Annotated in this window: 54 protein-coding genes, 5 tRNA genes, 1 other RNA gene and 1 pseudogene (2 of these 61 cut by a window edge); 7 read left to right on the top strand and 54 right to left on the bottom strand. The window is 34.2% G+C overall.

The annotated features are described in order from the left end of the window. The 8 genes from pdaB to nth all read right to left on the bottom strand — a co-directional run. Positions 1-539, bottom strand: the 5' portion of a protein-coding gene (gene pdaB / locus CaldiYA01_RS05330) for a polysaccharide deacetylase family sporulation protein PdaB (RefSeq protein WP_207182246.1). It extends 229 nt beyond the left edge of the window; only the first 539 of its 768 coding nucleotides appear in the window; the start codon lies at positions 537-539; its stop codon lies off the left edge, out of view. An 80-nt stretch (positions 540-619) separates the two neighbouring features. Continuing rightward, positions 620-1,075: a DivIVA domain-containing protein gene (locus CaldiYA01_RS05325; RefSeq protein WP_207182240.1), complete on the bottom strand. Its 456-nt coding sequence runs from the start codon at positions 1,073-1,075 to the stop codon at positions 620-622. A 72-nt stretch (positions 1,076-1,147) separates the two neighbouring features. Next, complete coding sequence (locus CaldiYA01_RS05320) at positions 1,148-1,876, bottom strand: tRNA threonylcarbamoyladenosine dehydratase (RefSeq protein WP_207182238.1); 729 nt, start codon at positions 1,874-1,876, stop codon at positions 1,148-1,150. Between the two features lie 80 nt (positions 1,877-1,956). Beyond that, a non-coding RNA gene (ssrS, locus tag CaldiYA01_RS05315) (6S RNA) lies at positions 1,957-2,165 on the bottom strand. A 39-nt stretch (positions 2,166-2,204) separates the two neighbouring features. After that, the gene (locus CaldiYA01_RS05310; RefSeq protein ID WP_207182236.1) at positions 2,205-3,197 is read right to left on the bottom strand and encodes an acyl-CoA dehydratase activase; all 993 of its coding nucleotides are present in this window, start codon (positions 3,195-3,197) and stop codon (positions 2,205-2,207) included. Further along, positions 3,169-4,263, bottom strand: a complete 1,095-nt coding sequence (locus CaldiYA01_RS05305) for an acyl-CoA dehydratase activase-related protein (protein WP_207182234.1) — start codon at positions 4,261-4,263, stop codon at positions 3,169-3,171. Before CaldiYA01_RS05305 ends, CaldiYA01_RS05310 begins: the two co-directional genes overlap by 29 nt. Further along, entirely contained in the window at positions 4,232-5,098 is an 867-nt protein-coding gene (locus tag CaldiYA01_RS05300) for an acyl-CoA dehydratase activase-related protein (protein ID WP_207182232.1), read from the bottom strand. The genes CaldiYA01_RS05305 and CaldiYA01_RS05300 overlap by 32 nt, the downstream gene beginning before the upstream one ends. Positions 5,099-5,194: 96 nt before the next feature. After that, complete coding sequence (nth, locus tag CaldiYA01_RS05295) at positions 5,195-5,830, bottom strand: endonuclease III (protein WP_207182735.1); 636 nt, start codon at positions 5,828-5,830, stop codon at positions 5,195-5,197. A gap of 48 nt (positions 5,831-5,878) precedes the next feature. On the opposite strand from nth, the gene CaldiYA01_RS05290 reads away from it, so the two are divergent. Beyond that, positions 5,879-6,364 (top strand): GNAT family N-acetyltransferase, encoded by a 486-nt coding sequence (locus CaldiYA01_RS05290; protein ID WP_207182230.1) that lies wholly within the window; start codon positions 5,879-5,881, stop codon positions 6,362-6,364. On the opposite strand, the gene murJ is transcribed toward CaldiYA01_RS05290, so the two are convergent. The 14 genes from murJ to pstB form a co-directional block, all read right to left on the bottom strand. Continuing rightward, the gene (murJ, locus tag CaldiYA01_RS05285; RefSeq protein ID WP_207182229.1) at positions 6,342-7,913 is read right to left on the bottom strand and encodes a murein biosynthesis integral membrane protein MurJ; all 1,572 of its coding nucleotides are present in this window, start codon (positions 7,911-7,913) and stop codon (positions 6,342-6,344) included. The genes CaldiYA01_RS05290 and murJ overlap by 23 nt on opposite strands. 46 nt (positions 7,914-7,959) lie before the next feature. Beyond that, positions 7,960-9,039, bottom strand: a complete 1,080-nt coding sequence (locus tag CaldiYA01_RS05280) for a mannose-1-phosphate guanylyltransferase (protein WP_207182227.1) — start codon at positions 9,037-9,039, stop codon at positions 7,960-7,962. A gap of 97 nt (positions 9,040-9,136) precedes the next feature. Further along, a complete protein-coding gene (gene hisIE, locus CaldiYA01_RS05275) occupies positions 9,137-9,754 on the bottom strand; it encodes a bifunctional phosphoribosyl-AMP cyclohydrolase/phosphoribosyl-ATP diphosphatase HisIE (protein WP_207182225.1) in 618 nt (205 codons plus the stop codon). A gap of 1 nt (position 9,755) precedes the next feature. After that, positions 9,756-10,508 carry an imidazole glycerol phosphate synthase subunit HisF gene (gene hisF / locus CaldiYA01_RS05270; protein WP_207182224.1) on the bottom strand — a complete coding sequence of 251 codons (753 nt, stop codon included), beginning with the start codon at positions 10,506-10,508 and terminating at the stop codon, positions 9,756-9,758. Between the two features lie 25 nt (positions 10,509-10,533). Continuing rightward, complete coding sequence (hisA, locus tag CaldiYA01_RS05265; protein WP_207182222.1) at positions 10,534-11,247, bottom strand: 1-(5-phosphoribosyl)-5-[(5-phosphoribosylamino)methylideneamino]imidazole-4-carboxamide isomerase; 714 nt, start codon at positions 11,245-11,247, stop codon at positions 10,534-10,536. Continuing rightward, positions 11,244-11,849, bottom strand: coding sequence for an imidazole glycerol phosphate synthase subunit HisH (hisH, locus tag CaldiYA01_RS05260; protein WP_013412181.1), 606 nt, complete (start codon positions 11,847-11,849; stop codon positions 11,244-11,246). The genes hisA and hisH overlap by 4 nt, the downstream gene beginning before the upstream one ends. Before the next feature lie 3 nt (positions 11,850-11,852). Then, positions 11,853-12,437 carry an imidazoleglycerol-phosphate dehydratase HisB gene (gene hisB, locus CaldiYA01_RS05255; RefSeq protein WP_207182220.1) on the bottom strand — a complete coding sequence of 195 codons (585 nt, stop codon included), beginning with the start codon at positions 12,435-12,437 and terminating at the stop codon, positions 11,853-11,855. Continuing rightward, positions 12,418-13,491 carry a histidinol-phosphate transaminase gene (hisC, locus tag CaldiYA01_RS05250; RefSeq protein WP_207182218.1) on the bottom strand — a complete coding sequence of 358 codons (1,074 nt, stop codon included), beginning with the start codon at positions 13,489-13,491 and terminating at the stop codon, positions 12,418-12,420. The genes hisB and hisC overlap by 20 nt, the downstream gene beginning before the upstream one ends. Further along, on the bottom strand, positions 13,484-14,779 hold the full coding sequence (hisD, locus tag CaldiYA01_RS05245) for a histidinol dehydrogenase (RefSeq protein WP_207182216.1): 1,296 nt from the start codon (positions 14,777-14,779) through the stop codon (positions 13,484-13,486). Before hisD ends, hisC begins: the two co-directional genes overlap by 8 nt. Further along, on the bottom strand, positions 14,776-15,405 hold the full coding sequence (gene hisG / locus CaldiYA01_RS05240; RefSeq protein WP_207182214.1) for an ATP phosphoribosyltransferase: 630 nt from the start codon (positions 15,403-15,405) through the stop codon (positions 14,776-14,778). Before hisG ends, hisD begins: the two co-directional genes overlap by 4 nt. Further along, positions 15,402-16,583: an ATP phosphoribosyltransferase regulatory subunit gene (locus CaldiYA01_RS05235; RefSeq protein WP_207182206.1), complete on the bottom strand. Its 1,182-nt coding sequence runs from the start codon at positions 16,581-16,583 to the stop codon at positions 15,402-15,404. The genes hisG and CaldiYA01_RS05235 overlap by 4 nt, the downstream gene beginning before the upstream one ends. A 136-nt stretch (positions 16,584-16,719) precedes the next feature. After that, on the bottom strand, positions 16,720-17,259 hold the full coding sequence (locus CaldiYA01_RS05230; protein ID WP_207182204.1) for a QueT transporter family protein: 540 nt from the start codon (positions 17,257-17,259) through the stop codon (positions 16,720-16,722). After that, a complete protein-coding gene (phoU, locus tag CaldiYA01_RS05225) occupies positions 17,256-17,933 on the bottom strand; it encodes a phosphate signaling complex protein PhoU (RefSeq protein WP_207182202.1) in 678 nt (225 codons plus the stop codon). The genes CaldiYA01_RS05230 and phoU overlap by 4 nt, the downstream gene beginning before the upstream one ends. A 27-nt stretch (positions 17,934-17,960) precedes the next feature. Further along, entirely contained in the window at positions 17,961-18,710 is a 750-nt protein-coding gene (gene pstB, locus CaldiYA01_RS05220) for a phosphate ABC transporter ATP-binding protein PstB (RefSeq protein WP_207182200.1), read from the bottom strand. Between the two features lie 223 nt (positions 18,711-18,933). Between pstB and CaldiYA01_RS05215 the strand changes: the two genes are divergently transcribed. Together CaldiYA01_RS05215 and CaldiYA01_RS05210 are read left to right on the top strand one after the other, a co-directional pair. Further along, a complete protein-coding gene (locus tag CaldiYA01_RS05215) occupies positions 18,934-19,560 on the top strand; it encodes a DUF47 domain-containing protein (RefSeq protein ID WP_207182198.1) in 627 nt (208 codons plus the stop codon). Continuing rightward, complete coding sequence (locus tag CaldiYA01_RS05210) at positions 19,553-20,551, top strand: inorganic phosphate transporter (RefSeq protein WP_207182196.1); 999 nt, start codon at positions 19,553-19,555, stop codon at positions 20,549-20,551. Before CaldiYA01_RS05215 ends, CaldiYA01_RS05210 begins: the two co-directional genes overlap by 8 nt. 15 nt (positions 20,552-20,566) lie before the next feature. On the opposite strand, the gene CaldiYA01_RS05205 is transcribed toward CaldiYA01_RS05210, so the two are convergent. The 6 genes from CaldiYA01_RS05205 to CaldiYA01_RS05180 form a co-directional block, all read right to left on the bottom strand. Continuing rightward, positions 20,567-22,294 (bottom strand): sensor histidine kinase, encoded by a 1,728-nt coding sequence (locus CaldiYA01_RS05205; RefSeq protein WP_207182194.1) that lies wholly within the window; start codon positions 22,292-22,294, stop codon positions 20,567-20,569. Between the two features lie 3 nt (positions 22,295-22,297). Next, positions 22,298-22,996: a response regulator transcription factor gene (locus CaldiYA01_RS05200; protein ID WP_207182192.1), complete on the bottom strand. Its 699-nt coding sequence runs from the start codon at positions 22,994-22,996 to the stop codon at positions 22,298-22,300. Then, the gene (gene pgeF / locus CaldiYA01_RS05195) at positions 22,997-23,791 is read right to left on the bottom strand and encodes a peptidoglycan editing factor PgeF (protein ID WP_207182190.1); all 795 of its coding nucleotides are present in this window, start codon (positions 23,789-23,791) and stop codon (positions 22,997-22,999) included. 54 nt (positions 23,792-23,845) lie between these two features. Beyond that, positions 23,846-24,499 carry a fructose-6-phosphate aldolase gene (gene fsa / locus CaldiYA01_RS05190; protein ID WP_207182188.1) on the bottom strand — a complete coding sequence of 218 codons (654 nt, stop codon included), beginning with the start codon at positions 24,497-24,499 and terminating at the stop codon, positions 23,846-23,848. 63 nt (positions 24,500-24,562) lie between these two features. Continuing rightward, the gene (locus tag CaldiYA01_RS05185; RefSeq protein WP_207182186.1) at positions 24,563-25,876 is read right to left on the bottom strand and encodes a bifunctional folylpolyglutamate synthase/dihydrofolate synthase; all 1,314 of its coding nucleotides are present in this window, start codon (positions 25,874-25,876) and stop codon (positions 24,563-24,565) included. Then, positions 25,876-28,500, bottom strand: a complete 2,625-nt coding sequence (locus tag CaldiYA01_RS05180; RefSeq protein ID WP_207182183.1) for a valine--tRNA ligase — start codon at positions 28,498-28,500, stop codon at positions 25,876-25,878. Before CaldiYA01_RS05180 ends, CaldiYA01_RS05185 begins: the two co-directional genes overlap by 1 nt. A gap of 150 nt (positions 28,501-28,650) precedes the next feature. Here CaldiYA01_RS05180 and CaldiYA01_RS05175 point away from each other — a divergent pair, with 150 nt between their 5' ends. After that, positions 28,651-29,028 carry a desulfoferrodoxin gene (locus CaldiYA01_RS05175; RefSeq protein ID WP_207182175.1) on the top strand — a complete coding sequence of 126 codons (378 nt, stop codon included), beginning with the start codon at positions 28,651-28,653 and terminating at the stop codon, positions 29,026-29,028. 71 nt (positions 29,029-29,099) lie between these two features. On the opposite strand, the gene CaldiYA01_RS05170 is transcribed toward CaldiYA01_RS05175, so the two are convergent. Both CaldiYA01_RS05170 and pta read right to left on the bottom strand, forming a co-directional pair. After that, complete coding sequence (locus CaldiYA01_RS05170) at positions 29,100-30,299, bottom strand: acetate kinase (RefSeq protein WP_207182173.1); 1,200 nt, start codon at positions 30,297-30,299, stop codon at positions 29,100-29,102. A 26-nt stretch (positions 30,300-30,325) separates the two neighbouring features. Next, the gene (gene pta / locus CaldiYA01_RS05165; protein WP_238480604.1) at positions 30,326-31,324 is read right to left on the bottom strand and encodes a phosphate acetyltransferase; all 999 of its coding nucleotides are present in this window, start codon (positions 31,322-31,324) and stop codon (positions 30,326-30,328) included. A 198-nt stretch (positions 31,325-31,522) separates the two neighbouring features. Here pta and lexA point away from each other — a divergent pair, with 198 nt between their 5' ends. Then, on the top strand, positions 31,523-32,131 hold the full coding sequence (lexA, locus tag CaldiYA01_RS05160; RefSeq protein WP_013403138.1) for a transcriptional repressor LexA: 609 nt from the start codon (positions 31,523-31,525) through the stop codon (positions 32,129-32,131). Positions 32,132-32,134: 3 nt separating this feature from the next. Here lexA and CaldiYA01_RS05155 read toward each other — a convergent pair whose 3' ends face one another. The 6 genes from CaldiYA01_RS05155 to miaB all read right to left on the bottom strand — a co-directional run bounded on the left by CaldiYA01_RS05155 (position 32,135) and on the right by miaB (position 40,602). Then, positions 32,135-33,415 carry a methionine gamma-lyase family protein gene (locus tag CaldiYA01_RS05155; RefSeq protein ID WP_207182169.1) on the bottom strand — a complete coding sequence of 427 codons (1,281 nt, stop codon included), beginning with the start codon at positions 33,413-33,415 and terminating at the stop codon, positions 32,135-32,137. Positions 33,416-33,505: 90 nt separating this feature from the next. Next, on the bottom strand, positions 33,506-33,796 hold the full coding sequence (gene hfq, locus CaldiYA01_RS05150; RefSeq protein ID WP_013412203.1) for an RNA chaperone Hfq: 291 nt from the start codon (positions 33,794-33,796) through the stop codon (positions 33,506-33,508). Between the two features lie 64 nt (positions 33,797-33,860). Beyond that, a complete protein-coding gene (gene miaA / locus CaldiYA01_RS05145) occupies positions 33,861-34,799 on the bottom strand; it encodes a tRNA (adenosine(37)-N6)-dimethylallyltransferase MiaA (protein WP_207182159.1) in 939 nt (312 codons plus the stop codon). Between the two features lie 26 nt (positions 34,800-34,825). Continuing rightward, positions 34,826-36,595 carry a DNA mismatch repair endonuclease MutL gene (gene mutL, locus CaldiYA01_RS05140; protein WP_207182157.1) on the bottom strand — a complete coding sequence of 590 codons (1,770 nt, stop codon included), beginning with the start codon at positions 36,593-36,595 and terminating at the stop codon, positions 34,826-34,828. Next, a complete protein-coding gene (gene mutS, locus CaldiYA01_RS05135) occupies positions 36,592-39,183 on the bottom strand; it encodes a DNA mismatch repair protein MutS (RefSeq protein ID WP_207182156.1) in 2,592 nt (863 codons plus the stop codon). The genes mutL and mutS overlap by 4 nt, the downstream gene beginning before the upstream one ends. 3 nt (positions 39,184-39,186) lie before the next feature. After that, the gene (miaB, locus tag CaldiYA01_RS05130) at positions 39,187-40,602 is read right to left on the bottom strand and encodes a tRNA (N6-isopentenyl adenosine(37)-C2)-methylthiotransferase MiaB (protein ID WP_207182154.1); all 1,416 of its coding nucleotides are present in this window, start codon (positions 40,600-40,602) and stop codon (positions 39,187-39,189) included. A 173-nt stretch (positions 40,603-40,775) separates the two neighbouring features. Between miaB and CaldiYA01_RS05125 the strand changes: the two genes are divergently transcribed. Continuing rightward, a complete protein-coding gene (locus tag CaldiYA01_RS05125; RefSeq protein WP_013403131.1) occupies positions 40,776-40,973 on the top strand; it encodes an alpha/beta-type small acid-soluble spore protein in 198 nt (65 codons plus the stop codon). 58 nt (positions 40,974-41,031) lie between these two features. On the opposite strand, the gene CaldiYA01_RS05120 is transcribed toward CaldiYA01_RS05125, so the two are convergent. From CaldiYA01_RS05120 to CaldiYA01_RS05080, 9 genes are all read right to left on the bottom strand, one after another. Continuing rightward, on the bottom strand, positions 41,032-41,463 hold the full coding sequence (locus tag CaldiYA01_RS05120; protein WP_207182151.1) for an ACT domain-containing protein: 432 nt from the start codon (positions 41,461-41,463) through the stop codon (positions 41,032-41,034). Positions 41,464-41,528: 65 nt separating this feature from the next. After that, a complete protein-coding gene (locus tag CaldiYA01_RS05115; RefSeq protein ID WP_207182734.1) occupies positions 41,529-42,830 on the bottom strand; it encodes a phenylacetate--CoA ligase family protein in 1,302 nt (433 codons plus the stop codon). Between the two features lie 2 nt (positions 42,831-42,832). Continuing rightward, positions 42,833-43,426, bottom strand: a complete 594-nt coding sequence (locus CaldiYA01_RS05110) for an indolepyruvate oxidoreductase subunit beta (RefSeq protein ID WP_207182149.1) — start codon at positions 43,424-43,426, stop codon at positions 42,833-42,835. A 4-nt stretch (positions 43,427-43,430) separates the two neighbouring features. Beyond that, complete coding sequence (gene iorA, locus CaldiYA01_RS05105) at positions 43,431-45,167, bottom strand: indolepyruvate ferredoxin oxidoreductase subunit alpha (RefSeq protein WP_207182147.1); 1,737 nt, start codon at positions 45,165-45,167, stop codon at positions 43,431-43,433. Between the two features lie 22 nt (positions 45,168-45,189). Beyond that, positions 45,190-46,491: a phenylacetate--CoA ligase family protein gene (locus CaldiYA01_RS05100; RefSeq protein WP_207182145.1), complete on the bottom strand. Its 1,302-nt coding sequence runs from the start codon at positions 46,489-46,491 to the stop codon at positions 45,190-45,192. Between the two features lie 153 nt (positions 46,492-46,644). Further along, the gene (gene clpB / locus CaldiYA01_RS05095; RefSeq protein WP_207182143.1) at positions 46,645-49,239 is read right to left on the bottom strand and encodes an ATP-dependent chaperone ClpB; all 2,595 of its coding nucleotides are present in this window, start codon (positions 49,237-49,239) and stop codon (positions 46,645-46,647) included. Between the two features lie 81 nt (positions 49,240-49,320). Beyond that, a complete protein-coding gene (locus tag CaldiYA01_RS05090) occupies positions 49,321-49,767 on the bottom strand; it encodes an Hsp20/alpha crystallin family protein (protein WP_207182140.1) in 447 nt (148 codons plus the stop codon). Positions 49,768-49,950: 183 nt separating this feature from the next. Next, a complete protein-coding gene (gene nrdR, locus CaldiYA01_RS05085) occupies positions 49,951-50,412 on the bottom strand; it encodes a transcriptional regulator NrdR (RefSeq protein WP_207182138.1) in 462 nt (153 codons plus the stop codon). Further along, positions 50,409-52,082 carry a sensor domain-containing diguanylate cyclase gene (locus CaldiYA01_RS05080; protein WP_207182136.1) on the bottom strand — a complete coding sequence of 558 codons (1,674 nt, stop codon included), beginning with the start codon at positions 52,080-52,082 and terminating at the stop codon, positions 50,409-50,411. The genes nrdR and CaldiYA01_RS05080 overlap by 4 nt, the downstream gene beginning before the upstream one ends. A 332-nt stretch (positions 52,083-52,414) precedes the next feature. Here CaldiYA01_RS05080 and CaldiYA01_RS05075 point away from each other — a divergent pair. Then, positions 52,415-53,120, top strand: a pseudogene (locus CaldiYA01_RS05075) (IS1634 family transposase); the annotation flags it as partial. A 237-nt stretch (positions 53,121-53,357) separates the two neighbouring features. Here the strand turns inward: CaldiYA01_RS05075 and CaldiYA01_RS05070 are convergent. The 9 genes from CaldiYA01_RS05070 to CaldiYA01_RS05030 form a co-directional block, all read right to left on the bottom strand. Further along, positions 53,358-53,444 (bottom strand) — tRNA-Leu (locus CaldiYA01_RS05070). 70 nt (positions 53,445-53,514) lie between these two features. Then, positions 53,515-54,624 carry an ABC transporter permease gene (locus CaldiYA01_RS05065; protein WP_207182134.1) on the bottom strand — a complete coding sequence of 370 codons (1,110 nt, stop codon included), beginning with the start codon at positions 54,622-54,624 and terminating at the stop codon, positions 53,515-53,517. A gap of 29 nt (positions 54,625-54,653) precedes the next feature. Further along, the gene (locus CaldiYA01_RS05060) at positions 54,654-55,376 is read right to left on the bottom strand and encodes an ABC transporter ATP-binding protein (RefSeq protein ID WP_207182133.1); all 723 of its coding nucleotides are present in this window, start codon (positions 55,374-55,376) and stop codon (positions 54,654-54,656) included. 31 nt (positions 55,377-55,407) lie between these two features. Further along, a complete protein-coding gene (locus CaldiYA01_RS05055) occupies positions 55,408-56,505 on the bottom strand; it encodes an HlyD family secretion protein (RefSeq protein ID WP_207182132.1) in 1,098 nt (365 codons plus the stop codon). A 3-nt stretch (positions 56,506-56,508) separates the two neighbouring features. Then, positions 56,509-57,120, bottom strand: coding sequence for a TetR/AcrR family transcriptional regulator (locus CaldiYA01_RS05050; protein WP_207182131.1), 612 nt, complete (start codon positions 57,118-57,120; stop codon positions 56,509-56,511). 195 nt (positions 57,121-57,315) lie between these two features. After that, positions 57,316-57,390, bottom strand: a tRNA-Glu gene (locus CaldiYA01_RS05045). A gap of 17 nt (positions 57,391-57,407) precedes the next feature. Beyond that, positions 57,408-57,484: transfer RNA gene (locus CaldiYA01_RS05040), tRNA-Met, on the bottom strand. A gap of 20 nt (positions 57,485-57,504) precedes the next feature. Then, a tRNA-Met gene (locus tag CaldiYA01_RS05035) sits at positions 57,505-57,580 on the bottom strand. 5 nt (positions 57,581-57,585) lie between these two features. Then, positions 57,586-57,671, bottom strand: a tRNA-Leu gene (locus CaldiYA01_RS05030); it runs 4 nt beyond the window's last position.

Raw genomic sequence — 57,671 nt, 5'->3', positions numbered from 1 at the left:
TCAAGTGAATCAACATCCCATTGGATAACATAATATCCTAAGGAAGAGAGAGTTTTTATTAAAGTGTTATTGTAATCGCCATATGGAGGTCTAAAAACAGTTGGTTTTTTGTGAATAATTCTTATAATTTTTTCTTCACAGCTTTTAATATCTTTGATTATTTCAGATTCAGACAATCTTGACATGTGAAGATGCTTGTCAGAATGGCTTCCTATTTCATGCCCCTGACTGAAGATATCTTTCACATCTTCAGGATATTTCTCGACCCAAAAACCTACAAGGAAAAAAGTAGCTTTTGCATTGTATTTTTTGAGTATACTGAGCAGTTCTTTTGTATCGTCATTGCCCCATGCAGCATCGAATGTTAAGGCTATTTTCTTGTCATTTCTGTCAACGCAATAGATGGGTAACAGTTTTTTCTGATTAATAACATCCACAGCTAGTTTTGAATAAATAAATATAGTATTTATAGTGAGAAAAATGAGAATTGTGATTAAGAGTAGCTTTATAATTTTAGTAATGTCAAAAACTCTTATCATTATCCATTCCACAAAACTTGTTCTAAGGTAAATTTATGAAATTGACTAAAATAATATGAAAAAATAGAGTAGCATATTCTTTACATAATGCTACCCTCTCTTTGAAACTCAGTTTGAGAATCTTCTACAACTTTTTCATCAAATTTAGAAATAAAGGATTGAAGTTCTCCTTTTATTCGCTTTATTTCATCTTTTAAATTTTGGAGAAGTTTTTCATGCTCCTCAATTTCAACAAGAAGAGCTCTTTTTTTGTTTTCCCCTTCTTCAATTGCTTTTGATACAATGCTCTCTGCTTTTTCCTGCGCAATTATAAGAAGTTCCGCTATTTTTATTTTTTGTTCGTTTAATTTAGAAAGTTCTTCTTCAAGTTTTTTTAAAGTATTTTTTAACTCCTCATTTTCCTTCTGAAGTGCCTCAATCTTTTCACTTTTTTCTTTTATTTCTTTTTCGTAGGTAATCTCCAAATTATTTAAATACTCTATCACAGAGCTTGGTTTAAAACCTCTAAAAGTTCTTGCAAATTTGTATTTGCTCATTTTAACCCCCACATTTTCTTAACACTTTTTTGAATATTTTAACATAAAAAAGACTATTTTTGTATATCAAAATTAATCACTAAAAACCAAATCCTTTATCACCTCATAAGCTATAATAAATCCAGCAACAGGTGGAACAAACGAAATACTTGCTGGAACTCGCTTCTTTTCTGACTGTTCTTTTAAATACTCATAGTTAGGTTTTAACGGTTTTTCTTCAGAATACACAACTTTTAAACTCTTAATATTTTCTTTTCTCAGAATACTTCTAAGTTTTTTAGCAAGCGGACAATAACGTGTAGAATATATATCAGAAACCTTTATAAGCAAAGGATTTATTCTGTTACCCATACCCATACAGCTTATTATTTTTATGTGTTCTTTTGAAGCAAATTTAATAAGTGCAATTTTTGCTCCAATATCATCTATTGCATCTACTATATAATCTAAATTCTTATTATTGAGTATATTAAAGATATTTTCAGATGTTATTTTTTCAGGTATTATCTCTACCTTTACAAAAGGGTTTATATCAAATGCCCTTTCACGTGCAATATCCACCTTTAATCTACCTATATTTGATATAGTTGCAATTAATTGGCGATTCAAGTTAGAAAGAACAACTTTATCTTTATCAATAATAACAAAATTTCCAACACCACAACGAACAAGAGATTCAAATGCAAAACTACCAACTCCACCAAGTCCACACACTGCTACCTTTGCCTTTGATAGTTTTTCAACCTTATCTTCTCCAATCAACATCATAGTTCTTTGGAAAATATCCGCTGGACCTATCAATATTCTTATCCTCTCCTTTCTGACGTAATTAAAAAATAAAAGACCCTCTTTCCTTTTTGGGGTCTTTCTTCTTTCATGTCAGGAACTCCACCATGCCGTCCTCAGGGAGTTTCCCAGACCCTGCCTCAGCAGGTGGGTATCCTGCCAATAGCTTTGCATTACTTCCTGTTTATCACCCAAGTACAAACTTGGGTGGGAAGCCTATGCGCCACTATTGGACTCCGGATTCCCTTTTTTGATGGTGTTGGCCTGGAACTTCACCATCTTGTAACGCACACGGCAGAGTTCCTGCTACATTCTTGTTCTGTTATTATCTAATTTAAATATATCACAGATTCTTAGAGTTTTCAATATGATGATTCCTGTTAGATGAGTATTTCTGGCATTTATCACCCCACCTCGCTACTAAATTACCATTACTATAAAAACAAACAATCTCACAAAAATTCGAGCAGTCATGGCACTCAAATCCTTTTGTCTCAAACCTACATTTGTGAAGGTTCTCAAAACCTTTGAATTTAGTGATAAGACCTTTTGTGCTCTCTTTTGCCAGCAGGGCAATGCCTATTGCCCCCATAACATTGTAGTATTTTGGTACTATAATTTGAACTCCAAGAAGCTGTTCGAATGCTTTTTTCATTGCAATATTTGCTGCAACACCACCTTGAAACAAGATTGGACTTTCTAATTTTTTACCTTTTGCTAAATTAGTAAGATAGTTTCTTGCCAAAGCTAAACATAATCCAAAAAGAATATCTTCACAAGGATGTCCAAGCTGCTGTTTATGAATCATGTCTGACTCAGCAAATACAGCGCACCTACCCGCTATTCTCACGGGATTTTTTGAGTTTATTGCAATTGGCCCAAAATTCTCTATTGGAATATTAAGCCTTTCTGCTTGTCTATCCAAAAAAGAACCCGTTCCTGCAGCGCAGATTGTATTCATAGCAAAATCAATCACAATTTTATCTTTTATCAATATTATTTTTGAATCTTGACCTCCTATTTCAATTACAGTCCTTACATCAGGTACAAAAAATATTGCAGCTTTTGCATGAGCAGTTATTTCATTTTTTACAATGTCTGCTCCTACTACCAGCGATGCTAAATGTCTTCCTGACCCTGTAGTTCCAACTCCTTTTATTTTCAAGCTATCTCCATACTTTTCGTACAATGTACAAAGTGACTTTTGTAAGATTTCAATAGGTTTTCCTTGGGTTCTGAAATACATGCTTTCAATTACTTCACCATTTATATCAATCAAGACTACATTTGTACTAACAGAACCTATATCAATCCCAAGAAAGAACTCCTCTTTCAAATTTCTCACTCCTTGCCTCAATTAAGTCTAAAAATGCTTCCAAACGTGTTTTAATTCCTACATCGCTGTCAACTTCATCTATTACAATGTGCAGTAGTGGAATATTTATTCGATTTTTTATACCATTTAAAACTGATTTTGCTATTATCTCAGGCATACATGTGAGAGGAAAAATATGCAATATCCCATCATAATTCTGGGTTGAAAAATATCTGGCATAGGAAATTGTTTCTCTTGCATGGCCTCCAATTAAAACCGGCATTACATCTTTAGAAAATCTCTTAACAATGGGATTTTTCATTTTAAATATTGGGTATATCAGATGTGTATCAATCCACTGGGAAATATAAAGATTTCGTTCAACCTCACATCCCATCTCACCAAGTATTTTTTCAATGTTCAAGCTTGAAAAACTATCAATAATGGTGTATATCTCTCCTACAATTCCTATCTTTCTAACCTTCTCATTCACAATGTACAAGTTGTCAAACAAAACATTCGTTGTATCAACTAATCTTTCCATTTGATCAATTCCGCAAACTTCTAGTGCTTCCTTTCTGAACCTTTCATATATTTTATCTACGCTTCCCTTAACCATTTCCCTGGGTCTTAAAAAATGTACTTTTTTTTCAATCTCGTCTACTTTTTTGGCTAACCTATACACTCTCTTTAATATACTGGCTACATTTTTTCTTGCAAATATCTTGCTCACCTGCTTCAAAAAATTTCTAAAACCATAAAAAAGAGGTTCGATGACTATTATTTCGACATCATAGCCCAAATCTTTTAGAATCTCCTTTTCAAGTGCACCATAGTATCCAAATCTACATGGCCCACAGCCACCAAAAATTACAATAGTGTCTGCGCCCATTTCTATTGCTTGGATAAAATTCCCCATATTCAATTTAAAAGGTAGGCAAATAAATTCTGGTGAAAGTTTTTTCCCAATTTCAAGAGTGCTTTTGTTGTTATATGGAGGAACTACTACTTCAAATCCAAGTTCTTCAAAAAGTGCTTTTGCAATAAGAAAAAGATTACCCATGTGCGGGAAGGTAATTTTTCTCATCTCTGCTGCTCCTCCATTCAATCATATCTAAATACGCTTCTATTCTTGTTTGTATCCCCACATCAGCGCAGTGTTCATCCACAGTTAAACAAAGATACGGCAGTCCCATTTTATTGCATCTTCTCATAATCAGTTCCTGTAATATAGAGTCAATTCCGCATCCAAATGTCATAAGGTATACAACACCATCAACTTGTGTATTATTTACCGTCCATTCAAAATAATAATAGATATCCCTTGCAGAGGACCAGAATAATTCTTTTGGCAAATCAGAAAAGATATAATAAGAATCAAGATAATAGCATGTCGGATAAATAGGATTGTAACCTGCGTTTTTTAAAGTTTCCAAAACACCCTTGTTTAGAAATTCATCAAATATAACATAACTATGAGCCAATACTAGTATATTTTTTGTATCTGCTATCTTAGGTGTTAGAAAATTATATAATTGTGTATTTATTAACTTTATTTTTCTATTATTCCTTAAATTTATCTCTGGTATTACAAATTCAATACCAAAATAATTAGCTTTTACAACATCTGGAATACCAATAATCTTAGGGCAAGAGTATGTGCCTGGTAAAATAGACACAAGGCGTGGTATAAATAAAACATCTACGTTCTTTTTTCTTATAAGATACTCTACATGTCCAATAAAAATTTTGGCAGGGATACAAAGTTCATCACAGCTATTTTTAAGTCCATATTCTACCATTTCTTTTGTTGTCTTGCCTGAAAAGATTATTTGAGAATCTTCTAAGACTTCTGGTATAACTCTTATAAAAAAGTTTTCCATTCCAGCATAGCAAAAACTATTTGGAACTCCTACCTTCACTTTTTCGATTCTCCCTTTCAAAGATTGAAACCGTATTTTCTATTTACTTATTTTTAACCACTTTAGCAGTAAAAATACTAAAAAAAATAGGCCCTACTATTTTCGGGCCTTGAAATAATCACAAACATCATTTATAGCACACACATCGCATTTTGGTTTTATTGCCCTGCACACGGCTCTTCCATGATAGACCATTAAATTGCTAAACACAGTATACATCTGAGGTTCAACAATATTTCTCAAATCAGACTCTATCTTTGTAGCATCGTTACTATTTACAAGCCCAAGTCTATTTGAAAGTCTTTTACAATGAGTATCAACTATTATGGAAGGTATTCCATAAATATTTGCCATTATTACATTTGCGGTTTTTCTCCCAACTCCCTTGAGTTTTACAAGTTCTTCTATAGTAGTTGGTAATGTACCGTTATATTCCTCAACCAAAATTCTCGCAGTTTCTTTAATACTTTTTGCTTTATTTTTGTAAAACCCAACAGACTTTATATCGTTTTCAAGCTCAGCCAGATCTGCTTCTGCAAAGCTTTTAAGTGTAGTATACTTTTTGAAAAGCTTAGAAGTAACTTTATTAACACGCTCGTCTGTGCTCTGTGCTGCCAAAATGGTTGCAATTAAAAGTTCATATGGTTTATTATAATTTAAAGTACACTTTGGTTGTGGATAAATTTTTAAAAGTTCTTTTATAACATAGCTGGCTTTTTCTTTTTTAGTAATCTTCGTTCACTCCCTTAGAATTTTTTAAAGAAAGGAGCAAAACGGAAAATGAATATCCGCAAAGCAACAATTTCTGATATCCCAGACCTGCTTTATATCTACAACTATGAAGTTTTAAATTCAACATCCACATTCGATATTCATCCCAAGACTTCAGAAGATTTTTTGAAATTGTTCGACAGCCACGGCAACAAATATCCTATTTATGTAGCAGAAGAAAATTCTACTATATTGGGTTACGGTTATCTCTCCTCATTTTCAGAAAAAGAAGCTTATTCAATCACAGTTGAAGACAGCATATACACACATCCATTGCACAGAGGCAGAGGAATTGGCAAACAGATTTTAAAATTTTTAATAGAAAGAGCTAAAGATACAGGGGCTGTCAACATAATTGCAAAAGTGTGCGCTGAAAACCATATAAGTTTGCATTTACACAAATCATTTGGATTTGTAGAAGTCGGAAAGCTCACCAAAGTTGGTTATAAATTTGGTAGGTTTTTGGATGTTATTATTTTGCAGCTAATCCTCTAATCTTTTTAAGAACTTTTAGTGAGTTTTCCAAAATCCATTGAGCTTCTTTTATTTTTAAAAAATATATTACTGTACCATATGAAATTACACCGGCAAATCCCCAGAATGTAAGATTAATTACCTTAGTTATAAATGCAACAGGCGTTTTTATGTGTATCAGATTTTTTGCTAAAGCAATACTTATAACCATTACAAAAGAAGCAAATAATGCTTTAATAAAGACTATTATTGTGCTTTTCAGATCAATCTTGCCTATCTTTTTAAACAAACTACGCATAAGTAAAAATACTGACACATACGCAACAATGCTGGTACCAAGTGCTAAGCCTTTGTGTTTTAGATATTTGACAAGAATGATATTTAAAACTATATTAATGGCTACAGCTAAAATACCATTTTTCATTGGTGTAATTGTATCCTGTATTGAATAAAAAGTTCTGCTAAGGATTTCTCTTATTGCATACCCCAAATACCCCAAGGAAAAAAATATAAGAGCGCTACTTGTCAGATAAGTCGAACGGCTATCAAATGCACCTCTTTCATATACAAACTGGACAATCTCGTGTGATAATACCAAAACCATAGTTGTAATCGGCACCATTATCAATATGAGAGAATTTATGGAAAGTACCAAATATTTTTTAAAGTCTTCTTTTTTTTCAGTTGAAAAAAATCGTGATAAATACGGATAAATTACAGCAGAGATTGAACCACTAAATATACTATAAACTACTCCATTTAGTTTATCTGCAAAATTCAAAGCTGAAATACTTCCCTCCGGTAAAAATGATGCCAAATACCTGTCAACAAAAGAATTAAGCGACATAACAGATGAACCAATAAATACAGGCAGAACAAGTTTAAAAAGTTTGATAATATAAGGGTCGCGTAAATTAATATCTAATTTAAATTTAAAACCCTTTTTGATTGCAAAAGGTATTTGAAACAACACCATTGAAAGGTATCCAAGTACAAACGCAACAGCAACACCATAGATATCAAATTCTTTCTTTAAAAAAGCTGAAAAGATGATAATTGCATTGAATGGTAGTCCTACAAGTACAGGGACTACAAAATTTTCATTAGACTGAAGAAATCCTTGCAAGATATAGTTTGCTCCTAGAAAGATTATATAAAAAAATGTAATTCTCATTAGCTGCCAAGTTAAATTTTTTGCAGACTCATCAAATCCCTTAAAGATTATGTTAACAATTAAAGGAGAAAAAAAAGAACCTATTACTGCTACACTAAGCGCAGCTATTACAATGATAAAAAGTGACTTACTGGCGAATCTATTGGCTGTTTCTCTGCTTTCTTTTACTAATATCTCATTGTATATGGGGATAAATGTAGTAGAAAATGAAGCTAAAATACTTGCAAAAAAAACGCCCGGCAACAGCTGGGCTGCAATTAAAGAGTCCAATTTATAACTTGTTCCATAGAAAGCACCTAAAACAACTTCACGCAAAAATCCAAACAATTTTGATAGTATAGTAGCAACGATAACAAAAAAAGTAGCTTTGGTAATTTCTTTGGCACTGTCAGACATATAAGACCGCCCTTCTTAAAAAATAATGATTATGCTATTAAGAAAATTATATAAACTTGTCTAGTTTTCTTTCTTTGAGAATTTCAACAATCTTTTTGACATCCTGAGCCCTGTTTTTTGAACAAACAAGAACTGCATCTTCTGTCTCAGCAATAATTACATCAGACACATTGATTGTGGCGATAAGCCGATTGTTACCATAAATTATACAGTCACGTGTATCAATCCCAACATGCAAAGCTTTCACAATGTTACCATCATCATCTGGCGGAAATATTGCACCAAGCGAATCCCATGACCCCACGTCGTTCCAGCCAAAATCACCAGGTACAACTACCACCTCGTCAGCTCTTTCCATTATTCCATAATCAATAGATATATCTTGAAGAGAAGGATATATCTCTCCTATTTTCTCAAACTCTTGGTCTGTCCAAAGATACTCATATATAGAATAAAACCTATTGTAGATTCTGGGCAGGAACCTATTGAAGTTTTGAATAATTGTGTCTATCTTCCATACGAACATACCACTGTTCCATAGATAGTTACCACTTTTAATATATGCTTTTGCCTTGTCAAAGGATGGCTTTTCGACAAATTCCAAAACCTCATAAGCTTTTTTCTCATATTTATCACTGGAATCTCTGTCAAATTTTATATAACCGTAGCCAGTCGAAGGAAAAGTGGGGTTTATTCCAATTGTTATGAGCTTGTCATGCTTTTCAGCAATTTCAATGCAGGTATTTATTACTTCAGCAAATCCCTCGTTATCTTTTATATAGTGGTCAGATGGAAATACACACATTATTCCATCTTCATGTATTTTTTTAATTTTAAGTGCAGCATATAAAATACAAGCTGCAGTGTTTCTTCCAATTGGTTCATAAATGATGTTGTTCCTATCTATCTCTTCATCAAGAACCTTTTCTATCATCTCTTTTTGGTTTATATTTGTAACAATAAAGATATTTTTTTTAGGGATGACCTTTGATATCCTATCAATTGTTTCATTTATCAAAATGTCATTTCCAGAGAGGTTTAAAAATTGCTTTGGCGACGAGCTTCGCGACAAAGGCCAGAACCTTGTACCACCACCACCTGCCATAACTACTGCAAATCTTTGCATTTTTAAACCCCTCCTCTTTAAGAAATAGTAAAAATCTTCAACATTTATATTATACAATATTTTTCAAATTTTAAACAATGGAAAATGCTAAAAAGCTTTATTTACTTCTCTCCTCTAAGCTTTTAAAAATATCTGTCCAGTCAAGATCAAAATACGCCAGTAAAACACTCAAGTGGTACACTAAATCAGATACCTCATAGATTATTTCTTCTTTTTGACCATTCTTTGCTCCAATTACTACCTCTGTTGCCTCCTCGCCAATCTTTTTAAGTATCTTATCAAGCCCCTTTTCAAATAAGTAACAGGTATACGAACCTTCCACTTTATTTTGCTTTCTATCATTAATTGTTTTCATCAGTTCAAAAATAATGTCAGTTGTAACCTTTTTTTTATCACCTTCCAATGCGGTGAAAAAACATGCTTTGTTGCCAGTATGACATGCAGCCCCTGTTTGTTCAACAATGGCAAGCAAGGTATCACCGTCACAGTCTAAAAATAAACTTTTCAATTTTTGGACATTGCCTGAAGTCTCCCCTTTTCTCCATATCTTGTTTCTGCTTCGGCTAAAATAGTGCATATACCCTGTCTGAATGGTAAGCTCTAAAGCTTCCTTGTTCATGTACGCCAGCATAAGTACTTGGCCTGTTAAGCTATCCTGTACAACAACAGGCAGAAGTCCATTTTGGTCAAACTTCAAAGCTGAAATATCTATCATTTTATATCCTCACCTCAATGCCGTGATTTTTTAAGTAACTTTTTAAATCTCCAATTAAAATCTCTCCAAAATGAAATATAGAAGCAGCCAAAGCAGCTTCTGCTCCAGCCTTGAAACCCTCCAAAAAATGCTCTGGCCTACCTGCTCCACCCGAGGCAATGACAGGAATGTTTACGCTACTACATATAGCCTCTAAAAGCTCTAAATCATATCCAGCTTTTGTACCGTCTCTGTCCATCGAAGTAAGTAGTATCTCTCCTGCCCCTCTCATTTCAACTTCTTTTGCCCATTTTACAGCGTCAAGTCCTGTGTCTATCCTTCCACCGTTTATATACACATGAAACCCATCACTATGCTTTTTTGCATCAATTGCCACCACAATACACTGTGAACCAAAAACCTTTGCAGCTTCATTTACAAGGTCGGGGTTTTTAACTGCAGCAGAGTTAATCGAAACCTTATCAGCTCCAGCCAAAAGCAAATTTCTAATGTCATCTAAATTTCTTATACCACCACCTACTGTAAAAGGAATAAAAATATTCTCAGCTACATTTTTTACAACTTCTATTATTATATTTCTCTCTTCATGTGAAGCTGTAATATCCAAAAACACAAGCTCATCAGCACCGAGCTGATTATACTTTTGAGCACTCTCGACAGGATCACCAGCATCAACAAGGTTAATAAAGTTTATACCTTTAACAACCCTTCCTCTGTTGACATCAAGACAGGGAATTATCCTCTTTGCAACCACTTTTCTCCTTCTCCTTTTTGAAATTTTATAGTATATTAATTATCTCCTCTAACTTGAGCTGACCTGTATAAAGAGCCTTTCCTACAATTGCTGCATCAATCCCTATACTTTTAAGTCTTATAATATCCTCTCTTGATGAAATCCCACCTGATGCTGTCAAAAAACCATCAAAAAGTTTCCGAATATATTTTGCAGCTTCAAAGTTATGCCCTTTTAGCATTCCATCAGTTGTTATATCTGTGTAAATAAGTCTTTCAAACCCCAGATCTTTTATCTTAAAAATTCCTTCTTCAATAGAAATCTTTGTTGTTTCCTGCCACCCGGAAAGTTTTACAAAACCATCTTTAAAATCAAGAGAAGCAATAAATTTTTCTTTACCAAACACCTTCATAGCTTCATTTACAAAATCAGGATTTTTAAAGATCACAGAACCTAAAATGATATAGTCAACTCCTAAAGATATATAGAGCTCAACTGTAGCCTTGTCTCTAATGCCCCCACCACATTCAACTGTCAAACATGTGGTTCTTTTTATATTTCTAATAATTTCAAAATTCACTGGTCTTCCAACTTTTGCCCCATCCAAATCAACAACATGGAGGTGTTTAGCACCACTTTTTTCAAAAAGTTTTGCCTGCTCAATTGGGTCTGAATTGAACAGTTGAACCTGGCTATAATCTCCCTGAGTAAGTCTTACGCACTTTCCATCTATAAGGTCTATTGCAGGTATAACAATCATAACAAACCTCCAAAGTTCTTAAGTATTTGTAGTCCTACTTCCCCACTTTTTTCAGGATGAAACTGAGTAGCAAATATATTGCCACTTTCTATTGAAGAGTCAAACTCAATACCATGCTCACAAACAGAAGATACTATCGATTTATCTTTATTTTCCACATAGTACGAATGAACAAAATACACAAACTGGTTATCCACACCCTTTAAAAGCTTTGAATTTCCTTTAACTTTTATCCTGTTCCATCCCATGTGGGGGATTTTGATGTTCTCTTTTTGAGGAAACTTTTTGACCTCTCCCTTGAAAATTCTTAAACCCTCACAACTACCTTCTTCGCTAAATTCATACAAGAGCTGATAACCTAAGCATATACCTAAAAATACAGACTCTTTTATTTTCTTTTTCAAAACATTAACAAGCCCAAATCTCTCAAGATTTAAAATAGCAACATCAAATGCTCCTACCCCTGGCAGAACAATCGCTTCAGCTTTTTCAATTTCGTCTTTGCTTGACGTAACAAAAGCTTCAAAGCCTATGTATTCAAATGCTTTTTGTACACTTCTCAAGTTTCCCATACCATAGTCCACAATATATATCTTTTTCACTACTCATAGCACTCCTTTTGAGGATGGAATTCTATCATCGATTATTGTACAAGCTTCTTTTAAGGCTCTTCCGACAGCTTTAAAAATGGCTTCGCAAATGTGATGGTCATTCTCACCAGCAAGTTTTTTTATATGAACCGTAGTTTTAGAAGACCAAACAAAAGCTTTGAAAAACTCTACAACCATCTGAGAAGTCATATCCCCAAGCTTTGGTAGCTTAAAATCTACATCAAACGCCAAATAAGGCCTTCCTGAGATATCCACTGCCACCATTACAAGTGCTTCATCCATGGGAAGAATAACATGTGCATATCTTTTTATACCTCTTTTATCTGACAAAGCTTTTAAAAAAGCCTGACCTAAAACTATTCCAACATCTTCTATGGTGTGATGGTCGTCAATGTATATATCACCCTTCGCTTCAAGGTGAATGTCAAATTTCCCGTGATGAGAAAATAGCTGAAGCATGTGGTCAAAAAAACCTATGCCTGTTGAGATTTTGTAATCACCATTTCCATCAATATTGAGAATTAGCTTAATATCTGTCTCTTTGGTCTTTCTCTGAACTTCAGCAACTCTTTGACCCATCTTTTGCGTTCTCCTTTTTAAATCGAATGAGATTTTCTATTATTATATCATTATCTTGAGGCTTGCCCAATGTAATTCTTAAAAGTTTTTTGTTCCCTACCTCGAATTTTTTTACAAGAATTTTGTTTGCAACAAGATATTCAAATATTTTGTCGGCATACTCATCTACAACTGTTACAAAGTTTGCTTCAGATCGAATAACAAAGTAGTATTCTTTAAGTTTTTGTATCATCTTATCTCTTTCATCTTTTATGAGCTGGATGTTATTTTTTAGCTTCTCGAAATTTTCAAGAACCTTGATAGCGATGTGCTGTGTTAATACATTGACATTATAGGGCGGTTTCACTTTGTGAAGGTTTTTTATAATACTTTCATTTGCAATGCCATAGCCACATCTTATACCCGCAAAACCTATTTTAGAAAAGGTTTTAAGAATTATTGTGTTATTGTATCTTCTTGCAAACTCTATATAGTCAATATCGCTGTACTCACCGTAGGCATTGTCAATTACCACAAGCTTTGAAGGAAATGCTTCTACAACAGCCTTTAAATTTTCAGTGCTCCATACAATCCCGGTTGGATTATTTGGAGTATCAATAAATATTACTTTTATTCTTTCATTTGCGCTTATTTCGGAAATTATCTTTTCAATATCAATTTCCCATTGCGAAGTAATATCAAAAAAACAATATCCCACGCCAAAAAGTTCAGCAGTTATTTTATACATCGTAAACGACGGATATATAAAAAATACAAGGTCATTCTCTTCACAGCATGCTTGAATAATAAGATGAATTATCTGATCTGATCCATTCCCCACAATAAAATTTTCACTTTTCAAACTGTAAAACCTTGCTAAAGCATCTTTGAGAGGTTGAGAATCAATTTCTGGATAAAAACACAAATTGGATATGCTATTTTTTAAATTATCCAAAATTATATCCTTTAACCCTTCAGGAATTTCAAGAAGATTTTCGTTAGCATCTGCTTTCACCAAACATTCTATTTGGGGCGTTGTATAGTTAGAAAAATTTTCTAATCTTTTTTTAAACATTTTCTAACCTCACCTTCAACGAATTTGCATGAAAGAGAAAACCTTCTTTTTGCGCTATGTTAATTGCGTGCGGTGCATCAATCAAAAACTGCTCTTTTGAATACTTTATTAAACTCATTCTCTTGACAAAATCATAAACCCCGAGGGGAGAAAAGAAACTTGCTGTACCAGATGTTGGCAATACGTGATTCGGTCCTGCAATATAATCGCCAATAGGCTCAGGGGAATATTCACCTATAAAAATTGCACCAGCGTTTTTAATTTTAAATAAAACTTTCTCTGTATCATTGCAACAAATCTCCAAATGTTCAGGTGCAATAATATTCGCAATTTCAGCAGCCTCAAAAAGATGGTCAACAACTATTATCACACCGTTTTTTTCAATAGATTCAAAAGCAACTGAGTTTTCAAATCTTGCAAGCATCTTCTCAACATTCTTAGAAACCTCTTGAGCCACCTGCAAAGATGTTGTCACTAAAATACACCTTGCCATTGGATCATGTTCCGCCTGGGACAGTAAATCTGCAGCAATGTATTTCGGATTTGCAGACTCATCTGCAATAACCATGACTTCACTTGGTCCTGCTACTGAGTCAATATCTACATATCCAAACAACAATTTTTTAGCAGTTGCTACATAGATATTTCCTGGTCCTACAATCTTATCTACCTTGGGTATAATCTGTGTCCCAAACGCAAGTGCTGCAATTGCTTGAGCTCCTCCTACTTTGTAAATCTTATCAATTCCACAAATTTTTGCTGCTGCCAAAGTGTATTTGCTGATACTCTTGTTCTTGTCAGGTGGAGTTACCATTATTACTTTTTCAACGCCTGCAACTTTTGCAGGAACTGAATTCATCAAAACTGTTGAAGGGTACGCACCTTTCCCTCCTGGAACATAAATCCCTACCTTTTCAAGAGGCTTTATGATCTGACCAAGTAGCGACCCATTTTTTATATAAAACCAGCTTTCCTCTTTTTGTCTCATGTGATACTCATAGATATTCTTATACGCAGTGTTCAAAGCATCTATGAAATCCTTATCCTCTCTTTCACATTCAAAATATGCTCTTTCAATTTCTTCTTGAGGCACTTGCAGTTCATCTAAGCAAATATTATTACAATCAAAAAGTCGTGTATAGTAGAGTACAGCCTCATCCTTTTTTTCTTTCACATCAGAAATTATTTTGCGAACCTTCTTTTCAATCTCTTCCTCGTTTTCCCATTTTCTAATTAGACCCATTTCGACATAGTTTTCAATCTGCTTTTTGCTATTTAATATTCTCACTCTTCAATCATCCTCTCTAAACGATTTATAATATCCTCTATCTGCGTCTTTAATTTCAAACTTGCTCTGTTTGCAATAAGTCGAGCACTTATATCGTATAACTTTTCATACACTTCAAGCCCATTTTCTTTTAAAGTCCTACCACTTTCTACAATGTCGACTATCATATCTGAAAGACCTAAAATTGGAGCAAGCTCTACTGAACCATTGAGTTTTATTATCTTCACATCTTCACCCCTAACATTTCCAAAATATTCTTTTGCAATGTTTGGAAATTTAGTTGCAATTATCTTATCATGCTTTTCCAAAAGAGCTTTACCCATTCCTTTAGGACCTGCTAAGGCAATAAAACATTTTCCAATATTTAAATCTAAAAGTTCGTACACCCTTTTGTTCATCTCAAGCAGGACATCTTTACCCACAACTCCAATATCTGCAACCCCATATTCCACATAAGTGGGTACATCAAAAGGTTTTACCATGAGAAAACGTAAAGAATTTTTAACATCTTCAATCACTAATTTTCTACTTTCATCAGACAAATCAATATCTACAAGCGAACCCTTCTTCAAAAGTTCAACTGTTTGCTGAGCTAATCTCCCCTTTGGCAGTGCTATAGTAATCATTCTAAATCCTCCAAAACATATGTTTTTACGCCTTCTTCATCTACATACATGAATTCTTCAACTTTCATAGTCTTGCTAATAAGAAAGGCCTCTTCTATTTTTGCTGGTACTGGATAAAAGTAAATCTTCTGTTTTTCATTATCTGTCTTAAGAAGCAATTTTAGCGCCGTTTCAAAGTGTCCTTCCTTATATAAAACAAGACTGTTGTATTGTCTTTCATTTCTTTGAGTATTTTTCAGTTTCCATTCCAAAATTCTGTCTGCACCAATTGCAAATCCAATGGCATATAATTTTGTGCCAAATATTTCACACAAGTTATCATATCTACCACCATTTAATATAGGATAGCCAAGTTCTTGAATATAACCAGAAAATATTATACCTGTGTAATAGTTTAGATGTTTAACCATTCCAAAATCAATGGTAATATAATTTTGGTAGCCCAGTTTTACCATATTATTATATATTTCACTTAGTCTTTCTATCGCCATTTTAGATATTTCATTATTCGCAAATCTTTTAGCTTCTTTTATTTTATCCTCCCTACCATAAAGTCTTGTAAGATTTCTAAAAATGTCTATCACTTTAGGAGAAATACCTTTTCGAATCAAAAAATTTTCAATACCTATGTAATCCTTTTTGTCAACAAGCTTGCAGAGCACTTCTGATGATGTTTCATCAATTTCACAGTCCTTAGCAATTCCTTTAAAGAAATTTACTTCTCCAACATCTATTGTAAAGTTGTTAACCCCAAGTTCCAGCAAACTTTCTACTGCAAGTGCTAATACTTCTAGGTCTATATAAAAACTATCAGATGTGTGGAAATTTTCTATACCTGCTTGGAAAAATTCTCTCAAATCCCCTGCTTCCTGTTGAAGAAACTGATATGCCTTACCAAAGTAACACAGTTTGAGAGGATAAACTTTTGTCTGAAACTTAGCTGCAATCTCTGCAACCTTTGGAGTAAATTCATTTCTTAAGGCAATTATGGTTCCATCACTATCCATAAATTTTATTGTGTTGCTACCATTTAAGTTTTTTGACTTTTCGTAATCTTCAAAAGTCGAAGGTTCAACCAATTTGTACCCAAATTTTTTGAATAAAAAAGTAGTCTTTTCTCTTACCTCCTCTAAGGTATCAGACACTGGAGGAAAGTAATGCACAAACTTTTTGCTCATTTTATTCTTCCTTTCATTACTTTATCATAATGAAGTGATGAATAGATATCATGTTATATTATATTACAAAAGATCTGAAAAGGCAACAAAAAAGTGGAGCCATTATTTACACACAAGGCTCCACTCGTTTAGAATCTTATAAAAGATTTTTTCCTTTTAGCTGTTTTTCAAGTGCCAAAAATAAAGGCAGACCTAAAAAGTATGTGGCAATTGCCTCTCCCGTTCCAATAGACACTACTGTAAAAAGATACCTGATAATTGGATTTAGATTCTTCAACCATTCAATTTTTAAGCTGTTTATAAAATACTGCCATATATAAGCTGATACAACAACAGCATTTACTATAATAGTGGGCAGAGGTAAAAAAGGTTTTTTCTTTAATCTGGTTGTAAGCAGCGCAGCTACCAGTGTTGCAAGAGAACCAAAAATAACATCATATACACCTGTTATACTTACTGCCATTCCATATAGGTTTGCTAAAAAACACCCTATAAACAAACCTATAGTGGCTGATACTGGCATCAATGCAGGAAGAAGAGCAAGTGCCTCTGATATTCTTATCTGCAGTGGTCCATATGATATAGCTGGGAAAAACGCAGTTAAAACAAAATATAGCGCTGCAATCAGAGCAGTCCTTGCAATTACCATACTGTCAATCTCTATTTTACTTTTCACTTTCCTTCCTCTTCCCTGCCTTCCCACTCATGTTTATGCATTCCTGTTATCTTGTACACAACCCATTCAGCTATGTTGGTAGAATGGTCTGCGATTCTTTCTAAATATTTAATAACTAACAAAAACTGGATACACTGGGAAACTGCTGCCGAATTTTCTTTCATTATTTGCTCAAGCTCATCAATAAGGTTTTGATACATTGTGTCAACCAAATCATCACGCTGAACAACAGATTTTGCAAGTTCTATATCAGAATTTACATACGAGTCTAACGCATCTTTCAACATCGAACGAGTAATTTCAGCCATTTTAGGAATGTCAATTAAAGGTTTTACATAATCCTCTTTTGCAAGCTTGAGCGTTATCTGAGAAATATCCTCTGCATGGTCAGCAATCCTCTCAATATCTGTTGCAATTCTCATTGCAGTTATTATGAGTCTCAGATCACTTGCAAGTGGCTGCTGGGTAGCAATAACAATAGCACATTTTTTCTCTATCTCTTCTGTAAGCTCATCAATCTTATCATCGTTATCTATTATCCTTTGTGCAAGCTCAACATCTTTTGTCTTAAGTGCCAAAATTGCCTTGTCAATGGCCTCTTCTGCCATAGCTCCCATCTTGAGAATATCAAGATGGATTTCTTTGAGCTCATTTTCAAATGTCGGTCTTGTCATATCAAAAAATCACCTCTCAATGTATAATTATCCAAATCTGCCAGTAATATAATCTTCTGTTCTTTTATCTCGCGGAGTATTAAATATAGTTATTGTCCTATCAAACTCTACAAGCTCTCCATTTAAGAAAAAACCTGTAAAGTCAGAGATTCGGGCTGCCTGTTGCATATTATGTGTCACTATTATTATTGTGTAATTTTTTTTGAGCTGTTCTAAAAGCTCCTCTATTTTTAATGTGGAAATTGGGTCAAGAGCAGATGTTGGCTCATCAAGTAAAATCACTTCAGGTTCGACTGCCAAAACCCTTGCTATGCAGAGCCTTTGCTGTTGCCCTCCTGAGAGTGAAAACGCACTTTTTTTCAGTCTATCTTTTACTTCATCCCATAGATAGGCTTTTTTAAGGCTACTTTCTACAATTTCATCAAGTACTTCTTTCTTTTTAATACCATGAATTCTTGGTCCATAAGCTACATTGTCATATATGCTCATTGGGAATGGATTTGGTTTTTGAAACACCATTCCAATTTTTTTTCTAAGCTGAATAACATCAATCTCTTTGTAAATATCTTTGCCTTCAAAATATACATTTCCTGCTATTCTTACGTTTTCAATAAGGTCATTCATTCTATTTAAAGTTCTCAAGAAAGTAGATTTTCCACAGCCAGATGGTCCTATCAATGCAGTTATAGCTTTTTCATTTATCTTTATGTTTATATTTTTCAGAGCATGGTTTTCACCATAATACAGATTTAAATCCTTTGTTTCTATTATTACCATCTCGAAGCAACCTCTCCCTACTTTTTGATAGCTACAACTTATATATTTTATAATTTCAACATTAAATTCTTGTTTAATGTATGTTAAAACTGTGTTAAATATTATATAATATTCTTTGTGTGATGTAAAACTTTTTATTAATTTCGCAGGATTGATAAATAAAAATAGCTTTTATTAAAATGGTTTTTGTGACAAAAATACTGGAAAGAAGGGGCTGTGAAATATGTGGAGCATAATTCCAAAAGAAAACCACTTTTTTGTTTTATTGGTAAACGCTGTTGAAAATGCTTATCAATCAGCAGTAATGTTAAATCAACTCCTCAATAACCTCTCAAATATGCAAGAACTAATCTCAAAGCTTGAAAAAGCTGAAAACAAAGGGGATGATATTACCCATCAAGTGATTGAACTTCTCAACAAAACTTTTATCACACCTCTTGACAGAGAAGATTTGTTTGCAATAATCAAAGAGATTGACAACATTGTTGATTCGCTCGAAACAGTTGCACATAGGTTTGAAATCTATAATGTAGACACAGTTAAGCCTGAGGCAAAGATCTTATCTGAAATGATTATAAACTGCACAAAAGAATTAAAAGGAGTAGTAGAAAATCTAAAGGATTTAAAAAATACCAAACTCATAAAAGAAAAAATAATAGAAGTAAATAGAATTGAAGATGAAGGTGACATTGTGTACAGAAATGCAATTAAAAAACTTTTTGCTGAAAATAAGGACAAGCCTATTGAAGTAATCATTTGGAAAGAAATTTTTGGCTTTTTGGAAGACACACTTGATGCGTGCGAAGATGTAGCAAACGTAATAGAAGGGGTTGTGACAAAAAATGCATAACATACCACTTAATTTACTTTTAATAATCATTTTAGCTTTGACTTTTGACTTTATAAACGGCTTTCACGACACGGCAAATGCTATTGCAACATCAGTTTCAACAAGAGTATTAACTCCACGCGCTGCCATATTTATGTCAGCAGTTTTTAACTTCTTTGGTGCAATGATAAACACAGAGGTTGCAAAGACAATTGGCCATGGAATTGTTAACCCGAAATTTGTTACACAAAACCTTGTGCTTGCGGCTGTAATCGCAGCAATTGTATGGGATTTGATTACATGGTGGTGGGGAATACCCTCTTCCTCATCACATGCAATAATTGGTGGTCTTGTGGGCGCTGCAATTGCCGCAACAAAATCACTTGCCGATATAAATTGGATAGGATTTGTCAAAAAGATTGTTCTTCCTTTGATTATCTCTCCTATCTTAGGTTTTGTATTTGGATACCTATTTATGATGATTCTTTACATACTGTTTGCCAAAGTACATCCAACAATTGTGAATAGATACTTCTCGAAACTCCAAATACTCTCTGCAATGTGGATGGCATACAGTCATGGCTCAAACGATGCCCAAAAGTCTATGGGTATAATAACCATGGCTCTGGTAGGTAGTGGAATCTTAAACGAGTTTGTTGTACCTGACTGGGTAAAATTTGCCTGTGCTCTTGCCATGGCTCTCGGTACATCAGTAGGTGGCTGGCGAATAATTAAAACGATGGGAATAAAGATAATAAAACTTGCACCAATAAACGGTTTTGCAGCAGAAACTGGCGCAGCGCTAACAATCCAGTTTGCAACCCATATTGGCGCACCAGTTTCCACCACTCATGTCATTTCGTCTTCTATTATGGGGGTAGGTGCATGTAAAAAGTTTTCAGCTGTGAGATGGGGAGTTGCAAGAAATATTGTTATTGCTTGGATTTTGACAATTCCAATGTGTGCTTTCTTAGGGAGCATTATCTCTTTATTAATAAACTGGATAGCATAATTAAAAAAGGCTGACCTATTGATGTGGGTCAGCCTTTTTTACAATTGGAATTGTTACCGTAAACTCGCTACCTACACCTTCCTGGCTTTCAACCCAAACTTTCCCTCCATAAAGGTCTACTATGTGCTTTACAATAGAAAGACCCAAACCTGTACCTCCAAGCTTTCTTGATCTTCCTTTATCTACTCTGTAAAATCTTTCAAAAATTCTTTCAATTTCATTTTCGGGAATTCCTATTCCTGTATCTTTAACCTTTATAATAATTATGTCATCTGATTTTTCTACAGCTACCCATACTTTTCCATTTTCTTTGTTATAAACAATTGCATTGTCTATTAGATTTATGAAAATTTGTTTTAGCCAATCGCGATATATGTTCATCTCAAGACCCTCTTGGACCTTTACATCAAGTTGAATATTCTTCTTCTCAGCTTTAATCTTTAAAAGTTCGATTATCTCAAGCACAACTTCTTTAACCACCACTTTTTCGTCTAAAATGGGTATTGCTGCATTCTCTATTTCAGAAAGATAGAGAAGGTCATTTATGAGTCTTACAAGCCTTTCTACTTCAACCTCAATAATATTAAGAAACTTAATAGCAATATCTTTATCATTAATTGCACCATCTTTAAGTGTTTCTATAAAACCTTTTATAGAAGTGAGCGGTGTTTTGAGTTCATGGGAGACATTTGCCACAAAGTCTGATCGAATTCTTTCCAATTTTTTCAAAAAAGTAATGTCACTCAGGATCAGAAGTATTCCCTCTTTATCATCTTCATAAGAAATCTTCTTTTTACTCACTTTTAAAAATTTTAGTTTATTATTTATGTTAATCTCCAATTCTCTTTCTTTTGTATCTTGCTGAAAAAGAAACTCAAACAGTTCATATACTCGCACGCACTCAAGTAAACTAAATCCAACCTTGAGGTTAGTTTCAAGAATGTTTTCCGCTCCTCTATTGAACATAAGTATTCTCTTATTTACATCAAAAAATATTATACCAATGTCTATTGAGTCTAAAAGAGACGTGAGCCTTTTCCTCAATACATTAGATTCGCTAATCTTTTCTTCTAAAAGCTGATACATCTTTGAAAAGCTTAAACTAAGCCACTTAAAATCTTTTGGACTTTTCATATCTTGAATACTAAACTTTTCTAGTCCTTCCGATATAAGTGAAATTAATCCTTTTAATGGTTGATATAAAACCAATGATATCCCTATTGCTAATGCTATGCCCAGAAAAATACATATAATTGCAAATTTTAGAGTATTAAACAAAACTTTTTTCATTATTATGTCAACTTTGTCAAGAGCTACTGAAACTCTTATAAACATTAATGTATTGTAAATTTTAACTTTTTTTGCTGCATACAAAAAGTAATGTCCCAATGTCTTGCTTTTTCTTATTGAAAACTCTACTTTTCCAAAAGCTTTATTAGCTTTAGCAATCTCCGGTCTTTTTAAGTGGTTTTCCATTTTCTTTGCATCTGCTTCAGAGTCATAAATCACAACTCCATTATTACTAACAATAGTTACTCTAAAATCACCTTTGTTATAAATATCATTCAGTTTACCAACACCAAAGGAGTAAATGTATTTTTCAACTTCACTTATTTTAGCAACAAGCCATTTTTTGTTTTCATCTATATATATGTTTTTATAGGTTTCATATGAAAGAATTCCTTGAAGAAGTGTTATAACAACCACAACTAATATTGTATAACCAAAAAGCTTTGACCTCATACTTTACTCAGACCTTTCATTAAACCTGTAACCTACACCCCTGACTGTTTCTATGTATCGCGGATTTTTCTCATCGTCTTCAAGTTTTCTTCTCAAAAACCTTATATGCACATCTACTGTTCGTGTATCCCCATCAAACTCGTATCCCCATACCCTTTGCAAAATAAAGTCTCTGTCCAAAACTCTGCCTTTATTTTCGATAAGAAGCTTCAAAAGCTCAAACTCTTTGAAAGAAAGAGATACGTCCTTATTATTTTTCTTGACAGTTCTTTTTGAAAAATCTACTTCTACATCTCCAAATTTAACCTTATCTTCCACCTCAGGCTTTAAACTCTCAACTCTTCTTAAAAGCGCCTTTACTCTTACTACAAGCTCTTTTACGCTAAATGGCTTTGTTATATAGTCATCTGCGCCAAGCTCAAGCCCAAGTATCTTATCAATCTCTTCAGATTTTGCAGATAGTAAAATCACTGGCAAATTCCTTGTATCTTTGTTAAACCTAATCTCTTTTAAAACTTCATATCCGTCCTTGTCACTCATCATAATATCGAGTATGACAAGGTCAACTTTATGATGTTTTAAAATCTCCAGTGCTAACATACCACTATCTGCTTCAAATGTATTATATCCTTCTTTTTTGAGATTAAATTTAAGAAGCTCAAGAATGTGTTGTTCATCATCAACTATTAGAATATTTTTCATTTACCTTCTCACCATCCTCAAGATTGCAACCATACTTCCCAATTTTTTAAGTTCTCTGTGATCTCTTCTGTACGAAAAGAATATATCTTCATCTTCGTACGTGCACATATCACAAGATATTATCTGAGATAAATTAATACCATTCTTCTTCAAGTCAAGCAATATTGCTTTTTTTAAATCGACAAAAAGACTCTCTTTATACTCAAAACAAACCTCATCTCCAAACTCTTTAAAAAACATCTCATAAACATCTTTACCTACCTCAAAATGCCTTTTACATATCCCTGGACCAATCGCCACAAGTAAATCTTCAGCCGAAGATAAAAATTTCTTTTTTAAAATCTTGATGGCGTTTTCGGTTATATGCAGCAAAGTCCCTTTCCAACCAGAATGAACCAGAGAAATTACCCTTTTTTCTATATCGACAATATAAACAGGAAAACAGTCAGCATGCATTGTTATAAGTGCAATTCCAGAGATATTTGTTACAAGTCCGTCTGCCTCTGTTTCTTGATTATATTCAAAAAAGTCAAACCCTCTTTCTGCAATTATTATATCATTTTTATGCACCTGTTTTGCATAGAAAATATTTCTATAATCTATATGTAAAGCCTCAAAAAGAATGCGAAAGTTTCTGTCTACTTCTTCTTTTTGTTCAGCCCATTTATAGCTCAGATTAAAACTATCATGTCCATAGTACCTTCGTGTTGTAAAAAAACCCTCTATCCCATAATCTTCAAATTCACTTATTCTAAATATCTCTATCCCATTTATATTCTCTTTTACAAATCCCATTTTTTCCCTCCAGTTAAAAATTTAAAAAAACAGCAACCCTGAAAGAAGGGTTGCTTAACTTTTCTTAGGCACCTTTTCCCAGTCTTTTAAGAATCTCTCGATACCAACATCAGTCAGAGCATGTTTTGTCATTTGTTCTAAAACCTTGAATGGTACTGTTGCTATATGAGCACCTGCTTTTGCAGCCTCAATAACATGTATTGGATGTCTTATACTTGCCGCAATTATTTCTGTTTTAATATCAGGATAGTTTTTGAAAATTTGAACAATCTCCTTAATGAGTTCTATACCATTTTGCCCAATATCATCAAGTCTTCCCACAAATGGTGACACATAAGTTGCTCCAGCTTTTGCTGCTAAAAGTGCCTGAGCTGCTGAAAAAATAAGAGTTACATTTGTCTTTATACCTTCTTTTGAAAGAACTGATACAGCTTTGAGCCCTTCTGAAGTCATTGGAATTTTAATAACTATATTTTTATGAATCTTTGCTAAATCTCTTGCTTCCTCAATCATACCTTCTGCATTAAGAGAAATTACCTCTGCTGAGATTGGACCATCTACAATAGAACAAATCTCATTAACTACTTCCTTGAAATCTCTGCCCTCTTTTGCAATCAATGATGGATTTGTAGTAACACCACAAATTATTCCCCAAGAATGAGCTTCTCTTATCTCATTCACATTTGCAGTATCAATAAAAAGTTTCATTTTTAACAACACCTCTTTTCTCTAATTTTCTTCGTATTATATTTTATACTAACTGGTGTATAATTACAACACACTTAACATTCTTTTCAGAAAACCTCTTGCTGCTCCTACAAGATATAAAGAACCACAAATTATAACTGCACCGTCTTTATCACACAAACCCAATGCATATTTAATTGCTTCTTTGAAATCTGGTACAAATTCAACCCCAAACTTATTCGAAATCTCAAGAGCTTCTTTCTCAGAAAAAGCTCTCTTTTGAGAAGGAACAAGAGTAAAGATAACCCTTTGCGCCACACTCTTTATTAACAAAATCATCTTTTCATATTCTTTGTCCTTCAAAATTCCTACAACAGCCACAATCTTCTTATCATTCAAATATATTTTGCAGTTTCCTACAAGCACTTTCATTCCCTCAACATTGTGCGCACCATCTAATACAATCATAGGTGTATTTTTCAAAACTTCAAACCGACCGTTCCAGCGAGTATTCAAAAGCCCCTTTACTAATGCTTCAGCTTTTATGTCATATTTCTCTTTCAAACACTCATACGCATAAACACAATTTAGAGCATTTTCTACCTGATGTGTGCCTAGTAGCTTAATTTCAAGATTTTTATAAATTCCTTTTGGAGTAACACAATCAAAAACAATTCCTTCCAGTGTATTCTTCAATACATGATAATTTCTTTCTACCTCGATTAGCTGAGCATTTTGCTCCTTGCACACTTTTGAAATAACCACTTTTGCCTCTTTATACCGCTGAAGTGCTAGTATTACTTTGGTATTTTGCTTTATTATCCCTGCCTTCTCGAAAGCAATCTCATCAATTGTTGAACCTAAAATGTCCATATGATCAAAACCTATTGATGTAATCACGCAAAGCTCGGGATTTTCTACCACATTCGTTGCATCAAATCTTCCACCAAGTCCAACCTCAAGCACAACAAAGTCTACATTTTTTCTTTTAAAAAACTCAAATCCAATGGCAGTTACAACTTCAAACTCTGTTGGATGCGAAAAACCTTGTCGTAGCATCTCTTCAATTCTTTCTTTCACAAACTCTGCAATACTCGCAAGTTCCTGATTGTCTATTGGTTGATTATTCAGTTTTATTCTCTCATTAAATGATTCAAGAAAGGGTGAGGTGTAAAGCCCCACCTTAAAACCTGCCTCAATCAACATCTGATTTATAAAAGCACATGTTGAGCCCTTTCCATTTGTACCTGCAACGTGAATAACCTTTAACCCTTTTTGGGGATTTCCCATAAACTCAAGAAGCTTTGTTATATTGTGTAGTCCAAGCTTCGTTCCAAATTTGTAAGTTGAATGTATAAAATCTAACGCCTGTTCATAAGTCATAGGCATATTTAACATCACCTGAGACTTTCTAATCTTTCTATTTGCTGCTCAACTGAAAGTAGCATTTGCTTATACCTCTCGTATTTTTCCTTTTCTTCTTTTACAACCTTTTCAGGTGCTTTCTGTAAAAAGTTTTGATTACTCAATAGTTTTTCAGATCTCTCCACCTCTTTTAAAAGTCTTTCCTTTTCGTCAAACAATCTTTTAAGCTCTGCTTGAACATCAACTATTTCTTTCAATTTCACATACGCAACTCCCCAGGACAGTACTAATGCTACGCTATCTTCTGGAACCTCATTAGAGATTATCACCTGATCAAAATTTGCAAGTTTTTTTACATATATCTCCCACGAGCTTAATTGATTTACCATTGAAAGGTCATCAGTCCTTATATATACCTTAGGCTTGATATCAGGCTTAATGCTTTTTTCTAACCTCAAATTTCTCAGACTTCTTATGAGTTCTATAAGTTTTTCAACCATTTGAATGTCTTCAGTAAATTGATATCCCCTTGGCTTTGGCCAGGTTGCTATCACAAGACTCTCTTCAACATGTGGGAGATTCAAATAAATTTCTTCTGTTACAAATGGCATAAATGGATGCAAAAGCTTTAATATATCTGTTAAAACTGTCAAAAGCACATACTGTACCTCTTTGTTGTTACTTGCTTCCTTGTTATAAAGGATAGGTTTTGACATTTCAATATACCAATCGCAAAATTCATCCCATATAAAGTCATATAACTTTTGAGCAGCAATTCCAATCTCAAACTTTTCAAGGTTTTCTGTAACTTCACAGATGAGTGTATCAAGCCTTGATAAAATCCACCTTTCGGTAAAAGTAAACTTGCTCTCATCAGGCTTAAAGCTTGTATCAATATCAAGATTCATGAGTACAAATCTTGCAGCATTCCAAATCTTGTTTGCAAAGTTTCTATTAGCTTCAACTTTTTCCATATAAAATCTTGTATCATTTCCAGGAGATATACCAGTAACAAGTGTAAATCTTAGAGCGTCAGCACCATACTTTTCTATTACCTCAAGTGGGTCTATACCATTACCCAAGGATTTACTCATTTTTCTCCCTTGAGCATCTCTTACAATACCGTGTATCAAAACATACTTAAAAGGTTCTTTACCCATATGCTCTAAGCCTGAAAATATCATCCTTGCAACCCAGAAGAAAATGATATCATATGCAGTTACCAAAACATCTGTGGGGTAGAAGTATTTAAGGTCTTCTGTCTCCTCAGGCCAACCAAGCGTAGAAAATGGCCACAAGGCAGATGAAAACCAAGTATCAAGTGTATCTTCGTCTTGATACACATTCGTAGAACCACATTTTGAACATGCCTTTACTTCTTCCCTGCTTACCATCATATTTTCGCAGTCGCGGCAGTAATAAGCTGGAATTCTGTGCCCCCACCATAGCTGTCTTGAAATACACCAGTCTTTTATATTCTCCATCCAGTTAAAGTATATCTTTTCAAATCTTTCAGGTATAAATTTAATCTTTCCTTCCTTAACGACTCTTATTGCAGGCTCTGCTAAAGGTCTCATCTTGACAAACCACTGTTTTGAGACAAGCGGCTCAATTACAGTTGAACATCTATAGCAGTGTCCTACATTATGTGTATAGTCCTCTTCTTTCACAAGAAGACCGAGCTCTTTTAAGTCTTTTATAATATTCTTTCTTGCCTCATATCTTTCCTGCCCTGCATATTTCCCTGCATTTTCATTCATATACCCTTTTGTATCTATCACCTGAACCATTGGAAGGTCGTGTCTTTGGCCAATCTCAAAGTCGTTCGGGTCATGGGCAGGAGTTATCTTTACAACGCCTGTTCCAAATTCCATATCAACATAATCATCTGCAATTATTGGTATTTCTCTGTTTATCAGAGGAAGCAAAACTGGCTTACCAATCAAATGTTTATACCTTTTGTCATTTGGATTTACTGCAACAGCAGTATCACCTAACATTGTTTCAGGCCTTGTTGTAGCAACAATTACATAATACGAATTATCTTTTGCAGGGTATTTTATATAGTAGAGCTTTCCTTTTTTCTCTTCATATTCAACTTCGGCATCAGAAATTGTAGTGTGGCAGGTTGGACACCAGTTAATCATCCTCTCGCCTTTATATATAAGCCCTTTCTCATAAAGTCTAACAAAGACTTCTTTTACAGCATTTGAAAGTCCTTCATCCATTGTAAACCTTTCTCTATCCCAATCACAAGATGCACCAAGTTTTTTGAGCTGCTCAATAATTCTGCCACCATATATCCTCTTCCATTCCCACGCACGCTCTAAAAACTTTTCTCTCCCTATCATCTCCTTTGTCAAGCCTTCTTCTTTCATCTTTTCAACAATCTTTGCTTCTGTTGCTATACTTGCATGGTCAGTACCAGGAAGCCAAAGTGTACAGTATCCTTGCATTCTTTTAAACCTTATAAGAATATCTTGGATGGTATTGTTAAGTGCATGTCCCATATGTAGCTGCCCTGTAATATTTGGAGGTGGAATAACAATAGTAAAAGGTTTTTTTGAATAATCAATGATTGCATGGAAATACTTTTTATCAAGCCACATTTTATAAAGCTTTTCCTCTACTTCTTTAGGATTATATACCTTTTGCACTTTTACATCCCCCTCAGATGTTTTTACTTTATTTTTTATATTATTTCAATTTTAATTTTATTTCAAACTTCGTGTTATAAATGTTCATTTGATGGGTATAAAGTAATTGTAATTTAAAAAATTAATTTTTACAAGGGAGGGTATTAATCAATGATTAAAAGAGGAAATTTATACAAATGTGAAGTCTGCGGAAACATAGTAGAGGTTTTGTATGCGGGTGGTGGCCAGCTTGTATGCTGTGGCCAACCCATGACGCTGCTTGAAGCTAATACAGTTGATGCAAGTTTAGAAAAGCACGTTCCTGTTATCGAAAAGACAGAAGAGGGTATTCTTGTTAAAATTGGTGAAATACCTCATCCAATGGAAGAAAAACACTATATCATGTGGATAGAACTCATTGCTGACGATAAAGTCTACAGAAAATATTTAAAACCAGGAGATGAACCAAAAGCATTTTTTGAAATCTCAGCTGAGAATGTAGTGGCTTATGAATATTGTAATATACACGGATTGTGGAAAAGAGAATAATAAACAATAAGGGGTTGCATAAAAAGTCTTCATTATCAAATGTGGCAACCCCCTATTTTATTTATAAAAGCTTACTTTGAAAGAAGTCTTTTCGCCTCTCTTGCAATCATAAGCTCTTCGTTTGTAGGAACTATTAAAACCTTCACATTGCTCTCAGGTTTATTTATTTCAAAAACCTTGCCTTTTTCTGCATTGAAGTTTCTTTCCCTATCGTACAGAACACCCATATATTCCAAATCAGTCAAACATTTATCTCGCACAAGAGCGTTGTTTTCACCTATTCCAGCAGTAAATATTATCGCATCTACTCCACCCAAGACTGCTGCATACTCACCAATATACTTTTTGACTCTGTAACAGAACATATCAATTGCAAGCTGTGCTCTTTCATTCCCCTCATTTGCAGCTTTCTCTAAATCTCTAAAGTCACTACTTACACCTGATATTCCAAGTACACCCGACTTTTTGTTTAGAAAATCATTCATCTGCTTTACATCCATTTTTTCTTTTTCCATAAGATAGAGTATTACAGCAGGGTCAATTGTTCCGCTTCTTGTTCCCATTGCAAGCCCAGCCAAAGGAGTAAATCCCATGCTTGTATCAACAGACTTTCCGTACTTTATTGCACATACACTTGAACCATTTCCAAGATGACACGTTATAAGTTTTAACTCCTCAAGTGGCCTTTTTAAGTACTCAGCGGCTTTAATTGCAACATATTTGTGTGATGTCCCATGGAATCCATATTTTCTAATTCTATATTTTTCATAAACCTCATATGGAAGAGAATACATATATGCATATCTTGGCATTGTCTGATGAAACGCTGTATCAAACACTGCAACATTAGGCTTTCCTGGAATTTCTCTCTCACATGCTTCAATTCCCATTAAATTAGCCGGATTGTGAAGAGGTGCAAGTTCAATACATTCTCTTATTGCTTTCTTTACCTCTTCATTAACAACCACCGCATCACTGAAATACTCCCCGCCATGAACAACTCTGTGACCAATTGCATCAATTTCATCCATTGAATGGATAATGCCGGCTTCTTCGTGTGTGAGCATCTCTAACACAAGCTTAATAGCAACATTGTGGTCTTTTATTTCCTGTTCTTTTACAATCTCTTGACCATTTTTCTGATGTTTGATAAAAGCTCCTGGCAAACCAATCCTATCAACAACACCTTTGCAAAGCGCAATCTCTGTATCAGTATCAATAAATTGATACTTTAAAGATGAACTTCCTGAATTTAATACCAAAACTTTCATTTTCTCATTCCCCTTCTATAAATAATTTATTTCATCATAGCCTGCACAGCAGTAATAGCAATAACTCCTACAATATCTTCAGCTTTGCAGCCTCGGGACAAATCATTTACAGGTTTTGCTATTCCCTGGGTAATAGGTCCATACGCCTCTGCTTTTGCAAGCCTTTCTGTGAGTTTGTATGCAATATTACCAGCATTCAAATCAGGAAAGATAAGAACATTTGCTTGCCCTGCAACAGGACTTCCTGGAGCTTTCAGTTTTGCAACAGAAGGAACTATTGCTGCATCTGCTTGCAGTTCACCATCTATTAAAATGTCTGGTGCTTTCTCTTTTGCAATCCTTGTCGCCTCAATAACCTTGTCAACCATCTCAGACTTTGCAGAACCTTTGGTTGAATATGAAAGCATTGCTACTTTTGGAGTTTTACCAACTAAAGCTTCAAAACTCTTTGCGGATGCAATAGCTATGTCAGCAAGATCTTCTGCAGTTGGATTTGGATTCAAACCTGCATCAGCATATACAAAAACTCCATTTTCACCGTATTCACAGTCTGGTACAACCATAATAAAGAAGCTTGAAACAAGTTTTACCCCAGGTGCTGTTTTTAATATCTGCAGGGCTGGGCGTAAAGTATCTGCTGTTGAGTGAATAGCGCCAGAGACCATACCATCTGCCAAACCCTTATATACAAGCATAACGCCAAAATACATCGGGTCTTTCATAAACTTTTTTGCATCTTCCAGTGTTACACCCTTGTTTTTTCTTAGATCATAAAATTCATTTACAAATTCATCAAATCTATCAAAATTGTCTGGATCAATAAAAATAGCATCATCTACATTTGCACCAAACTTTGCTGCCTCTTTTTTTATCTCATCTTCTTTGCCAATTAAAACTATTTTAGCTATCTTTTCTTTCAAAGCTATAGAAGCAGCTTTTAAATTTCTCTCTTCGTAGCTTTCGGGAAGTACAACTGTTTTAATATCTGATTTTGCTTTTTCAATTATTGTATCAATAAATGCCATTTTTTGATACTCCTTTCGTTTATTATTTGACATATTGCACCTTATATATTATAAAACAAATTGTATCTTGTATACAAGAATTATTTTACTTTTAAAATAAAATTCCTATCTAAAATACTAAACAAAAGTTTGAAGAATGTATGTTTTTATGTTATAATTATTTCAAAACATTAATCTTGAAAAGGGGAAATAAGTAGCATGAAAAAGCAGCTCACAAAAAAGCAAGAGGAAATATTAGAGTTTATAAAAAAGAGGATTAAAGAAAAAGGCTATCCCCCTGCAGTGAGGGAAATTTGCGAAGCAACAGGTCTAAAATCTACTTCAACTGTTCATGGGCACCTAACTCGGCTTGAAAAAAAAGGTTATATTAGGCGCGACCCATCAAAACCAAGAGCTATCGAAATTGTGGACGACGAATTTTATGTCCACAGAAATGTTGTGCAACTACCTCTTGTTGGGAAGGTAACAGCAGGTGAACCAATCTTAGCAGTAGAAAATATAGAAGAAACTATGACTCTGCCGTATGATCTTGTTGGAACAGAAGACGCGTTCTTACTCAGAGTTAGAGGAGATAGTATGATTGAGGCAGGAATTTTCGACAATGATATAATAATTGTCAGAAGACAAAATGTAGCTGAAAATGGAGACATTGTTGTTGCTTTAATTGATGATGAAGCAACAGTAAAAAGATTCTATAAAGAACACGACCATATTAGACTTCAACCAGAGAACAAAGCTATGGAACCAATTATTGTCAAAGACGTAAAAATACTTGGTAAAGTAATAGGACTTATCAGGAGGATGTAGCAATTACATCCTCCTGATATTTTCTACAGCATGCAAAATCCCAATAATCCCAGTTTCAAATGAGGAGCCACCTTGAAGGTATGCAACATAAGGTTCTCTAATTGGCGCATCACAAGAAAGTTCCAAAGACGTACCCTGCACAAAACCTCCTGCTGCCATTATTACTTTGTGAGAATATCCTGGCATATCCCAAGGTTCGGGTAAAACATTACTGTCTACAGGACAGCCTTTTTGTATTCCTTGACAAAATTTTATAAGCTCGTATTCGTTTTTAAACACAATTGCTTGAATTATGTCAGCTCTTTTTTCGTTATATTTTGGTAAAACTTTATACCCTAGCTTTTCCATTATATATGAAGCAAACATAGCTATTTTTAGGCTTTCAGTAACAATATGCGGCGAAAATAAAAGTCCTTGTAAAATCTCTTTGTTAAATCCAAGAGAGGGCCCAACTTCTTTCCCCATGCCTGGAGAGTTTAGCCTGTCTGCACACATTTCAACAAGTTCTTTTTTTCCAGCGATATAACCGCCACATGAAGCAATTGTCCCACCTGGATTTTTGATAAGCGAACCTGCTATTAAGTCTGCTCCTATTTCGGTAGGTTCTAATTTTTCTACAAATTCACCATAACAGTTGTCAACCACAATAACTGTCCGAGGAGAAATAGCTTTTATAAACTTAATTGTTTTTTCTAACTCTTCAATTGAAATTGAACTTCTGAGAGAATATCCCCTTGAACGTTGAATGAAAACTACTTTTATAAAATTATTTTTTAAAGCATTCTCTATTTTCCCAAAGTCAAAGCTATTGCCTTTCAAATCAATTTCTTGGTATTTTATTCCGTACTCAATAAGATTTCCATGCCCACCATCTTTTATTCCTATCACCTTTTGTAATGTATCATATGGTTTCCCGCTGATTGAAAGAAGGATATCACCTGGTCTGAGCAGTGCAAATAGCATTGTTGCAATTGCCTGTGTTCCAGAAATAAATTGGATTCGCACAAGAGCATCTTCACATCCAAAAACTTTTGCAAAAATTTTCTCAATCACATCTCTTCCGCTATCTGAGTATCCATATCCATCTGTCTTATTTAAATGTGTATATGAAAGTTTGTTTAAGTGAAAAGCATTTAATATCTTTAGCTGATTGAAAGATTTTATTTCCTCTATATATTCAAAATTCTCTTTTAAATCTTCTAAAGCTTGCTCTGTTAAGCTTAGTAAGTCATGAGAAAAATTATAAAATTTCTTTAGTGCTGCAATATCTATTTTCAATATCATTTGCACCTCTCTTTTAAATTCTATATTGTCAAAAATTAAAGAAAGCTCATGAACGTGTGTTTCATGAGCTTTCTTTTGAAATTGTGCGTTTTATTTTGTCTCTTGTCCTTGATTGTTATTTGATTGTTGAGAAGCTTGTTGATTATTCTGTGCCTGAGCCATATAGTTTATTGGCTTTGATGGCATGATTGAAGATATAGCGTGCTTGTAAATTAGTTGCTGCTTGTTATTGTCAGTCTCTACAATCAATGTAAAGTTATCAAAACCCTTGATAACTCCTTTTAACTGAAAGCCACTGAGCAAAAAAATTGTAACATTTACTTTTTCTTTTCTTAACTGATTTAAAAACAAGTCTTGCAAGTTTAAACTTCCTTTCGCCACTTTATGTATTCCTCCCCAAACTTAAAAGTTTTTTATATTATAATTTTTATATGTTTTTCTTAAATTATACCACACTTTTGCAAAGTTCAAAACATTTTTTCACAACTTCTTCAAACCTCATACCTGTAATATCCAAAAACATAAATTCTCCCTGATATTTAAACCAAATCCTCTGCCTTTTAGCAAACTGTCTTGTCCTTATTTTAAGCTCTTCTTTGGCCTCTTGTAAAGAAATTTTCCCTTCAATATATGGTATTACCTGCTTATATCCAAGCCCTTGCATAGATTTTAAATCCTTTGAATATCCCATATCAAGAAGCATCTTTACCTCATCTACAAGTCCCATATTAAACATCTTTTCAACCCGCTGGTCAATTCTCTGCCAAAGAGCTTCCCTTTCCATTATAAAACATAACGGTATTACATTATATTTTCCACTTCCTTTTCTTCTCACCTTGTCTAAAAAATCTGTTGGCTTTTTACCAGTTAAAAAATAAATTTCTAAATATCTTATAACCCTTTTTACATTGTTGGGGTGAACAGAATTTGCAGCATCTTTGTCTATTTCTTTAAGAAGCTCATAAAGATAAATATTACCTTTACTATTAAGCTCATCATAAAGTTTTTTTCTAACTTGTTTTGAATCCCCCATCTCAGGAAATTCTATATCGTCCACAACCGACTTTATATAAAAGCCAGTACCACCTACAAGCAAGGGTACTTTACCTCTTTTTAAAATATTCGAAATTGCATCTGTTGCATCTTTCTGAAACATCGCAACATTATAATCCTCATCTGGAAATACCACATCAATAACATAATGTTTGACAGTTTCTCTTTGTTCCTTTGTAGGCTTTGCTGTGCCAATATCCATAAGCTTGTATACACACATTGAATCTGCAGACACAATCTCGCCGTTTACAAGCTGAGCAAGCTCTACTGCAACATCTGTTTTTCCGGTGGCAGTAAGTCCTGCAATAACAATCAAAGGTATTTTCTCCATTCTTGTTGCCCCACCTACATTGAGATTTATACAATTCTTTTAAACATTTTTTCAATATCTTTTTTGGTAATTTCTACTACAACTGGTCTTCCATGCGGACAGTGAAAAATTTCTTTTTTAATAAGCACAAGTTCAACTATTTCTTTTTTCTCTAAGTCTGAAATTTTACTATTTCCTTTTATCGCTGCTCTGCAAGCGATTCTTTTTAGCAGGTCCTCAGAAATTCCTACAAGACTCTTATCTCCAACCATTTGTTCGTATATCATCTCTATTACATCAAGCAAAAATACTTTATCGATGCTCTCAGTTAGTATAGTAGGCCAAGTTCTCACTACTATTTCATTTTTCCCAAAATCCTCAATTTCAAAACCCATCTTTTGAAAGACAAAACGGTTTGAAAGCACAAACTCTTTTTGGGAAGATGAAAGCTGAATAATAACAGGAACAGCCAATACTTGGCTTTGAACGTTAGAAGAATAAATTTGGCCCTTTAAATCCTCAAATAATCTTCTTTCGTGCACCGCGTGCTGGTCAATAAGGTATAGGCTGTCATTACCTTGCACAATGATATAGGTATCAAAAGCGTAACCAACAATCTTGTAATTTCCTGTATCATATTTTACAAAGCTCCGCTGCTCAATTACAACTTCTCTGGGCTCATAAGAAAACATTTCGAATAAATTTGGGTGTTCGGAAATAACTAAAGATATATCATTTGAGTTTGCAGACAAAACATCAATGTGTTTTCGTTCAAGTTCAGCATCATTTGCGTCATCAACTTTGAACAAATCGACTTTTGCAATCATTTTCTCCGATTTTAATGAGTCTGTTATGGCTTTATAAACGGTGTTATAAACAAATTGTTCATCTCTGAACTTTACCTCAAGTTTTGATGGATGGATATTCACATCAATCTCAGAAGGTGGAATTTGCACAAACAGAAAAACTATTGGAAACCTTCCTGTTATAACTGAATTTTTAAATGCTTCATCAATACATGACGAAAGAAGTTTGCTCTTGATATATCTTCTGTTGACATAAAAGTGATAACCTGAGCGTGTTGCTTTGCTTACAGTTGGATTTACAAAATAACCCCATACTTTTAGAGATTCTTTCTCAAGAGAAAAATCAACAAGATTTTTCACTATTTCCATTCCAAATATTGAAGCAATAACAGATTCAATCTTATTATCTCCTGGAGTAAAAATCTGTCTTTTGCCATCTGCCTCTGCCCGAAATGTAATCTCTGGCCAAGCAATTGCAATCTTTTCAAGCACTTCAAGACAATACTTTTGCTCAGTGGAAGGAGATTTCAAAAATTTCAGTCTTGCGGGAGTGTTGTAAAAAATATCTTCTACAACAACTCTTGTTCCTTCCTTAAAAGGACAAAGACTTTTAGAAATGACCTTACCACCTTCTACTTTTACTATGCACCCTTGTTCTTCTTCTAAATGCTTAGAAACAAGTGTCACCTTTGATACACTTGAAATTGCACAAAGCGCTTCCCCTCTAAATCCCATTGTTTTGATGCTGAATATATCCTCCAAAGACTTTATCTTGCTTGTTGTATGTCTTTCAAACACATATTCTATATCATCAGAGTGGATTCCTTTCCCATTATCATATACCTCAATTCTCTTTATTCCACCTTTTTCTATTTTAACATCAATCAAAGTTGCGCCAGCATCAATTGAATTTTCCAAGAGTTCTTTGAGGCACGATGCTGGTCTTTCTACAACCTCACCCGCCGCTAAGATGTGAGTCAGCTGTTCAGGAAGTTTGTAAAGTTCTCTCATATCAATTGCCTCTCTTTGGCTTTAATTATTTCATGTTTGAGCTCACTTAAAATGTTTAAAGCCTGAATAGGAGTTATATTTAAAATATCAATCTTCTCAATTTTGTCTATTATCTCTTCTTTTTTATAGGAAAAAAAATCTATCTGCTCAGTAAACTCCTTTTTAATTTCTCTTCTGAGCTTTCTGATATTTTTTCTATTTATATCAGCTTCTTCAAGCTGTTTTAGAATTTCCTCAGCCCTTTTTAACACCTCTTCTGGAATTCCTGCAAGCCGTGCAACATGAACCCCATAACTTGAGTCACATCCACCCCTAACAATTTTCCTTAAAAATATAATGTTTCTTCCCTCTTCCTTGACATCAACCCTGTAGTTTTTTACACCTGGAATCCTTTCTTCAAGCTCTGTTAGCTCATGGTAATGAGTTGCAAAAAGGGTTTTTGCTCCAATTTTAGATTTATCAGCAACATACTCTAAAACTGCCCATGCTATGGAAAGTCCGTCATATGTGCTTGTTCCCCTCCCCACTTCATCAAAAATTATAAGGCTTTTTGGCGTTGCATTTTTCAATATATTTGCCACCTCGGACATCTCCACCATGAAGGTACTTTGCCCAGATGAAATATCATCAGATGCTCCTATCCTTGAAAAGATTTTATCCACTATACCAATGTGTGCCTCATCAGCGGGTACAAAACATCCAATCTGGGCCATTATAACAATTAAGGCTACTTGTCTCATGTATGTAGACTTACCAGCCATATTTGGACCAGTTATAATCAAAACTCTGTTTTCTGTCTGATCAAGTTCAGTGTCATTTGGAATAAAATTGCCTCTGCCTATCATCTTTTCAACAACTGGGTGTCTTCCATTTTTAATATATATTCTATCTCCTAAGTAAACATTTGGCCTGACATATTCATTGTCAATTGCAATATGAGCAAATGAACTCAAAACATCCAAAATAGCAATATAGCTTGCTGTCTTTTGAATTCTTTCAATTTGATTCTCAATTTTATCTCTTATTTCACAAAAAATCTGGTATTCAAGTTCTATGAGTTTCTGATCAGCACCCAAAATTTCATCTTCCAATTTCTTAAGTTCCTCTGTTATATATCTCTCTGCATTTGCAAGAGTTTGTTTTCTAATATACCTGTCCGGAACAAGAGAGTAGTTTGACTTTGTCACCTCAATATAGTAACCAAAAACCTTGTTATAACCAATTCTGAGATTTTTTATGCCTGTGAGGTTTCTCTCTTTTTCTTCATATTGAACTAAAAGTTCTTTGCTATTTTTGGATATATTTCTTAATCTATCCACTTCTTCATTGAAACCATCTTTAATTATTCCACCCTCTTTTAGGGTCACAGGTGCATCCTCATTTATAGAACTGTCAATAAGTGCATATAAATCTTCTAATGTGTCAAGCCCTTTATATATCTCTTTTAATAATTCTGAATCAAATGAAAAAAGGAGTTGCTTTAAATTTGGCAACACTTCAATCGATCTTTTTAGACTTAGTAAATCTTTAGCATTTACATTCTTATATGCAAATTTTGAGGAAAGTCTTTCTATGTCATATATCTTACTCAAAAGCTCCTCTATCTGCACCAAAATGGAATAATTTGATTTGAGCTCTTCAACACTATCAAGCCTTCTATTAATCTCAATTACATCAATAAGAGGTCTTTCTATCCATTTTTTTAATAATCTTGAACCCATTGAAGTTTTTGTCTTATCTAAAATTCCAAGAAGGCTATTTTTTTTAGATCGCTGAATAATACTTTCTGTAAGTTCCAAATTTCGCTTTGTATTTATGTCAATTTGAAGGTAGTTTTGGACTCTATAAAATTCAAACCTTTTTATATAATCAAATGAAATTTTTTGGGTCTCTGTTAAATATCTTAGTAAATTGCCAACGCTCAAAAGTAGCTTCTCATCGATTTTACCAACATTTATTTGATTTTCAATAATTTCACGGCACTTTTGTAAATCTACAAATTCTATCTTCTGCACAAAAGAAACGCAGTTTTTCTTCAAAAAATCATAAAGCTCATCTTCTATATCAGAAATTAAAATTTCACTGGGACTGTATTTGCCAATTTCGTTTACCAGTTTCTGAAGGTCCACTTCAATAAGGCAAGAGTACATCTCACCAGTTGAAACATCTACAAATGTCAATGCAAATTCAGACCTGTCTTTTGATATACAACAGATGAAATTATTAGCTTTTGAAAGATTTTCGTCAATAAATGTGCCTGGAGTTATTATTCTTGTAATTTCTCTTTTTACAATTCCCTTTGCAAGCTTTGGATCTTCCACCTGTTCGCAGATCGCAACCTTGTAACCTTTTTCGATAAGCTTTGCAATATAGCTTGTCGCAGAATGGTATGGCACACCGCACATAGGAGCTTTTTCATTGTTTCCACAGTCTCTGCTGGTTAAAGCTATTTCAAGTTCTTTAGATGCCACAATCGCATCCTCAAAAAACATCTCATAAAAATCGCCAAGCCTAAAAAATAAAATACAATCTTTCACCTTTTGTTTAATCTCCATATACTGCTGCATCATAGGGGTTAACTCTTGCATAATCTAAATCACCTCGCCGTACAGCCAATGCTCAGCAGCTTCTAAAATTTTTACATTTACAAACTTAAACATAAACTCCTCAGAACATTTCACATTGACAACCTTATTTGTTCTTGTTCTTCCAACAAGCAAATTATTTCTTTTAGAATGTCCATCAATAAGAATTTCGTATGTTCTGCCAAGCATTTGCCTGTTCTTTTTCAAGGCTATCTCTTCAACAAGTTTTACAAGACGTTGAAATCTTTGGTGTTTTATATCATCTGGTATTTGATTAGACATTTTTTCAGCGGGTGTTCCTCTTCTTTTCGAATAGATAAAGGTATATGCAGAGTCAAATTCTACTTTTTTGCACACATCAAGAGTATCTTCAAAATCTTCATCTGTCTCTCCCGGAAAACCTACAATAATGTCAGTAGTAATTGCTATATCAGGAATATTTGTTTTTAGCTTTTCAACAAGTCTAAGATAATCTTCTTTTGTATAGTGCCTGTTCATAGCCTTCAATATCCTTGTTGACCCTGACTGAACAGGCAGATGTATATGTTCACAAACTTTTTCCAAATCCCTCATAGCAACAATAAGTTCATCTGACAAATCCTTGGGATGAGAAGTTACAAATCTAATTCTCTCTATTCCTTTTATTTCATTTACCTTTTCAAGCAGTTCAGGAAAAGTAATACTATCTTGTAAGTCTTTCCCGTACGAATTAACGTTTTGCCCCAAAAGAGTAACTTCCTTTACTCCATTTTGAGCAAGCTGTTCAATTTCATAAATAATCTCTTCAGGTCGCCTGCTTCTTTCTCTTCCTCTCACGTATGGAACTATGCAATAAGAGCAAAAGTTGTTACATCCATAAATTATATTGACAAACGCACTAACTCCCTGCCTTCTTGCAGTTGGAATTCCTTCAACAACCACATCCTCATCTTCTGAAACGTCAATAACGGTTTTTTTCTCCGTAATAGCAGTGTAAAGAAGTTGCGGAAATTTATGAAGACTCTTTGTCCCAAATATTATATCCAGAAATGGGAACAATTTTGCAAGTTTTTGTGCAACTTCAATCTGCTGCGGCATACATCCGCATACACCAATTATTAAATCAGGCTTTTTATCCTTTAATCTCTTTAAAGGTCCGATATTCCCATATACTCTTGATTCTGCATGTTCTCGTACACTACAAGTGTTAAATATAACCAAATCCGCTTCTTGAATGTTTGGAGTTTCAATGTATCCCATTGCATTTAGCATTCCCGCCAATTTTTCAGAATCATGAACATTCATCTGACAGCCGTATGTCACAATGTGATATTTCTTATTTTTGCCATTTGCAAGGTAATACTCTGTATTCATTTTTTCAATCTCTTCAACAAATCGCGCCTGTGTTCCAAAATCTATATAATAAATGTTTTTGTTTTCCAATTTAATCCCCCTCAAAACATTTTTATTTGACAAGCTTTATTATAGCATTTTATTTGTCAAATTATAATATCTTAAAGCCTCCCATTTTTTTCTTAATATTTCTTTGATACTTGGTGCACACTTCTTTATTGAAAGCACAAAATTTTCTTCAACAAAAAGGGAGGAAAACTAAAATGCCAAGAAGAAAAAGACTTGTTCCAGAGGCAGCACCCCAACTTGACAAATTAAAACAGGAAACTGCCAGTGAAGTTGGTGTAACTCTTGACAACTATAATCCTAACATTACTGCAAAACAGGCGGGAACTGTCGGTGGGTATATGGTTAAAAAGATGATACAGGACTATCAAAATAGGGCAAAAAATCAACAATAACAAGACGGGGAGGAAAACCAAAACTTTCCTCCCCATCTTCTCAATTAATAGAATCAAATTACAATGCATATACCTCTTCAGCTGGAAGTATTTTTACATTGTTTTCTTTTAGCACTTCAATTGCCTCATCAGCTTTTTCTACTTTTAGTATAACAAGAGCCTGATCGCTAAGCTTTCCGACAAAAGCATACATGTACTCTATCCCTATGTCTTTTTTGTAGAGTATCTCAAGAACCTTTGCAAGCCCTCCTGGTTTGTCTTCTACAGCAATCGCAATTACATCTGTTGCCGATACTGTAAAACCATTTTCTTTTAAAACCTGCAAGGCTAAATCAGGCTTATTAACAATTAGTCTCAAGATACCAAAATCGGTTGTATCAGCAATTGACAAAGCTGAGATGTCTATATCGTGTCTACCTAATATCCCTGTCACTTCTGCAAGCCTGCCTGACTTGTTTTCTAAAAAAACTGAGATTTGCTTTACAAACATTTTTATTACCTCCTACAATCACTAATCTACCACTTCACCTATTATATTGATACCCAATTTTTTTACTATATTTTTCTTTTGTCAATAACTCTTTTGGCCTTTCCTTCACTTCTTTCAATTGTCTTTGGTTCAACAAGTCGAACCTTTACAGAAATTCCAAGCGTCTCTTCAATAGCCTTTGTTATTTTCTTCTCAAGTTGCTCAAGTTTTTTGACCTCATCAGAGAACATTCTTTCAGAAACTTCCACTAATACTTCAAGAACGTCAAGATTGTTTATCCTGTCAACAATCAGCTGATAATGCGGTTCAACCTCACCCATCTCAAGAAGGACACTTTCTATCTGAGATGGGAAAACGTTGACACCACGGATAATTATCATATCATCTGTTCTGCCAATCACCTTTTCCATCCTCACTAAGGTTCTTCCGCACTTGCACCTATCATAGTGAAGAGCAGTTATGTCTCTTGTTCTATATCTTATAAGTGGAAGTCCTTCTTTTGTAATTGTTGTAAAGACAAGTTCCCCATATTCTCCCTCACCTAAAACCTCTCCTGTTTCGGGATTAATTATTTCAGGTAAGAAATGGTCTTCATTTATATGCATTCCACACTGATATTCACATTCAAACGAAACCCCAGGTCCAATTATTTCAGAAAGACCATATATGTCATAAGCTTTAATATTCAGTTTTGACTCTATCTCTTTCCTCATATTTTCTGACCACGGCTCTGCACCAAATACCCCTGACTTTAACTTTAGCTGAGATTTGTCAATTTCCATCTCTTCCATAGTCTCAGCAAGATAAAGAGCGTATGACGGTGTACAAGCCAAAACTGTTGTTCCAAAATCCACCATAAGCTGAATCTGTCTTCTTGTATTGCCAGATGAAATTGGTATTACTGAGGCCCCAATTCGCTCTGCCCCGTAGTGAACACCAAGCCCACCTGTGAAAAGACCATAACCATATGCTATCTGGACAAACGAGTGTTTGTCAGCTCCAGCTGCCACAAGTGTCCTTGCCATGACCTCAGACCAAATACCAATATCATGTTTTGTGTATCCGACAACAGTAGGTTTGCCTGTTGTTCCAGAAGAAGCATGAATTCTTACAATTTCGCTCAAAGGTACTGCAAAAAGGCCATACGGATAGTTATCACGCAAGTCCTGTTTTGTAGTAAATGGAAGTTTTTTTAGGTCGTCCAAGCTCTTTATGTCTTCAGGAATAATGCCACGCTCTTGCATCTTTTTTCTGTAATACGGCACACTGGTATATACTCTTTTCACAGTTTCAACAAGTCTTTTGAACTGAATCTCTTGCAAAGTACTTCTTTCCATGCACTCAATATGTTCATCCCAATATCTCATCTTCACTTTTCCACCTCACACATTTCTATTCTTCTACCAAGTTCAAATGCTTTTAAATTAATTTCAATAAACTCTTTTTTTACATTCCTCTCTATAGACTTTTTAAATAAAGCCTCATCTATATCCAAAAACCTGCTAAAAAATCCCAACATCAGTGTGTTTTGAACCCTTGAATTTCCTAACTGAGAAAGCAGCTTTTTGACTTCAACCCTACAAGCCTTAACACCAACTGTTTGCAAGATTTTTTCTACATCAGGATATTCATAAGCTCCTGTTATTACACTCAGAGGAGGAATTTCATAATCTGAATATATTAAAATGCCATTATCTTTCAGAAATTCAAGCCATCTCAAACTTTCTAATTTTTCGAACGCCAAAATATAATCAGCTTCTGCTCTGTCTACAAGAGGTGAGAATACTTTTTCACCTGCCTTTACATATGTAACTACACTTCCACCTCTTTGAGCCATACCATGGACTTCAGAAATTTTTACATCGTTTCCAGCATTTAATAAAACTTCTCCCAAAATTTTGCTAAATAATATATTTCCCTGACCACCAACACCAACCACCAATATATTTATGTTCTTTTTCATGCAATCACTGCTCCTTTTGACTTGAAATTGCTCCAAATTTACAAACATCCTCACACATTCCACATGCAAGACATAAGTTAGCATCAATTGTAGGTTTATCTTTTAAGGAAATAGCGGGACAGCCCAAGCTCAAGCACAATCTGCAATTCTTGCATTTTTCAAAATCAATATATCTTTTTGAAATTGTAAATTTATACCTTCGATGCAGCCTGCATGGTGCTTTAGCAATCACAACCTTAACACCTGGGAGGTCTAATAATTGCTTTATTTTTTCTACATTTTCCTTTATTTTATACGGATTTATTTCCTCTACTGCAACGCAGCCTAAGGCTCTGCAAAGGCTCACTATGTCAAGTTTGTAAGTTGGCTCTCCCTTTATTGTATATCCTGTTGCAGGATGGTCTTGATGCCCTGTCATTCCAGTTGTTGAGTTGTCCAAAATCATAACAAGTATATCAGAACCATTGTATACAGCATCAATAATACCTGTTATCCCTGAGTGAACAAATGTAGAATCTCCAATCACTGCGATAACCATTTGCTTTTTATCTGATGCATTTGATATTCCGTGCGCCATTCCAATACTTGCACCCATGCAAACGCAACTGTCCATTGCATTAAAAGGAGATAGTGCCCCTAAGGTGTAACATCCAATATCCCCTGTGATGATAACATCTTTTAGCCTGCTTAGAACATAAAAAATTCCTCTGTGTGGACAACCAGGACAGAGCACAGGAAGTCTTGGAGGAAGTGTTTGTTTTACTTTGTATGGAACCTCAATTTCTTTATTCTCCACCGCCCTTTTTATAAACGATGGTGAATATTCTCCTGTCAATTTGAAAATTTCTTTTCCTACAATATTGTTTATCCCCATCGCTTTTATGTTCTCTTCCAAAAATGGGTCGAGCTCTTCCACTACATACACCTTTTCAAATTGAGAACAAAAATCTTTTATTAGTCTTTCCGGAAGTGGCCACACCATGCCAAGTTTCAAAACCCATGCATCAGGATAAGCTTCTTTGACATACTGGTAAGCTATCCCAGAGGCAATGAAAGCCATTTTCTGTGTTCCTTGTTCAACCTTGTTAATTCCAATTGTCTCTGAAAATTCTTTTAAACTTTTTAATCTTTTTTCTACAAATTCATGACGTGGACGGGCCATTGCAGGCATCATGACATACTTTTGTATATCTTTTTTGTATTTAAACAATACATCTTCTCGAGGTCTTTCTTCTACAATAGATTGAGAATGAGCAACTCTTGTGGTAAGACGCAAAATTACAGGAGTATCAAACTTTTCACTTATCTCAAAACCAATCTTGACAAAATCAATACATTCCTGACTATCAGCTGGTTCTAATACAGGCACTTTTGCAGCTTTTGCTATATTTCTGGTATCCTGCTCGTTTTGGGACGAATGCATACCTGGGTCGTCTGCAACAGCTATCAAAAGCCCGGCATTTACTCCTGTGTAAGATGCAGTAAAAAGAGGGTCTGCTGCTACATTCAAGCCTACATGTTTCATTGAACAGATGGCTCGTTTGCCATATATAGCTGCACCAATTGCAACCTCAAGCGCTACCTTCTCGTTTGGTGCCCATTCACAATATATTTCATCATACTGGGCTATAGCTTCTGTAATCTCTGTTGAAGGGGTTCCTGGATAAGCTGTTGCAACCTTAACTCCTGCTTCATAACATCCTCTGGCAACAGCATAGTTCCCAAGCAAAAGCTTTTTCAATTTTTCTCAGCCTCCATTACTTTTAATTGGTTTTATTTCTCAAATCAATTACTCTTTTTGCCTTTCCAGTAGTCCTCTCAAGAGTTTTTGGTTCAACAAGTTTTACCTTAACATTTAACCCTAATACAGTAAATATCCTGTGCTTTATCTTGTTTTCTAATTTTTCAAGTTCAGCATATCTTTCTAAAAGCTTTCCATCTACAAGCTCTACATGAACTTCTAAATCATCCAAATATCCTTTCTTTGTAACAACAAGTTGATAGTGAGGACCTATACCTTCAATTCCCATCAGAACACTTTCTATCTGAGATGGAAACACATTGACACCTCGAATTATGAGCATATCATCTGTTCTTCCTTTAACAGATGTCATTCTCACATTTGTTCTTCCGCACTTGCAAGGCTCATATATCAGTGATGTAATATCTCTTGTTCTGTATCTTATAAGAGGCATACCTTCTTTTGTAATGGTTGTCAATACAAGCTCTCCTGTTTCTCCTTCTTCAAGAACCTCTCCTGTGTCGGGATTTATTATCTCAGGATAGAAATGGTCTTCATTTATATGTAACCCTTCTCTATACTCACATTCTCCAGAAACCCCCGGACCAATTATTTCAGAAAGTCCATAATTTTCTGTTGCAAAAAGTCCCCAATTCTTTTCAATCTCTCTTCTCATCTCAACTGTTGAAGCCTCTGCACCAAAAAGACCCAATCTTAGCTTTATCTTTGACTTATCAATGCCAAGCTCATTTGCAACCTCGTCCATGTAAAGTGCATAAGACGGTGTACATACCAAAACTGTAGCTCCAAAATCCTGCATAACCATAAGCTGCTTTTCAGTATTACCACTTGAAATTGGAATTACTGTTGCACCAACCCTCTCTAACCCCTGGTGAAGCCCAAACGCACCAGTGAAAAGACCGTAACCAAAGGCAATTTGAGCAATATCATTTTCCCTAACACCTGCTGCTGTTACTATTCTTGCAACAACCTCTGTCCACACTTCTATGTCATGTTTTGTATATCCTACAACGGTGGGCTTACCTGTTGTGCCTGAGGAGGCGTGAATTCTAACAATTTTTGAAAGAGGAACGGTAAAAAGACCATACGGATAGTTTTCTCTCAGGTCATCCTTAGTTGTGAAGGGAAGAATACGAATATCTTTCAAAGTCTTGATATGATGTGGCTTTACTCCTATCTCATCAAATTTTTTGCGGTAAAAAGGAACATTTTCATAAACCCTTTCTACCGTTCTTTTGAGTCTCTCAAGTTGTAATTCTTCATACTGCTTTCTATTGAGTTTTTCATATTCAGACCATATCATTCCGATCTACCATCCTTCCTACCTTTTATGTATAAATTCAAGTATACAAAAACCACAAACTTACTATGTATTATATTTTAATATTTTATCTTTTTCAAGCAAAAACCTAAAAAAAAAGTCCATGTCAAATCTCACAAAATGTTTGACATGGCTTTACCTTACTATAACAAACTTTTCATTTTCAATATCTATATTAACACTGTCACCTTCTATAATGGTTCCCTTTAAAATTTCTCTTGCTATAAGTGTCTCAACATTTTTCTGCAAGAACCTTTTTATTGGCCTTGCACCAAAGTTTACATCAAAGGCATTTTCCATAACAAACTCTTTTGCTTTTTGTGTCAGCCTAATTGAAATTCCTTTTTCTATTAGTTTTTGCTGGATTTCTTCAACTCGAAGGTCAATAATTTTTATAATCTGTTCTTTTGTGAGAGGTCTGAAAATTATTATCTCGTCAAGCCTGTTTAAAAACTCTGGTCTAAAATGTAATTTTAATTCTCTATCTATTAGTTTTCGTGTCTCATCATCTATTTCGCCATTTGAAATTTTGGCATTTAAAAGATATTCACTTCCCAAGTTAGAGGTCATTATTATTATCGTATTTTTAAAATCTACAGTTCTCCCCTTAGAATCAGTAAGTCTTCCATCATCCATTATCTGAAGAAGAATATTAAAAACATCTCTATGAGCTTTTTCTATCTCATCAAAAAGCACAACAGAATAGGGCTTTGTTCTAACAGATTCTGTAAGCTGACCTCCTTCTTCATATCCTACATATCCCGGTGGTGCTCCAATCAAGCGTGAAACTGAATGTTTTTCCATATACTCTGTCATATCAATTCTTATCATACTGTTTTCAGAGTCAAAGAGAGCCTCAGCTAACGCTCTTGCAAGCTCTGTTTTACCAACACCAGTTGGACCTAAGAACAAGAAGGTGCCTATTGGTTTTCTCGGGTCTTTTATCCCAGCTCGTGCTCTCATTATTGCATTGCACACAGCTTCAATTGCTTCATCCTGACCAACAACACGTCTGTGCAAAATTTTGTCAAGCTCTAAAATCTTTTGCCTTTCTGTCTCTACAAGCTTTGCAACAGGAATCCCTGTCCACTTTGATACAATCTTTGCAATCTCTTCTTCTGTTACCTCCTCTTTCAAAAGTCTTTTTTCTGGCGGTATTTTTTCTAATTCTTGACGTTTTTTCTCTAAAGATTTTTGTAGCTCCATGAGCTTACCATATTTCAGCTCAGAGAGTTTATTTAGGTCATAGTTTCTTTCAGCCTCTTCAATTTGAATTTTAATATTTTCAATCTCCTCTTTTATCCTTCTTATCTCTTTTATCAGATCTTTCTCATACTCCCACTGCGCTGATAGTTCATCTGCCCTGCTTTGAAGTTGTGCAATTTCTTTTTCAATCTCCTCTATGCGCTGCTTAGTGCTTGGATTCTCTTCTTTTTGTAAAACATTCTTTTCAATCCTTAACTGCATAATTTTTCTTGTAATTTCATCCAATTCTGTAGGCATAGAGTCTATCTCTGTTCTCAAAAGTGCAGCTGCCTCATCAATCAAGTCTATTGCTTTATCAGGTAAGAATCTATCTGAAATATACCTATCTGCAAGCTTTGCCGAAGCAATTAAAGCGTCATCTGTGATTCGGACACCGTGATGAATTTCGAATCTCTCTTTAAGTCCTCTCAAAATTGAAATGGTATCTTCAACAGATGGAGGATTTACTAAAACAGGCTGAAATCTTCTCTCAAGTGCAGCATCCTTTTCTATATATTTTCTATACTCGTCAATTGTTGTTGCACCGATACAATGTAACTCTCCTCTCGCCAGCATGGGCTTTAAAAGGTTTCCTGCATCCATAGCACCTTCAGCTTTTCCTGCTCCAACTATGTTGTGTATTTCATCAATAAAAAGTATTATTTTACCTTCTGAAGCAATAATTTCATTTAAAACAGCTTTCAGCCTTTCTTCAAACTCTCCTCTGTATTTTGCACCTGCAATGAGGGCACCCAAATCAAGAGCAAAAATTGTTTTATTTTTGAGCCCCTCTGGAACATCACCTTTTACAATTCTTTGTGCAAGTCCTTCAACAATAGCAGTTTTACCAACTCCAGGTTCACCAATCAAAACAGGGTTATTTTTTGTCCTGCGTGAAAGTATTTGGATAACTCTTCTTATCTCTTCATCTCTTCCAATTACAGGGTCAAGTTTGCCTTTTCTTGCAAGTTCGGTAAGGTCTCTTCCATACTTTTTTAAAACCTCATAAACTTCTTCAGGATTTGGATTAGTTATTCTTTGATTCCCCCTAATTTTATAAAGAAGCTGTAAAAATTTTTCGCGTGTAATTCCATATTTTCTGAATATACTCTTAGAAGAAGGGATATCTGAGTCTATCATAGCTAAATAAACATGCTCAACGCTTATATATTCGTCTTTAAACTTTTTTGCTTCCTCTTCTGCCCTGATTAAAATCTCGTTTACATATCTATTTACGTATACCGTTGAAGCACCAGGTCCGTATACCATTGGAATCTTTTTCAGCTGCTCTTCAATATCTCTTTTATAAAGCTCTATGTCAATACCCATGTTTTTAAGAATCTTTGCTACAAGTTTATCATCTTCATTCACAAGCGCATAATGGAGATGCTCTGCTCCTATTTCCTGATGCTTGTAAACAATAGCTGTATTTTGAGCATCTAAAAGAGCTGTTTGAAGACTTTGAGTAAACCTTTCCATATTCATCTCAAATCAACACCTCGCATAAAAAATATAATCACAGTATAAAACAATCAGGGAAGGTCTTTACCTTCCCTGAGAATTTGCTTATTCTATATCGATTGTTCTTACGTTAGGTTTAGAAGGTCTTTCTTTTGGAAGTACTATTTTCAAGATTCCATCCTCATATTTTGCTTTTATACCATCTTCTTTCACATTGTCAAGATAAAATGTTCTGGAAAATGCACCATATCTTCTTTCTCGTCTTATAAAGTTTTCTCTCTCTTCTTTTTCCTCTTTCTTTGTCTCTGCTTTTATTGTAAGTTTGTTATCATAAAGTTCTATCTTAATATCCTCTTTTCTCACTCCTGGAAGTTCTGCTTCTATAATATACTCATTTTCGGTCTCCTTAATGTCAGTCCTCATAAATCTTGTGCCTTTTTCAAAAGGTGTAAAGAAATCTTCAAACCACTCATCAATGTCAAAAAACTCTCTTTCAATTTTCCTCATAATGTCAAAGGGCCTTCTTCCAAATGGAACTATGTCTCTGAGCATCTTACATCACCCTCCTCTTTTCTATTTTTTATTTTTAGGATAATTTTGATTTTGACTATCTTTGACTTTCAATTACTATTATATACTTTTTTCTTTCTCTTTCAATTTTCAAATTTACTCAAAATCAATGATTTATTGCGATTTTTCTTACTCTATCTATATTTTTCTCGTCTTCTCTTAAGATTATTCTATCTTTTCTGTTAAAAGTTTCTGAAGCTCTTCTATAAAGGTATTTATATCCTTAAACTGTCTGTAAACAGAAGCAAACCTTACATATGAAATCTCGTCAATCTTTTTGAGCTTTTCCATAACCATCTCGCCAATTTCTCTTGATGAAATTTCTTCACGCATAGAATTGTAAATCTCATTTTCAATCTCTTCTACAATTTTATTCATCTGTTCGATAGAAACAGGTCTTTTCTGGCAAGCTTTTATAATTCCATTTAAAATTTTATTTCTGTCAAATTCTTCTCTTCTATTATCTTTTTTAATAACTAAAATTGGCTGTTTTTCTATTTTTTCGTATGTGGTAAACCTTTTTTGACACTTTAGACATTCTCGCCTTCTTTTTATAGTTCTTCCTTCATTAGTAGGCCGTGTATCAACAACTTTACTATCTTCATATCCACAAAAGGGACATCTCATATTTTCATCTCCAATTCCTGATTATATACTACTGTGCAATTTTTCCCACTACTTTTTGCCCTATACATAGCAACATCTGCACATTTTATCAAGTCCTTCACATTCTCAGCATGTAAAGGATAAGAAGCAATACCAAAACTAACTGTAACCCGTGTCTGAATCAAATTATCTTCTATTATTTCATTTTCAATAGCCCTTCTTATTCTTTCAACCACCTTATATGCCTCACTACTTTCAAGATGATTAAATACTATTATAAATTCTTCACCTCCATAGCGTGCAACAATATCTCCCTTACGTACCCTTTCTCTTGCTATTCTAACTATTGTTTGTAAAACCTTGTCCCCAAATAAATGACCATAAGTATCATTTAATTTTTTAAAGTTGTCAACATCAAAAAGAGCAATGCTAATTGGATATCTTCCTGCAGATGCCTGAATCTCTTTTTCCAATACTTCGTAAAGATAGATTCTATTGAAAGCACCTGTTAGTCCGTCAACCATAGCCATTGACCTCATCTGCTGATACAAACTTGAGTTTTCCAAGGCAATTGAGACTTGTGCAGCAATTGATGTTAAAAACCTAAGATTGTCTTCTGTAAAGACATCCTCAAATATATGTTCGAGTAGTATTATGCCATATTTATCATTTTTTGTCGCCAACGAAGCATACATTATCGACTTTGTTGCTCTTCCATTTATAAAAGGACAATCTTCACTGCTTACCTTGTTTCTATAACCATTTTCACAATTTAACGCAACATTTTTTAGCCATTCTATATTCTCCTGTTTAAAACTTTCTTTTTGTTCCTTTTCAGGAAGATTAGAAAATGCAACGTAAAGCTCTGTTTTTTCTTTATTAAATAACAGTATAGAACTTTTGTCAACACCTGTGACTCCAATTAGAACATCATTAACAAATTTTAAAAGTTCATTTGTATCAAGTATTTGTGTTATTATTTTACTAATTTCTTGAAGATTAAAAAATTCGCCAAGAGATATGTTAAGTCTTTTGTTAATTTCCTTTAAATAGCTCAATTCTCTTTCTAATTCTTTTATTTTTATATCCTTTGCTTCACTAAGTTTTTGCTGGCTTTTAAAATTTTCTTCATACTGTTTTAGTTTTAAACTAATTTCATTGGTCTGGCTTTTTTCATAAATCTCAAGTTTACTAGAATATGATAACCAAAAAATATAGAAAAGAATATAAAATAGGTTCCTCAAATCTACACTGCTAATATTGTTTGTAATAAAATCAAGAAATATAAAAAATATATATGAAAAAATTAGTATCATTGTTACCTGCTTCAGGTTTTTTACATTTATTCTTTCAACATAAAGCAAGAATACAAGCGATATGACAAACATTAAATCAAAAAGCCTCTCATATCCGAAAAAGAACACAAGATTTATAACTTCAAAAAATTTTAAATACCTGAATATTTCTTCATTAATCTGTTCATCATTATTAAAAAGCCATCTCTTAAATATATTGTAAGCTGAAGATATAAATAAAAATATTAGAGGAACAAGCCACTGTGAAAAAGAAACAATTTCTACTGATGTTGAAAAAAATAGCTTATCAAAAAGTAAGTACACTGCAATTGATAAAATTAAAAACCATGAAATTTTTATGTACTCTCTTTCAATTGCAATTTTTTCAGCACTCACAAGCCTTCCTCCCATTTATAGCAATCCATTGTCTACAAGTTACAACTTTTTTTTTTTTTTTTTTTTTTTTTTTTTTCAATTATGTTATTTATTTACATATACCAAAAATACACCGCAAGTATACTTCTCTTTTATTATATTACATCTCACAAGCTATGTCTATAAAAAGAGATGACAAACCTTTGAAAGGAATTAATGGAATAATTGTATAAGCTTCCGAGTTTTGCAGCAAAAAAATGATTATCAAAATTTAAAATGCTTGATTTTATCGAGATAGAAAAGCAAAAAAATTTTAAACTTTTTAGCAAATTTTTATGGCATTTTCTGGCAAAATGTGGCATAATACTATTAATTCTGAGGTAGCTAAATTATTTCTGAAAAAAAGTACAAACCGTAAAACCGGTAGAACTTATCTCTCAATTGTAAATAGCCACTATGATTAAGAAACTAAACAGTCTCGAACAGCTACTGTCCGCTCCTTAGGCTATCTTGACAAACTTCTAAAACAATATGATGATCCCACCGCTTTTTTCACCGAAGAAGTTCGTAAAATGAACCAAGAAATGAATAAAGAAAACTCTACCATCAATCTCAAAATTTCTTTTAACGAAAATATGCCTTTAAATTATTGTGCATTAAAAAACCTTGGCTATGCAGCTTTAAGTAAAATTTATTATGAGCTTGAGATAGACAAGTTCATAAAAAATAAACAGCGATACTCAAAAGAAAAATATGACGCAAATGCTATTTTAAAACTTTTGGTATATTCTCGTTTGCTCTTTCCTGCATTTAAAAAGAAAACTTTTGAAAATAAAGATATTTTCTTTGAAAATTTTGACTTTTCATTAGACGATGTATATCGAAGTTTATCACTACTTAATAAACATTGTGATGCACTTTTGCTTTGGATTCATGAACGTATAAAGAAACTTTATAACCGCAATACAGAGCTTGTTTACTATGACGTTACAAATTATTACTTTGAGATTGACAAGCAAGATGATTTAAGAAAAAAAAGGTGTATCAAAAGAACATCAAAAAAGTATATTGTACAGGGGATAGGGACAAAGGCTTTCAGAAGAATACGTTTGAGAAAATATCACTAAAAATAATAATTTTTCATTATTTAAAAACAACAATAAACTTAGTTAAAAATTAAATTTATTTGAGTCTTTTGTTTGTCATTATCATTTTTACCACTCCAAAAAACAAAAGCCTCACCACAGCACAAATCTGGTGAGGTCTTTTCTCTATATTCACTACTGATTTTTTATTTGGTGCGGATGGGGGGATTTGAACCCCCATGGGGAGAGCCCCACAAGATCCTGAGTCTTGCGCGTCTGCCAATTCCGCCACATCCGCAAAAATTCACGTTCACCTTAATATATTTTAAGCTATTAACACATGTTCTGTCAATATTATTAATTTAGATTTAATCAAGCTTTTTTGAAAACTTCTTTACAGAAACCAGCAAAAGAAGTATTCCAAGAAACACTAATACCAATACTTCTTTCCAAAGTTGTTCAACTCCTATTCCTTTTAACACAATCCCACGCAAAATTATAAGAAAATAAGAAAGAGGAACAAAATTCCCTAAAAACCTTATCACATGTGGCATTGCTTCTCTTGGAAACATAAAACCTGAAAGTAGAACGCTTGGAAGTAAAAACAAAAGTGCAAGTTGCATTGCCTGAAGCTGGGTCTTCGAAATAGAAGAGATAAGCATTCCTATCATAAGAGCACACAGGACAAATTCCAATCCAAAGAGCAAAAGTAATAGTATACTGCCTCTCACTGGTACTTTAAACCAAGCAACACCAAATAATAGCGCCACCAAAAAATCTCCAAATCCAAGAAATATATAAGGTACAAGTTTACCCAATATCAGTTCAATTGATTTTATAGGTGTTACAATCAGCTGTTCAATAGTTCCCTTTTCTCTTTCCCTCACAATAGCAAAAGCAGTTAATATTATTGTTATGTTCTGCATTATCAAACCCATAAGACCAGGGATTGTAAAAAGTTCACTTTTCATTGAAGGGTTGTACTTAACTCTTGTTCTCAAATCAATAAAAGGTTTATTTAAAATACTATGGGTATACATATTTTGTATTGTTAAAATACCACTTGTAAATACTGTCTTGGCTATTGTTGGGTCTGTACCATCAACAATGAATAAAATTTGTGGACTTCTTTTTTGCTTAAGTTTTGTAGAAAAATCTGAAGGAATAATTAGGGCAGCTTTAATTTTTCCGCTGTCAAGCCACTCATCAATTTCATTCTGATTCTGTGCAAATAAATCTGGTTTAAAATACCTGGTATTCTGAAGGTTCCTTATAATTTCTCTGCTTTCAAGAGTATTTGACATATCAAGTACGCCGATTACAACATTCTCTATATCCATTTTAACAGCGTATCCAAAGAGCATAAGCATAATAAACGGTGCTACAAATGCCAAAACAAAACTTGCTTTGTCTCTTTTTATTTGAATAAATTCTTTTTTAGCAATAGCAAAGAACCTTCTTGGTGAAAATCCTCTCATAACAAACTAACACCTCTTTTTGAACACTTTTACTCAGAAAATACCTTCACAAAGACATCCTCTATGCTGTCAGACATATACTTTTTCTTTACATTATAAGGCGTGTCAATCTCTTTTAAAATTCCATTGAACATAAATGCAACAACATCACATCTTTCTGCCTCGTCCATATAATGGGTTGTTACAAGCACTGTCACACCGCTGTTTGAAAAAAATTTTATCATTTCCCAATATTCCTTTCTTGAAATGGGGTCAACTCCTGCTGTGGGCTCATCCAAAATCAGGATTTGCGGATTATGCAGTGTGGCACATGCAAAAGCAAGTTTTTGTTTCATTCCGCCGGATAAGGTACCGACTTGTGACTTTTCCCTGCCTTCAAATTTGAAAAGATTTATAAGTTGTTTCTTTTTTCTCTCAATTTCGTTTTTTGAAAGACCATATACAGCTCCATAAAAATTGATGTTCTCTTCAATTGTCAAATCCTCATACAAACTAAATTTTTGAGAAACATACCCAATATTTTGTCTTACTTCTTCAGGGTATTTAGAAACATCCTTTCCAAGAACTTCAACATAACCCTCTGTAGCTCTTAATACTCCGCAGATTATTTTTATAGTCGTGGTTTTCCCAGAGCCATTAGGGCCAAGCAGTCCAAAAATGCAGCCCTTTTGAACCTCAAATGAAATATTATTCACCGCAACAAATCTACTGAATTTCTTTGTAAGTTTTTCAATTTTTATAGCTTTGTCCAAATCAACCTTCACCTGCCTTTCTAAAAATGATTTACAAGATTATATCTACAATCATCCCAGGCTTGAGTATCTCTTTATTCTTTGTAACATCTATCTTTACCATAAAAACCATTTTTTGTTTTTCTTCTTTTGTTTCTACATTTCGCGGAGTAAATTCAGCTTTATCGGAAATATATACAATCTCTCCATATGCTTTCTGCCCATCTTCAGAGACAATACTTACCTCTTTCCCTATCTTTACTTTTCCAAGCTTAGTCGAGGGTACATAAATTTTAAGGTAGTAGTGGTCAAGAGAAATTTGAGCTACAAAACTGCCAGGTCCAACAAATTGACCTTCTTCAACGCCCTTTATCGAAATAATACCATTTGCTGGTGAAATGATGGAGGCTTTTTTTAGATTTTCCTCACAAAGTTTCAAGTTCCCTTCTGCTATTTTTACATATTCCAAGGCTTGTGAATAATTCTTTTGAGCGATTTCGACTAATATCGCATATATTGACTTGTCTTCAGGCATTACATTCTCGTTTTTTACCATTTGAAACTGAGCTTCAAGAGATTTAATTTGATGTGCCACACTTTCATTTTGCGCCTCCAAGGAATTCAGCTGAATTTTCAGTTCAGTCAAAGTTTTAAGTATTTCAGTGTCTGAAACCCTGATGGTTTTTAAATCTTCAATAGCTTTGCGAAGCAGAGAAATGTTCTTTGCATTTCCTTCCTTAAGCGCTTCAAGTTGGAAAATATTCTCTTTCAACTGATCTAACTGATATTTAGATGGCTTTTCGTTTACAAGAGAATATTTAAGCTTTGCAATTTCAAGATTTTCTTTTGAAATTTCAGAAGAAATCTTTGCAATTTTAAGATTGTACAAAGATAAGTTTTTTTGAATTTCCAAAACACTACTATCTAGTTTGGCTATTACATCTCCTTTTTCTACTTTAGAACCTTCCTCAACATACACCTTTTCTACCCTGCCGGCAATTTCACTATTTATATCTAAGCTTTTTACCTCAACTGTTGACGAATAAATATCTTCACCACTTTTTGCTTTACATCCTGTCAAGAAAAACAAAAAAATTATACAAAAAGATGAGAACAAAACCAATTTTGTTTTGATTTTTATACTTGCCATTTTTTACTCCTCCCCAATTGCTTTTTTGAATACCAAAAGTACATTGTTAATCTCTTTATCCAGTTCATCTTCAGAAGTCTCAATCCCTAAAATGTATTTCTGAATAAAAAAAGTCAATACCGTCCCTATCATTACCCTTGAAAGACCCTTTGCCATATCAGAACTGATATCAGCTTTTTGCATAAGTATTCTTTCAATAAGCTGCTTTGCTTGACAGGTTTTGGGTACCATTTTTTCACTTACCTCTTTTTTTAAAAGGTCATTGTATTGTATTTCAATCAACACAAGTTTGAAAATATCAATATTTTTTTCTACCATCTCAAGTCTTTCATATATTAATGACTTTATAAAATCTGGAGTTTTTAAAGCCATACTCTTTTCAATATTTTCTTTTAATGGTAAAAGAGCAACCTGGCTAAGAATCTGTGTCACTCCTGCCTTGATAACCTCTTTGAGAAGGGTTTCTTTGTCTTTGAAATACTTAAAAAGTGTGGCCTCAGAAACTCCTGCTTCCTTCGCTATTTGAGCTGTAGTTGTAGCAGCATAACCATTTTGAGAAATAAGCTTTATAGCTGTTTGGATTATTTTGTTTTTTGTTACTTCACTCTTTTTCACTAATTTCTCACCACCTTTTACTAAGTAAGTACTTACTCACCTTCTATTATAAATTAATTAGGTTATGAATGTCAATTCCGAAAAAACAAAACATCACACTCGAAACTGTAGTGAAAAGGGAGAAGAAATATATTGAAAAGATTGTATAAAATAAATAAAAGGGCCTTTTTAAAAGCCCTTTTTTCCTTTTTTATTTGGTGACCCCGAGGGGATTCGAACCCCTGTTACAGGCGTGAAAGGCCTGTGTCTTAACCACTTGACCACGGGGCCATAACCTTTACATAAAATGGTGGCGGCGAACGGATTCGAACCGCTGACACTGCGGGTATGAACCGCATGCTCTAGCCAACTGAGCTACGCCGCCATTTTTAATATTTTAAATTTTGGTTGCGGGGGGAGGATTTGAACCTCCGACCTTCGGGTTATGAGCCCGACGAGCTACCAGCTGCTCCACCCCGCGATATCTGGTGCCGGAAACCGGACTTGAACCGGTACGACCTTATTCAGGTCCCAGGATTTTAAGTCCTGTGCGTCTGCCAGTTCCGCCACTC

Origin of the sequence: Caldicellulosiruptor diazotrophicus (assembly GCF_017347585.1) — a bacterium.
Classification (GTDB): domain Bacteria; phylum Bacillota; class Thermoanaerobacteria; order Caldicellulosiruptorales; family Caldicellulosiruptoraceae; genus Caldicellulosiruptor; species Caldicellulosiruptor diazotrophicus.
Note: the sequence above shows the minus strand (reverse complement) of the source record. Positions and strands in the feature narration are given on the sequence as shown.

Excerpts from the sequence above, each read along its gene's own strand:
- CaldiYA01_RS05305 (WP_207182234.1), bottom strand. The coding sequence starts at position 4,263 with ATGAGAAAAATTACCTTCCCGCACATGGGTAATCTTTTTCTTATTGCA.
- hisG (WP_207182214.1), bottom strand. The coding sequence starts at position 15,405 with ATGATTACTATAGCACTGCCAAAGGGGAGATTAGCTCAGCAAACAGTT.
- hisA (WP_207182222.1), bottom strand. The coding sequence starts at position 11,247 with ATGATTGTTATACCTGCAATAGACCTTATAGATGGAAAGTGCGTAAGA.
- CaldiYA01_RS05215 (WP_207182198.1), top strand. The coding sequence starts at position 18,934 with ATGTGGAGCATAATTCCAAAAGAAAACCACTTTTTTGTTTTATTGGTA.
- CaldiYA01_RS05100 (WP_207182145.1), bottom strand. The coding sequence starts at position 46,491 with ATGATATGGTCTGAATATGAAAAACTCAATAGAAAGCAGTATGAAGAA.
- CaldiYA01_RS05290 (WP_207182230.1), top strand. The coding sequence starts at position 5,879 with ATGAATATCCGCAAAGCAACAATTTCTGATATCCCAGACCTGCTTTAT.
- lexA (WP_013403138.1), top strand. The coding sequence starts at position 31,523 with ATGAAAAAGCAGCTCACAAAAAAGCAAGAGGAAATATTAGAGTTTATA.
- CaldiYA01_RS05110 (WP_207182149.1), bottom strand. The coding sequence starts at position 43,426 with ATGAAAAAGAACATAAATATATTGGTGGTTGGTGTTGGTGGTCAGGGA.
- mutS (WP_207182156.1), bottom strand. The coding sequence starts at position 39,183 with ATGCAAGAGTTAACCCCTATGATGCAGCAGTATATGGAGATTAAACAA.
- CaldiYA01_RS05125 (WP_013403131.1), top strand. The coding sequence starts at position 40,776 with ATGCCAAGAAGAAAAAGACTTGTTCCAGAGGCAGCACCCCAACTTGAC.
- CaldiYA01_RS05120 (WP_207182151.1), bottom strand. The coding sequence starts at position 41,463 with ATGTTTGTAAAGCAAATCTCAGTTTTTTTAGAAAACAAGTCAGGCAGG.
- hisIE (WP_207182225.1), bottom strand. The coding sequence starts at position 9,754 with ATGATAGATATTTCAGCTTTGAAGTTTGACCAAAATGGACTTCTGCCT.
- hisC (WP_207182218.1), bottom strand. The coding sequence starts at position 13,491 with ATGTTTAAAAAAAGATTAGAAAATTTTTCTAACTATACAACGCCCCAA.
- pstB (WP_207182200.1), bottom strand. The coding sequence starts at position 18,710 with ATGGTAATAATAGAAACAAAGGATTTAAATCTGTATTATGGTGAAAAC.
- clpB (WP_207182143.1), bottom strand. The coding sequence starts at position 49,239 with ATGAATATGGAAAGGTTTACTCAAAGTCTTCAAACAGCTCTTTTAGAT.
- nrdR (WP_207182138.1), bottom strand. The coding sequence starts at position 50,412 with ATGAGATGTCCCTTTTGTGGATATGAAGATAGTAAAGTTGTTGATACA.
- CaldiYA01_RS05200 (WP_207182192.1), bottom strand. The coding sequence starts at position 22,996 with ATGAAAAATATTCTAATAGTTGATGATGAACAACACATTCTTGAGCTT.
- CaldiYA01_RS05280 (WP_207182227.1), bottom strand. The coding sequence starts at position 9,039 with ATGCAAAGATTTGCAGTAGTTATGGCAGGTGGTGGTGGTACAAGGTTC.
- mutL (WP_207182157.1), bottom strand. The coding sequence starts at position 36,595 with ATGAGAGAACTTTACAAACTTCCTGAACAGCTGACTCACATCTTAGCG.
- CaldiYA01_RS05205 (WP_207182194.1), bottom strand. The coding sequence starts at position 22,294 with ATGAGGTCAAAGCTTTTTGGTTATACAATATTAGTTGTGGTTGTTATA.
- CaldiYA01_RS05175 (WP_207182175.1), top strand. The coding sequence starts at position 28,651 with ATGATTAAAAGAGGAAATTTATACAAATGTGAAGTCTGCGGAAACATA.
- miaA (WP_207182159.1), bottom strand. The coding sequence starts at position 34,799 with ATGGAGAAAATACCTTTGATTGTTATTGCAGGACTTACTGCCACCGGA.
- CaldiYA01_RS05090 (WP_207182140.1), bottom strand. The coding sequence starts at position 49,767 with ATGCTCAGAGACATAGTTCCATTTGGAAGAAGGCCCTTTGACATTATG.
- CaldiYA01_RS05235 (WP_207182206.1), bottom strand. The coding sequence starts at position 16,583 with ATGAGCAAAAAGTTTGTGCATTACTTTCCTCCAGTGTCTGATACCTTA.
- murJ (WP_207182229.1), bottom strand. The coding sequence starts at position 7,913 with ATGTCTGACAGTGCCAAAGAAATTACCAAAGCTACTTTTTTTGTTATC.
- CaldiYA01_RS05185 (WP_207182186.1), bottom strand. The coding sequence starts at position 25,876 with ATGTTAAATATGCCTATGACTTATGAACAGGCGTTAGATTTTATACAT.
- pgeF (WP_207182190.1), bottom strand. The coding sequence starts at position 23,791 with ATGGGATTTGTAAAAGAGAATATAAATGGGATAGAGATATTTAGAATA.
- CaldiYA01_RS05325 (WP_207182240.1), bottom strand. The coding sequence starts at position 1,075 with ATGAGCAAATACAAATTTGCAAGAACTTTTAGAGGTTTTAAACCAAGC.
- CaldiYA01_RS05055 (WP_207182132.1), bottom strand. The coding sequence starts at position 56,505 with ATGGCAAGTATAAAAATCAAAACAAAATTGGTTTTGTTCTCATCTTTT.
- CaldiYA01_RS05065 (WP_207182134.1), bottom strand. The coding sequence starts at position 54,624 with ATGAGAGGATTTTCACCAAGAAGGTTCTTTGCTATTGCTAAAAAAGAA.
- CaldiYA01_RS05170 (WP_207182173.1), bottom strand. The coding sequence starts at position 30,299 with ATGAAAGTTTTGGTATTAAATTCAGGAAGTTCATCTTTAAAGTATCAA.
- phoU (WP_207182202.1), bottom strand. The coding sequence starts at position 17,933 with ATGACAAGACCGACATTTGAAAATGAGCTCAAAGAAATCCATCTTGAT.
- CaldiYA01_RS05115 (WP_207182734.1), bottom strand. The coding sequence starts at position 42,830 with ATGAGATATTGGGATGAACATATTGAGTGCATGGAAAGAAGTACTTTG.
- fsa (WP_207182188.1), bottom strand. The coding sequence starts at position 24,499 with ATGAAACTTTTTATTGATACTGCAAATGTGAATGAGATAAGAGAAGCT.
- hisB (WP_207182220.1), bottom strand. The coding sequence starts at position 12,437 with ATGGGTCAAAGAGTTGCTGAAGTTCAGAGAAAGACCAAAGAGACAGAT.
- pta (WP_238480604.1), bottom strand. The coding sequence starts at position 31,324 with ATGGCATTTATTGATACAATAATTGAAAAAGCAAAATCAGATATTAAA.
- CaldiYA01_RS05210 (WP_207182196.1), top strand. The coding sequence starts at position 19,553 with ATGCATAACATACCACTTAATTTACTTTTAATAATCATTTTAGCTTTG.
- CaldiYA01_RS05155 (WP_207182169.1), bottom strand. The coding sequence starts at position 33,415 with ATGATATTGAAAATAGATATTGCAGCACTAAAGAAATTTTATAATTTT.